This window comes from Pseudoalteromonas sp. 2CM28B (assembly GCF_023161935.1).
This window is the reverse complement of sequence record NZ_JALNTH010000007.1, coordinates 173015-230685: the sequence shown is the minus strand read 5'-3', so window position 1 is coordinate 230685 and position 57671 is coordinate 173015. Positions and strand designations below refer to the sequence as shown.

General features: G+C 40.5%; 53 protein-coding genes, 2 tRNA genes and 1 pseudogene (2 of these 56 running past the window's edge). 31 read left to right on the top strand and 25 right to left on the bottom strand.

The window, feature by feature from the left end:
• Both MTN96_RS12665 and MTN96_RS12660 read left to right on the top strand, forming a co-directional pair.
• A protein-coding gene (locus tag MTN96_RS12665; protein ID WP_248531847.1) for a cupin domain-containing protein crosses the window boundary here: on the top strand, positions 1-916 show its 3' portion. It extends 230 nt beyond the left edge of the window; only the last 916 of its 1146 coding nucleotides appear in the window; its start codon lies off the left edge, out of view; its stop codon occupies positions 914-916.
• A 9-nt stretch (positions 917-925) separates the two neighbouring features.
• Entirely contained in the window at positions 926-1384 is a 459-nt protein-coding gene (locus MTN96_RS12660; protein WP_024033514.1) for a GNAT family N-acetyltransferase, read from the top strand.
• Between the two features lie 46 nt (positions 1385-1430).
• Here the strand turns inward: MTN96_RS12660 and MTN96_RS12655 are convergent, their stop codons facing one another.
• Both MTN96_RS12655 and MTN96_RS12650 read right to left on the bottom strand, forming a co-directional pair.
• Positions 1431-1877 carry a DUF4826 family protein gene (locus MTN96_RS12655; RefSeq protein ID WP_029772653.1) on the bottom strand — a complete coding sequence of 149 codons (447 nt, stop codon included), beginning with the start codon at positions 1875-1877 and terminating at the stop codon, positions 1431-1433.
• Between the two features lie 141 nt (positions 1878-2018).
• On the bottom strand, positions 2019-3422 hold the full coding sequence (locus MTN96_RS12650) for a M28 family peptidase (RefSeq protein WP_096041633.1): 1404 nt from the start codon (positions 3420-3422) through the stop codon (positions 2019-2021).
• Between the two features lie 228 nt (positions 3423-3650).
• Between MTN96_RS12650 and MTN96_RS12645 the strand changes: the two genes are divergently transcribed.
• Complete coding sequence (locus MTN96_RS12645; RefSeq protein ID WP_096041632.1) at positions 3651-4448, top strand: hypothetical protein; 798 nt, start codon at positions 3651-3653, stop codon at positions 4446-4448.
• A gap of 1 nt (position 4449) precedes the next feature.
• Here MTN96_RS12645 and MTN96_RS12640 read toward each other — a convergent pair whose 3' ends face one another.
• On the bottom strand, positions 4450-4854 hold the full coding sequence (locus tag MTN96_RS12640; RefSeq protein WP_248531846.1) for a GFA family protein: 405 nt from the start codon (positions 4852-4854) through the stop codon (positions 4450-4452).
• 204 nt (positions 4855-5058) lie between these two features.
• Here MTN96_RS12640 and MTN96_RS12635 point away from each other — a divergent pair, with 204 nt between their 5' ends.
• From MTN96_RS12635 to MTN96_RS12615, 5 genes are all read left to right on the top strand, one after another.
• Positions 5059-5898 (top strand): hypothetical protein, encoded by an 840-nt coding sequence (locus tag MTN96_RS12635; RefSeq protein ID WP_248531845.1) that lies wholly within the window; start codon positions 5059-5061, stop codon positions 5896-5898.
• A gap of 91 nt (positions 5899-5989) precedes the next feature.
• Positions 5990-7837 (top strand): ABC transporter ATP-binding protein, encoded by a 1848-nt coding sequence (locus MTN96_RS12630; RefSeq protein ID WP_248531844.1) that lies wholly within the window; start codon positions 5990-5992, stop codon positions 7835-7837.
• 174 nt (positions 7838-8011) lie between these two features.
• Positions 8012-8524 carry an outer membrane beta-barrel protein gene (locus tag MTN96_RS12625; RefSeq protein ID WP_096041630.1) on the top strand — a complete coding sequence of 171 codons (513 nt, stop codon included), beginning with the start codon at positions 8012-8014 and terminating at the stop codon, positions 8522-8524.
• Positions 8525-8557: 33 nt separating this feature from the next.
• The gene (locus MTN96_RS12620) at positions 8558-9832 is read left to right on the top strand and encodes an Ig-like domain-containing protein (RefSeq protein ID WP_248531843.1); all 1275 of its coding nucleotides are present in this window, start codon (positions 8558-8560) and stop codon (positions 9830-9832) included.
• A 474-nt stretch (positions 9833-10306) separates the two neighbouring features.
• Positions 10307-10531: a hypothetical protein gene (locus tag MTN96_RS12615; protein WP_248531842.1), complete on the top strand. Its 225-nt coding sequence runs from the start codon at positions 10307-10309 to the stop codon at positions 10529-10531.
• A gap of 427 nt (positions 10532-10958) precedes the next feature.
• On the opposite strand, the gene MTN96_RS12610 is transcribed toward MTN96_RS12615, so the two are convergent.
• Both MTN96_RS12610 and MTN96_RS12605 read right to left on the bottom strand, forming a co-directional pair.
• Positions 10959-11378: an MAPEG family protein gene (locus MTN96_RS12610; RefSeq protein ID WP_248531841.1), complete on the bottom strand. Its 420-nt coding sequence runs from the start codon at positions 11376-11378 to the stop codon at positions 10959-10961.
• A 144-nt stretch (positions 11379-11522) separates the two neighbouring features.
• Entirely contained in the window at positions 11523-12614 is a 1092-nt protein-coding gene (locus tag MTN96_RS12605) for an endonuclease/exonuclease/phosphatase family protein (RefSeq protein WP_248531859.1), read from the bottom strand.
• Positions 12615-12853: 239 nt separating this feature from the next.
• On the opposite strand from MTN96_RS12605, the gene MTN96_RS12600 reads away from it, so the two are divergent.
• Positions 12854-14116 carry a valine--pyruvate transaminase gene (locus MTN96_RS12600; RefSeq protein WP_248531858.1) on the top strand — a complete coding sequence of 421 codons (1263 nt, stop codon included), beginning with the start codon at positions 12854-12856 and terminating at the stop codon, positions 14114-14116.
• A gap of 79 nt (positions 14117-14195) precedes the next feature.
• Here the strand turns inward: MTN96_RS12600 and MTN96_RS12595 are convergent, their stop codons facing one another.
• Positions 14196-14642 (bottom strand): hypothetical protein, encoded by a 447-nt coding sequence (locus tag MTN96_RS12595; RefSeq protein WP_248531840.1) that lies wholly within the window; start codon positions 14640-14642, stop codon positions 14196-14198.
• Here MTN96_RS12595 and MTN96_RS12590 point away from each other — a divergent pair.
• On the top strand, positions 14627-15814 hold the full coding sequence (locus MTN96_RS12590) for a PQQ-dependent sugar dehydrogenase (protein ID WP_248531839.1): 1188 nt from the start codon (positions 14627-14629) through the stop codon (positions 15812-15814). The genes MTN96_RS12595 and MTN96_RS12590 overlap by 16 nt on opposite strands.
• 457 nt (positions 15815-16271) lie before the next feature.
• Here MTN96_RS12590 and MTN96_RS12585 read toward each other — a convergent pair whose 3' ends face one another.
• Positions 16272-16634: a hypothetical protein gene (locus MTN96_RS12585; protein WP_248531837.1), complete on the bottom strand. Its 363-nt coding sequence runs from the start codon at positions 16632-16634 to the stop codon at positions 16272-16274.
• 122 nt (positions 16635-16756) lie between these two features.
• Positions 16757-17107, bottom strand: coding sequence for a hypothetical protein (locus tag MTN96_RS12580; RefSeq protein WP_165726919.1), 351 nt, complete (start codon positions 17105-17107; stop codon positions 16757-16759).
• Positions 17108-17350: 243 nt separating this feature from the next.
• Here MTN96_RS12580 and MTN96_RS12575 point away from each other — a divergent pair.
• Positions 17351-18313 (top strand): annotated as a pseudogene (locus tag MTN96_RS12575) (integron integrase).
• 212 nt (positions 18314-18525) lie between these two features.
• Here the strand turns inward: MTN96_RS12575 and serS are convergent.
• The 6 genes from serS to lrp form a co-directional block, all read right to left on the bottom strand.
• Positions 18526-19830: a serine--tRNA ligase gene (serS, locus tag MTN96_RS12570; protein WP_248531830.1), complete on the bottom strand. Its 1305-nt coding sequence runs from the start codon at positions 19828-19830 to the stop codon at positions 18526-18528.
• A gap of 9 nt (positions 19831-19839) precedes the next feature.
• Entirely contained in the window at positions 19840-20220 is a 381-nt protein-coding gene (gene crcB, locus MTN96_RS12565) for a fluoride efflux transporter CrcB (RefSeq protein WP_004586743.1), read from the bottom strand.
• A complete protein-coding gene (locus tag MTN96_RS12560; protein WP_248531828.1) occupies positions 20213-21556 on the bottom strand; it encodes a replication-associated recombination protein A in 1344 nt (447 codons plus the stop codon). The genes crcB and MTN96_RS12560 overlap by 8 nt, the downstream gene beginning before the upstream one ends.
• Positions 21549-22175 carry an outer membrane lipoprotein chaperone LolA gene (gene lolA, locus MTN96_RS12555; RefSeq protein ID WP_248531826.1) on the bottom strand — a complete coding sequence of 209 codons (627 nt, stop codon included), beginning with the start codon at positions 22173-22175 and terminating at the stop codon, positions 21549-21551. Before lolA ends, MTN96_RS12560 begins: the two co-directional genes overlap by 8 nt.
• Entirely contained in the window at positions 22175-24703 is a 2529-nt protein-coding gene (locus tag MTN96_RS12550) for a DNA translocase FtsK (protein WP_248531824.1), read from the bottom strand. The genes lolA and MTN96_RS12550 overlap by 1 nt, the downstream gene beginning before the upstream one ends.
• A gap of 154 nt (positions 24704-24857) precedes the next feature.
• Positions 24858-25337, bottom strand: a complete 480-nt coding sequence (gene lrp / locus MTN96_RS12545) for a leucine-responsive transcriptional regulator Lrp (RefSeq protein ID WP_004586747.1) — start codon at positions 25335-25337, stop codon at positions 24858-24860.
• Positions 25338-25479: 142 nt separating this feature from the next.
• Between lrp and ald the strand changes: the two genes are divergently transcribed.
• Positions 25480-26601 (top strand): alanine dehydrogenase, encoded by a 1122-nt coding sequence (ald, locus tag MTN96_RS12540; protein WP_004586748.1) that lies wholly within the window; start codon positions 25480-25482, stop codon positions 26599-26601.
• A gap of 115 nt (positions 26602-26716) precedes the next feature.
• Here ald and pssA read toward each other — a convergent pair whose 3' ends face one another.
• Positions 26717-28042, bottom strand: coding sequence for a CDP-diacylglycerol--serine O-phosphatidyltransferase (pssA, locus tag MTN96_RS12535; RefSeq protein ID WP_248450890.1), 1326 nt, complete (start codon positions 28040-28042; stop codon positions 26717-26719).
• A 287-nt stretch (positions 28043-28329) separates the two neighbouring features.
• On the opposite strand from pssA, the gene trxB reads away from it, so the two are divergent.
• From trxB to infA, 4 genes are all read left to right on the top strand, one after another.
• Entirely contained in the window at positions 28330-29280 is a 951-nt protein-coding gene (gene trxB, locus MTN96_RS12530) for a thioredoxin-disulfide reductase (RefSeq protein WP_024033489.1), read from the top strand.
• Positions 29281-29373: 93 nt separating this feature from the next.
• Positions 29374-30090, top strand: coding sequence for a leucyl/phenylalanyl-tRNA--protein transferase (aat, locus tag MTN96_RS12525; protein WP_004586751.1), 717 nt, complete (start codon positions 29374-29376; stop codon positions 30088-30090).
• Positions 30083-30787: an arginyltransferase gene (locus tag MTN96_RS12520; protein WP_248531822.1), complete on the top strand. Its 705-nt coding sequence runs from the start codon at positions 30083-30085 to the stop codon at positions 30785-30787. The genes aat and MTN96_RS12520 overlap by 8 nt, the downstream gene beginning before the upstream one ends.
• A 90-nt stretch (positions 30788-30877) precedes the next feature.
• A complete protein-coding gene (gene infA, locus MTN96_RS12515; protein WP_002962494.1) occupies positions 30878-31096 on the top strand; it encodes a translation initiation factor IF-1 in 219 nt (72 codons plus the stop codon).
• A gap of 231 nt (positions 31097-31327) precedes the next feature.
• On the opposite strand, the gene clpA is transcribed toward infA, so the two are convergent.
• Entirely contained in the window at positions 31328-33589 is a 2262-nt protein-coding gene (clpA, locus tag MTN96_RS12510; protein ID WP_004586753.1) for an ATP-dependent Clp protease ATP-binding subunit ClpA, read from the bottom strand.
• A 68-nt stretch (positions 33590-33657) separates the two neighbouring features.
• A complete protein-coding gene (gene clpS / locus MTN96_RS12505) occupies positions 33658-33966 on the bottom strand; it encodes an ATP-dependent Clp protease adapter ClpS (RefSeq protein ID WP_004586754.1) in 309 nt (102 codons plus the stop codon).
• A 209-nt stretch (positions 33967-34175) separates the two neighbouring features.
• Between clpS and cspD the strand changes: the two genes are divergently transcribed.
• Positions 34176-34394, top strand: coding sequence for a cold shock domain-containing protein CspD (gene cspD / locus MTN96_RS12500; protein ID WP_004586755.1), 219 nt, complete (start codon positions 34176-34178; stop codon positions 34392-34394).
• Positions 34395-34843: 449 nt separating this feature from the next.
• Positions 34844-37066 (top strand): NADP-dependent isocitrate dehydrogenase, encoded by a 2223-nt coding sequence (locus tag MTN96_RS12495; protein ID WP_055253781.1) that lies wholly within the window; start codon positions 34844-34846, stop codon positions 37064-37066.
• A 145-nt stretch (positions 37067-37211) separates the two neighbouring features.
• On the opposite strand, the gene MTN96_RS12490 is transcribed toward MTN96_RS12495, so the two are convergent.
• The 3 genes from MTN96_RS12490 to MTN96_RS12480 all read right to left on the bottom strand — a co-directional run bounded on the left by MTN96_RS12490 (position 37212) and on the right by MTN96_RS12480 (position 40735).
• Positions 37212-38456 carry an amidohydrolase family protein gene (locus MTN96_RS12490; RefSeq protein ID WP_024033483.1) on the bottom strand — a complete coding sequence of 415 codons (1245 nt, stop codon included), beginning with the start codon at positions 38454-38456 and terminating at the stop codon, positions 37212-37214.
• Positions 38457-38466: 10 nt separating this feature from the next.
• Positions 38467-39849 (bottom strand): amidohydrolase, encoded by a 1383-nt coding sequence (locus MTN96_RS12485; protein WP_004586758.1) that lies wholly within the window; start codon positions 39847-39849, stop codon positions 38467-38469.
• A 100-nt stretch (positions 39850-39949) separates the two neighbouring features.
• On the bottom strand, positions 39950-40735 hold the full coding sequence (locus MTN96_RS12480; protein ID WP_248531820.1) for a hypothetical protein: 786 nt from the start codon (positions 40733-40735) through the stop codon (positions 39950-39952).
• A gap of 250 nt (positions 40736-40985) precedes the next feature.
• On the opposite strand from MTN96_RS12480, the gene MTN96_RS12475 reads away from it, so the two are divergent.
• Positions 40986-41351: a DUF3718 domain-containing protein gene (locus tag MTN96_RS12475; protein WP_154945844.1), complete on the top strand. Its 366-nt coding sequence runs from the start codon at positions 40986-40988 to the stop codon at positions 41349-41351.
• Positions 41352-41400: 49 nt separating this feature from the next.
• On the opposite strand, the gene MTN96_RS12470 is transcribed toward MTN96_RS12475, so the two are convergent.
• Entirely contained in the window at positions 41401-42093 is a 693-nt protein-coding gene (locus MTN96_RS12470) for a DUF445 domain-containing protein (RefSeq protein WP_154945843.1), read from the bottom strand.
• Positions 42094-42202: 109 nt separating this feature from the next.
• Here MTN96_RS12470 and MTN96_RS12465 point away from each other — a divergent pair, with 109 nt between their 5' ends.
• Entirely contained in the window at positions 42203-43066 is an 864-nt protein-coding gene (locus MTN96_RS12465; protein WP_004586762.1) for a fructosamine kinase family protein, read from the top strand.
• 197 nt (positions 43067-43263) lie between these two features.
• The gene (locus tag MTN96_RS12460; protein ID WP_004586763.1) at positions 43264-43467 is read left to right on the top strand and encodes a CPXCG motif-containing cysteine-rich protein; all 204 of its coding nucleotides are present in this window, start codon (positions 43264-43266) and stop codon (positions 43465-43467) included.
• On the opposite strand, the gene MTN96_RS12455 is transcribed toward MTN96_RS12460, so the two are convergent.
• On the bottom strand, positions 43464-44090 hold the full coding sequence (locus MTN96_RS12455) for a riboflavin synthase subunit alpha (RefSeq protein WP_248531818.1): 627 nt from the start codon (positions 44088-44090) through the stop codon (positions 43464-43466). The genes MTN96_RS12460 and MTN96_RS12455 overlap by 4 nt on opposite strands.
• A gap of 128 nt (positions 44091-44218) precedes the next feature.
• Here MTN96_RS12455 and MTN96_RS12450 point away from each other — a divergent pair, with 128 nt between their 5' ends.
• The 10 genes from MTN96_RS12450 (at position 44219) to MTN96_RS12405 (ending at position 55624) form a co-directional block, all read left to right on the top strand.
• A complete protein-coding gene (locus MTN96_RS12450; RefSeq protein ID WP_024033477.1) occupies positions 44219-45568 on the top strand; it encodes an MATE family efflux transporter in 1350 nt (449 codons plus the stop codon).
• Positions 45561-46607 (top strand): DUF3080 family protein, encoded by a 1047-nt coding sequence (locus tag MTN96_RS12445; protein ID WP_248531816.1) that lies wholly within the window; start codon positions 45561-45563, stop codon positions 46605-46607. The genes MTN96_RS12450 and MTN96_RS12445 overlap by 8 nt, the downstream gene beginning before the upstream one ends.
• Before the next feature lie 113 nt (positions 46608-46720).
• Positions 46721-46797: transfer RNA gene (locus MTN96_RS12440), tRNA-Val, on the top strand.
• A gap of 45 nt (positions 46798-46842) precedes the next feature.
• A tRNA-Val gene (locus MTN96_RS12435) sits at positions 46843-46919 on the top strand.
• A 413-nt stretch (positions 46920-47332) separates the two neighbouring features.
• Entirely contained in the window at positions 47333-48979 is a 1647-nt protein-coding gene (locus tag MTN96_RS12430; RefSeq protein ID WP_248531814.1) for a diguanylate cyclase, read from the top strand.
• A gap of 248 nt (positions 48980-49227) precedes the next feature.
• Positions 49228-49884 carry a carbonic anhydrase gene (locus MTN96_RS12425; protein WP_055255729.1) on the top strand — a complete coding sequence of 219 codons (657 nt, stop codon included), beginning with the start codon at positions 49228-49230 and terminating at the stop codon, positions 49882-49884.
• 421 nt (positions 49885-50305) lie between these two features.
• Positions 50306-52882, top strand: coding sequence for a nitrite reductase large subunit NirB (gene nirB / locus MTN96_RS12420; RefSeq protein ID WP_248531812.1), 2577 nt, complete (start codon positions 50306-50308; stop codon positions 52880-52882).
• Complete coding sequence (nirD, locus tag MTN96_RS12415) at positions 52869-53222, top strand: nitrite reductase small subunit NirD (RefSeq protein WP_248531810.1); 354 nt, start codon at positions 52869-52871, stop codon at positions 53220-53222. Before nirB ends, nirD begins: the two co-directional genes overlap by 14 nt.
• Positions 53223-53233: 11 nt before the next feature.
• Positions 53234-54100: a uroporphyrinogen-III C-methyltransferase gene (gene cobA, locus MTN96_RS12410; RefSeq protein WP_096041573.1), complete on the top strand. Its 867-nt coding sequence runs from the start codon at positions 53234-53236 to the stop codon at positions 54098-54100.
• 270 nt (positions 54101-54370) lie between these two features.
• Positions 54371-55624, top strand: coding sequence for a nitrate regulatory protein (locus MTN96_RS12405; protein ID WP_121638210.1), 1254 nt, complete (start codon positions 54371-54373; stop codon positions 55622-55624).
• A 32-nt stretch (positions 55625-55656) separates the two neighbouring features.
• Here the strand turns inward: MTN96_RS12405 and lepB are convergent, their stop codons facing one another.
• The 3 genes from lepB to MTN96_RS12390 form a co-directional block, all read right to left on the bottom strand.
• Entirely contained in the window at positions 55657-56307 is a 651-nt protein-coding gene (gene lepB / locus MTN96_RS12400; RefSeq protein WP_248531808.1) for a signal peptidase I, read from the bottom strand.
• A 138-nt stretch (positions 56308-56445) separates the two neighbouring features.
• Positions 56446-56700, bottom strand: coding sequence for a DUF2999 family protein (locus MTN96_RS12395; protein ID WP_004586776.1), 255 nt, complete (start codon positions 56698-56700; stop codon positions 56446-56448).
• Between the two features lie 103 nt (positions 56701-56803).
• On the bottom strand, positions 56804-57671 hold the 3' portion of the coding sequence (locus MTN96_RS12390; RefSeq protein ID WP_248531806.1) for a zinc-binding dehydrogenase. It continues 95 nt past the right edge of the window; 868 of the gene's 963 nt are visible here — the last part of the coding sequence; its start codon lies beyond the right edge, outside the window; it ends in the stop codon at positions 56804-56806.

The window sequence follows — 57671 nt, the reverse complement described above, 5'->3', positions numbered from 1 at the left end:
TGAGCAACACGCTACTTTATTGGTACAAGCGGTTGATCATTGGCATAGCGATGCAGCACAACTGCTTCACCCATTTAGGTTTATACCTAACTGGCGAATAGATGATTTAATGATCAGCTACTCAACCCCTAAAGGTGGCGTTGGTCCGCACCTAGATCAGTACGATGTATTTATTATACAAGGCGAGGGTAAGCGTCATTGGCGTGTTGGTCTGCCTGATCCAACACTTAAACAATTTGCGCAAAATAAAAAACTACTGCAAGTTGAGCAATTTGAAGCCGTTATAGATTGTATTTTAGAACCCGGCGATATTTTATATATACCACCTGGGTGCCCTCACGAAGGCTATGCAATAGAAAACGCCCTTAACTACTCGGTTGGATTTAGAGCGCCTAATCAGCAAGACTTATTTTCTAGTTTTGCCGATCATGTTATTGATACCGACAGCGGCCAAAAACGCTATACCGATCATACTTTAGCCCTTAGGGACTCTAAAGGTGAGCTTTTACAGAGCGAAACCGATAAAGTTAAAACCCTTATGCAAGCGCTACTTAATAACGATGAGCTATTTAAGCATTGGCTTGGCAATACCTTAAGCCAAGCCAAGCACGAAATGGACTTAGCACCGCTTGAAGAGCCTATAACCTGCGAGCAAATGAGTGAATTAATAGCAAACAATGCAGAAGAATTTGAGCGTTTAGGCGGCGTACGTGCTATCTATCAGCAGCTAGAAGACACCCTATTATTAAGTATTAATGGCGAAAACTACCCGTTACCACTTTGCGACTTAAATGCCGTTACACTATTAACAGATCATGATTATGTTAATACCGACGATTTAAACGCAGCGCAGCCTAGCCTAGTTTTTATTCAAACCTTTACTACACTAGTTAATGAGGGGATGTGGTTTAATTAGAGGTGCGCTATGGGCTATCAAATTAATAAGGTCGAGTGGGATAGGCAAAAAGACCAGCTACAACAAATACGTGAAAAAGTATTTGTGTATGAGCTACACATACCTAAACGAATAGAATTTGATAGCCAAGACAAACTAGCACATCATGTGCTAGTTACTCACAACAGTAACGCACCCGTAGCCACAGGTAGGCTGTGTACAGATGGCTTAATAGGCCGAATAGCCGTTTTACCCGCACACCGTAATCGCCACGTTTATACTTCATTACTTACTTTTATTGTTAATCTTGCCGCTAACGATGGGCACCAAGTTATTAGTATTAATTGTATTTTAAACGAAGTTGAACGCTTTAGACGAAATGGCTTTATACAACAAGGCGGTGTTTTTATGGAAGCAGGTATACCTAGGCAGCGAATGCAATGCCAAGTGTCTGAGTTTGTCACTAAACCATTTACATTAGTACATTAAAAAAGGGCCGTTAATAGCCCTTTTTTACGTTTATACAAGCAATACCTTATTTTGGTTCATTAGCCCAAAGTTGCTCGTTTTCATGCATTTCGTATAAGCCGTGAGCACGGTTTATAAGTAAGTTAGCAAAGTCGACTTGGGTTTTATCGCGTGCGCCAACACTCATTATTTGATCTGCTTTTAACTGCCATTGTAAAGAAAAATATCGCATAGCATCGCGCGCATCTTTTGCTGCACTGACTTCTGCATGATCAGTAGGTAAGCGCCCTGTTATTACCCAGTAGCTCTTACCGTTTTGCGCTTTAAATTTCCACATAGCACACAATGGCGCTAAAAAGCGGCTATCTTTGTCTATTACTGATTTAGGCATAATGCCTTTTTCTGCTAAGTATTTTTGGGCGTTTTGAAAACACTCGCGTTGCCAAGCAACCCGTTGTTGCTCTATTTGTGCTTGCTCTTGCGCTGTTAATGGTTTTTTTTCTTCTTGCTGCATTTTATTAACCTTTACTGCTTTTTTCTACACTCTAAGTGCATAACAAATAAGGTGCAAGCATAAAACACCTGCTTTGCACCTTAAATACACCATTTGATTTGTTTTTAATCACAATTGCACTTAAGCAATAGTAAATCGCTGTTATTTTATATTGTGATCAAACGAGCCTACATCACCTGGGAACACGACTGGCGATTCAATCCCGTCTTTGCTTATCGCTGCAACACCAAAATAGTAATTATCTATAACAACGTTTTTAAGTGTAGCTTTACTTACATTGCCCACATCTTGGCTAAATTGCCATTGCGGCTCACTGGTATAGCGCCAATAAATACGATAACCGGCAATATTATCATCATCTGAACTTTGCCACGAAAGCGTAGTGTCGGCCTTAACTGCGCCTTCAATTTTTACCTGCTTAGGAGGAGCTGGCGCCCAAGCCATTGAAGCCATTGTTACTGCGTTCAGTGATGTAAGCTTTGCTGTGTAGTCAAAATCAACGCCATCTATGGTATCGCCATAAACCACACCATTTTCTGTACGTAAATCTTGATGTTGTCGGTCGTAATGCTCATTAGTTTCCATAATTCTGACTGCTGCAAAACCTGCATCGTTAAACGGTCTATGGTGCCCGCCCCGGCCAAATCTATCTAACCTGTAAACTAACATCGTATCTAAATTTGGAATATACCTATCGGCAATTGTATCTATATAGCGCGCTAAATTACGGCTCGCCGAATCGACTTCACCACCTGTAAAACGGCGCGTTCTTGCTTGTTGTTTCGTTTCTACTACACGCGTGCCTTCTGAGAAAATACGAGCCGTTGTATTGTCGGTAACGCCATTAATACCGGTAATATTGCCAATCATGTCGTTATTTAAAACGCCATGTACTTGCCAATTGTGCTCTTGTGCATACGCAGTGAGTATTTTACCGCCAAATAAACCCTGCTCTTCGCCAGACAAAGCTGCATACACTACTGAGCCATTAAATTTATGCTTGCTTAGTACACGTGCAGCTTCAATAACCCCTGCCACGCCTGAAGCGTTATCATTAGCACCCGGTGAATTACTGGTAAAGTCCATTACATCGCTCACCCGCGAATCAATATCGCCCGACATAATAACCATTCGGTTTGGCTCAGTACTACCACGCTGAATAGCCACTATATTCACTACTTCAACAGGATTAGGAATTCGTTTTTCACCTGATATAGTGTCTTTAACTTCAATAACTTCTAGGCAACCACCACATTGCGCTGATATTTTTTCAAACTCTTTTTTAATCCAACGCCGTGCAGCACCTATGCCCCGTGTATCTGACTTAGTTTCAGAAAGCGTATGGCGGGTACCAAAATCCACCAGCGTTTGTATGTCGCTCCCAATACGCTTAGCTGATACCTGCGCTGCAATATCATGTAGCTTTTGTTGTTCTTCATATTTTATGCTGGCATGAGCCTGTGCTGATAATCCTGCCGTACAAGCAAAGGCTAACGTACTCAATTTAATAAGTTTAGTTGTAATAGAAAAAGGGGTTTTGCGCATTATAAGCTCCTTATTTTTTACCTTACCATTACTCAACAACCTATTTAGTGCAACTATTTTGAGTTAAAGCTTTATACAAGTAAGCTCAACTGTAAAAATTAACCACACTTAAGTACTCCCCTCTTTTAAGCAAAAAAGCGTATTACAAACCTTGTTACATAAATACGCTGTATACATAGCGTGTTTTCGTGGCAAACTAATGGGGTGTTTTATTTGTATTTGTAACCTATGCGCCAGCTTAAAGCCGATACTGTCTCTGCCAATTTAATTGCCACTAGTAACAACCAATATGGGCCTATTTGTGTTTATCAAAATACTACCTATCGCTGGTTAACACTTGCCCAAAATGCGCAAAGCGATATCACTATTCAAGGGGTGATGAGCCTTAATAAGAATGAACAATTACTGATTGCGGTTAATCAATGTATGCTGTTATTTTTACTTAAAGCAGCTGAGCCACTACGGGTTTTAAATTTAGGTTTAGGTACTGCAGGCATTGAACGAGCCATTCATTATTTACATAAAAAAACGGCTTATATAAGTAATTTAGCTGTGTTTGACAGTGTAGAAATAAACCCCGCGATGATAAGCGTTGCTAAGCACCATTTTAACTTGCCCGCTAATCATACAGTGCACTTACAAAATGCAGAGCTGTTTGTTGCAACGTGCACGCGCACATACAATGTCATTACAATTGATATTTTTAGTGGCGATGTACATCAAGACTTTTTATCTAACAGCGTATTTTGGCAAAACATACGTCGCTGCAGCGGGCTAAATGCGCAAATTATTATAAATTTAAACCCTAAAACAGGAAAAGAGCTCCAAGCTTTACTCGTCCTGTTTAGGCAACACTTTAGCTGTATTGCCCTTATAGAGTTTAACGAATACAAAAATATTGTCGTGATGCTTTCTCAGCAAAGCTTAGTGCACATTAATAAAGAAGAAATAGCCCATTCGCCATTATTTAAAACGTGGGGACCTTCCCTTCACAACGACATAAACAGCATTTATCACATAGAGTAATTTAGCGCCCTGGTTCGTGTTTTTCATAGCACGGCAAATGGGTTTCTAATTGCTCCCAATTGGCTTTAGAGCTAACAAAATTATGCGACATTACCTGCTCAGCAATATCGTCATCTATCAACCCTAGGCGTATTCGCAAGCGAGATTTATCCTCTGCATTAGCACTGTAAATAGGTGAGCCACATGTTTTACAAAAAAAGCGCGCACGCCCAAGTTTGAAATTAAATTCAGTTAAATTATCTTCACCTTTGGTAAGTGTAAATTCGTGAGTGTTTACAAAACCATTCGTGGCAAAAGCAGTCCCGCTGTTTTTTCTGCATAGTGAGCAGTGACAATGAATAATTTGAGAAATAGCCCCTTTAATTTCAACACTTACCGCTTTACATAAGCACGTTCCAGTATACATATAATCCCTTTTATTATTTTTAATTGCGTGTTGTTAGGTATTTTACGCGTTTAAAATATAAACGTCAGTAGAATAGATAAAACACAATATTGGTTGACTAATTTACACCAAATTGGTTATATAAATTTTAAGTTTGAAAAATTAAAAGTCATATATTGGTTTACCAATTTATATACTTATACTTACATTAGTAAAAGAGGGATTGTGCGCGTTAAATACAGCTTACTGTTAGTGGCTTGCTCAGGATTATTAGCCTGTAGCCAAAACAATCAAAACGCTCCCTCTGCAAAGTGGTTATTAGTAGATAACTTTGAACAACCGCTAAAAGGTTGGACAAAGGCCGACACAGACAACCAAACTCAACCTTATGTCGCTAACCCACAAGAAACTAAAATAGAAGTTGAGGACACAGCCAAAGGGATTAACCATTTTTTAATTAAAAAGCCTGCCGAAAATGGTATTGTCGGCAACCGCAAAGCCCTCAGCTATAAAAAGCTTCCAAAAACAGTGCCCGTTGGCGAAACCTACACTTTTTTTACCCGTATTAACGTTGCCTCTTTTCCAAATAACCATGCTTTTGGATTAAGTAACTTAGAGCCAGAGCAAATAAACGTTCATGGCTACGACGCCTTTGAAGCCACTCTACGAGTAACCGATAAAACCGAATCAAACGGCTTAGTCAATACCGGGGCGCTAATGGTCAAAACTGATAAGGGCTATAGTAATATTCAAAACTATGCACAAGCGCAATCGGCTAAACCACTTGATACAAACAGTTGGTACAACATTTGGTACGTTGTTAATAATGCATCGGTAAAAATGCAAGGCCAGCAATACAATGTATATGTACAAGGCGGAGAATTTAAAAACCAAACCTTAGTGTATAAAAATGCCACCTTTAGAATGAAACGCGAGCGCCCACTTAGCTATTTTTTAGCTAACTGTAATACGGGCCCACATAAAAAGCCTTACGGAAATGGCGGTTTACGCTATGACGACATTTATATGATTAAAGGCGTAAATCTCACAAACCCTATTCGATAAAAGTAGCAGTGTAAATTAGTCGCTAAAGATCTACAGCGCGCCACTTAAATGGTATGATCATTTTCTATTATTTGTCATTTAAGTTTATAAAATGTATCGATTATTCGAAAAAATGACCAACGCATTTCCTGAGCAAAAGCCAACGCAGCCGCCCTCTACCTTATTTGCGTTTTGTCGTCATTACACTAAAGGTATGGAGCTGTCGTTAGTTTTAATGTCTGTTAGTGCAGCCCTGCTTGCCATTTTAGAAGTATCGTTATTTAGCTATATGGGCCAATTAGTAGATTGGTTGGGCACCTACACACCGCAAACCCTATTTGAAGAGCAAAAAGCCGAACTTATAAAAATGGCAGTAGTGCTTTTAGTGATATTGCCTATTGTGGTGTTTTTTCACTCGGCTATTTTACACCAAGCATTACTGGGTAATTACCCTATGTCGATTCGTTGGTCGGCGCATAGATACTTATTACGCCAAAGTGTTAGCTTTTATCAAAACGAGTTTGCAGGGCGTATTGCCACAAAAGTAATGCAAACATCACTGGCCGTACGAGAAGCCGTAATGAAACTGCTCGATGTACTAATGTATATTGTGGTTTATTTTGGCGCTATGGTGTTTTTAGTTGCAGAAGCTGATTGGCGTTTAATGCTACCGCTTTTAGTGTGGGTAATTATTTATGCCGCCATTCAAATGTACTTTGTGCCAAAACTTAAAAAAATTGCCAGCTCGCAGGCCGATGCGCGCTCTGAAATGACCGGCCGTATAGTCGATAGCTATACAAATATATCAACCATTAAGCTTTTTTCGTACACACAACGTGAAGAACAATACGCTAAACAAAGTATGGATGTATTTTTGCAGCCTGTTTATAAGCAAATGCGTTTAGTAACCAGCCTTAACTTTGCCATTAATAGCCTAAATTACTTATTAGTATTTAGTGTGGCCGCACTATCCCTTTATTTATGGTCGTTAAGTGCAATTAGCGCAGGCGCCATTGCAGTTGCGGTTAGTTTATCGCTTAGATTAAATGGAATGGCGCAGTGGATCATGTGGGAGATAAGCAGCTTGTTTGAAAACATTGGTACCGCCACCGATGGCATGAAAACCTTATCTACGCCAATTAAAGTAGATGACAAACCCGATGCAAAAACGCTTAACGTTTCTAAGGGCGATATCGCTTTTTCAAATGTTCACTTTAACTACGGCAAAGCCGCTAACGAAACCAATCGCGGCCCGGTAATGAACGGCCTAAACCTCCATATCAAACCCGGTGAAAAAATTGGCTTAGTGGGTCGCTCTGGCGCTGGTAAATCAACATTAGTTAATTTACTCCTGCGCTTTTACGATACCGATTCGGGGACGATTAAAATTGATGGCCAAAACATTACCGATGTAAGCCAAGAAAGCCTTCGCCGCTATATAGCCATGGTTACGCAAGACACTTCCCTGCTTCACCGCTCTGTAAAAGATAATATTTTATACGGCCGACCCGATGCCTCAGAAGCCGAAATGCTCAGCGCTGCCAAGCAAGCTAAAGCACTCGAGTTTATAAGCGATTTAGAAGATAGCAAAGGCAATAAAGGGTTTGATGCTCAAGTAGGCGAGCGCGGTGTAACCCTCTCCGGTGGGCAACGCCAGCGTATCGCTATAGCGCGGGTATTACTTAAAAATGCACCTATTTTAATACTCGATGAAGCCACCAGCGCGCTCGACTCAGAAGTAGAAGCCGCAATACAAGCAAGCCTAGATGATTTAATGACAGGTAAAACCGTGATTGCCATTGCCCACAGGCTATCGACCATTGCGCAAATGGACAGACTTATTGTACTTGATGCAGGACGCGTTGTAGAGCAAGGCAGCCACGAAGCGCTCATTGCGCAAAATGGTATTTATGCTGGCCTTTGGGCACATCAAACCGGTGGGTTTATTGGTGTAGATTAGCCAAGATAAGATTATAAGCCGAAAATAGCGCGATTTTTATTGCGCATTACGCTATTAAATCAGGTATTTATAATTTGTTCCTAATTTTATCCAAGCGAATCTCTTCCCTTGATTAAGTTAAGTCAATTATATACCATCCTTACTTATAATAATTTACGGATAGTTTACTTTCACATGGAAAAAACTCTTTATCTACTCCTATTCTGTGCCTCAACGCAATGTTTTGCAGACACCGCATATATTGGTGTTGACTATGTATTACCTGAAATGGCAATTAGTAACGAAGATGTTAAGCCAAAATCAACTGCACTTCGTTTAGGGGTCAGTAACAATAATATGGCTTTTGAAGCCCAATACCTAACCGCCAACGAGAAAGATAACCTTTATCGCATTGAATTCGATATAGAAAAAAGTGCCGCATTATTTTTCGTAATGCAGTCTGATGTTGTTAATGGTTTCGGTTTAGATGTTTCAGTCGGCTATGCGCAAACAGATATTACAGTTAATGGCCCTGAAGAAACTATAAATGATGAATTTCAATATAAAGGTTTTGCTTGGGGTGTGGCAATGCACCAAGATATTCCATACTTAAACAGCACCCAAGTAAGGCTTGGCTATCAATCACTTTATGACAAAGACGATATCGAGATAACAGCTATTTCTCTTGGTTTTACTTACCAATTTTAGTCATTCTCTCATTTTAAAAGGTACAATCCTAAAATGGCAATAAAACACACCTCTCACAAACTCTCTATTATTTCGATATTATTAATAGCAGTTACTGGCTGTGGCTCTGATACTGAGTCAACCGACCTAAAAAAAGCAGTAACTCTCGAAGAGCTTCGCACTGAAGGTACAATTATAGAATCCGTTACTATTATCAATAATCAAACACGCATTAGACCTGGAGAACAATTTCAGCTTAAAGCCATGGGTATAGATAGTAACGGAGAAACGAGAGATGTAACCGATGAGCTTACTTGGAGTACAAGCGACCCAGAAGTAGCCACTGTCAATAGTCGTGGCTTAGTGACAGCCATTACTAATTCTCCACTGGATAGAGGTTTGATTACGGTTACTGGCACTACAATAAATGAAATATCCGGTGAAGGACAAATGTCAATTAGTGATGAAGCCGTTTCGAACATAGAACTAAAACAAGCCTCACCAGAAATAGGTGACATTAATACGTGTATAGAAGCAAGTATTAGTGCAGATATTACTTATTCAGATGGCTATATATCTTTAAATACAATAAAAGATATTAGTTTTACTCTTGATGATGAAACAAGCGCGTTAATCGATAACAACGGTACACTATATACCTCATCAAGTGAAATTGAGAACACTTCAATTACTGCGAATATAGGTAACATATCGGATACCTTAATTGTCACAGCCAACCCAGTTAACCTAGAGAGTATTGATATTCTTTCTGATGATACATCTAAGGATATTATCAAATTAAACTTAGGTTCTCGTATAAGCGTAGCTGCGCAAGCCAATCTAATAAACAATCCTTCTCCTTTCGATATAGACAATACTATAAAGTGGTCTACGTTAGATTCATATACTGTCGGTGTTACAAAACAGGGCGAAAATAAAGGTACTTTACTCGCATTAAAACCAGGCGTTACAGAGCTTGTTGCGAGCTGTGGTGGAGTGTATAAAACAATAGCCGTGCAAGTTGAAGGCGACGCAACCCTAGAAAGTATTCAAATTAATGACGCTGAAAATCCATTAACATTGAGCCCTCTGGGTACTTTAGATTTAACATTAACCGCTAACTATAGTGATACCTCTTCTAGCTTGAATGTTTCAGAATTTGCGAATTGGAGTGTAAATGGTAGCACAATTGCAAATGCTGAATTAATTAATATTGGAACCAATCAGGCTAGATATAGATTAACGAGTAATTCAAATAGTAACGGTACAGTTATCGTTTCTGTCAATTACGATGGAATAGTAACAAGTACACAAATCAATATTGAATAAAAAATAGTTAAATACGTCAAGCAAATAGCTCAGAACGAAGGCCTTAATTTACTAGGCCTTCACTTTACCCTTTCTACTCTCTTCCTCTTTACAGGTTTGTCCGCTTGGTCTACTAGCAACCAAAAAAGCAAGAACGAACAAAATACTCTCAGGTATTATTTCTTCTAAAGCAACCTTTACTTACCCCCTATACCTAGAGGCGATGGTAAAACCAACAAACAACACTATGGCAAATGCTGTAAGGATGCTTAGTACTGATTCTACCCAGGAATTGATGCTATGGAGTCATATGGTAGCGACCTAATTGGCCAAGAGTGGTTTGACCAGCGTATGCATGTGAGTCATCACGAATTTATTTGAGACCCATTTCAAGACTATCAGCCTAAGGACGCTGGCTCTTGGGTTTACAACAACGGAGAAACATACCGCAATAAATTTCGTAGATATGGAGTACATTGGAAGGATGAGTGGAATTTGGATTACTATATAGATGGTGTTTTGGTCCGAAGTGCCCCTGGCCCTAATATTATTGTTCCTGAAGACTATACTAACGGAACAGGCTTAAACAAGCCTATACACATAATACTGGATATGGAACATCAGCCATGGCGAGAGGTTAAGCCTAATGCATCTGAACTTGCAGAACCCAAAAAAAGTATATTTTGGGTAGATTGGATACGAGGTTATAAAGCCCAGTAATATATTAAAAACTTAACTTATTAATTGCGGAACTTGTGTTTACAAACCCTCTAATGTTTGCGGTATACTCACCGCATTTAATAAGTTTTAAAACACATTCGTTGAGACTTAAAGGAAAGTACTTATAAGCTGATGCACTCACTAAGCTTTAAATTCCCTCACCTAACAACTAATCATTATAGTTATTTTCTAAATGGGTTATTTCACTTTCAGTTAAAACTAAACTTCTATACAGAAAATTGTAATCAATTTCATCTTGTTGCTTTACAAATGAAAATGCCGCTTCAATCAAAAGCATTCGCTCTTTTGAACTATACATACTATACGCAATCTCTATGTTAAATGATAAGCTACTGACTAACATACCCTCGCCAGCCAAAAGCCTAAAATAATAGTGGTTGTTAACTTTATTTTCCGTTTAACTTGATTAAGCCAATAATCTTAAGCCAATTAAAATTAGCATAACAATATTGGCTATAAAACTGATTAAAAAGAAGTACGTGCGTGGACTTGGGTTTTTCTCTGTGGCTATAACGTAATACAGCGCCATATGAATTAATCGCGCTATTACATACACCCAAACACACATGGCAAATATAGGGCTTTGGTAATTTATAACAAATGCAAATAGCACAGTACCAACAAACAGCGCGCTGTTTTCTAGTGTGTTATGAAAAGTACGATGGGCTCTAAATATAAAACTGTCGTGCGATAAATCATCGCTAATTTTACCTGGTACAGCATTAGGCTGTTTAGCTTTGCTAAAGGTAGCTACCGACCACTGTACCACTAACATTATTAAGTAAAGGTAAAACGCCATATAGGCAGAAAGCGCAACTTCAGTCATTTTTATGTCCTTAAAATTGTTTTAACTCAGTAGTTACAGCAAGTTTTAAGCCTAAAATAAGTTCATTATAATTAATAACTTGTAATTTATAGGTTCAATAATAATGTAAAAACTGCAAAGCTATTTATAAATGTTACCCACGAATTAACTCCTTAACGTTAGCGTAATTGATACCACTGCGTGATCGGTTGTTAAATCGTCTCGTTCGTATTCTGGGTTTATTAAATGCCTGTCGTATGTATGATAATCACTCACTTCATAAAAGCTATCATCGTAACTTGGGTCAAATTCACACGAGAGTAAAATATAATCAAGTACCGTACTACTTGTTCCATAGTAATGGGTAGGGCTGCGATTTAATAACGGCGCAGCGGGGGCATTACTTTGTTGAACATCTGCATTGCCAGCGTTTTGCTGTGTATTGTGCGCCGTAAATTGGCTCATTTTTAGTGTTTTAAATAACTGCCACGCGTCATTTAAACAATATTTTGCAAGGTATGTTTTAACATCAAACGCTGGGGCAAATCTCAATGTATTCGTTAGTAAATGGCTCAACACACCATCGGCTAAGTCGTTATTAAAATCGCCCATTAACACCATAGGCTGCTGTGTAGCTTCGCGTCGGGCAATCATTTCTATCATTAGTAAAGTGGCTTCACTGCCGCACTGAATGGTTGAGCCCCACGAGCCGGCCACATTTGCTTTGAGAGTGTCTATTATGTTTTTTTCGCTTGAGGATGGTTCGGTTTTGGCTGAACTAGTAGTACTTTCATCACTCTCAATCATGGCTCGTTTTGACTTAAAATGAACCACATAACAGTCGGTATTACCTACATGGGGTAATCTAATGGTGGCTCTTAACATCTTACGGCTAAACGTAAAATTACTATTAAGGCCAAGCATTTCAACAAGCTCGGTATTGTGCTTAACCGCAGCAACATCAACAATCTCAAATTTAGACGCTATTGCCACGACCGGGCGCTTAAAAATAAAATCATCAATCACCTCTGGCGTATCAACCACAGCAAAATATGTATAGCCTTGCTGCGCCATTAACACCTTTAGCGATTCAATACTAAACACTTCTTGAAAACCTACTACATCAGGCGTGTACTCATTTAAATAATCCACAATCCAACGCTGTTTGCGTGCCCATTGCTCTGCGGTATAAATTTTTTCAAAATCGTAATACGCATTAGGCGGCTCAAGGTAGTTAAATAAATTAAACGTGGCTATTTTAAATTGCGTGTTTTTGACTACAGGCTCGTTTAAATCAGCGGCAGGTTCAGCCTCAAGCGTAGTGTGATGTAAAGTCGATTCAAAATTACTGATAACAATAGCCTAGCGAATAAAAGTGCGTTAATTATACCCTAAAGGGTTTAAAGTTCTAAACCGTGAATTATTCTCAACATGCAAATAAAGCCCTTTATTTAGGCTATACTGCCCTCCTCGTTATTAGCGCACACAAAGGTATTATGAACTACTCAAATTTTGGTACTAAATTTACACAACCCAACGGAATAACGCAGCTTATGGAAGATTTAGGCAGCGCTAACGCAAGCAATAATCCAAATATTGTTATGCTAGGTGGCGGTAACCCCGCACACGTACCACAGGTTAATGCTGTATTTTTAGATGAATTACAAAAGCTAGTAGCCAGTAATAAAGTATCGCAAGTATTTGGTTTGTACGACGGGCCAACTGGCAATGACGAATTTAGAGCGGCTCTTGCTAAACAGCTCAATAGCGAGTTTGACTGGGGCTTAACACCACAAAACATAGCACTGGGTAACGGCAGCCAAGCTAACTTTTTTGTATTGTTTAATATGCTTGCGGGCAAAATGAGCGATGGCACTAATAAGCGTATATTGTTCCCGCTTGCGCCTGAATACGTAGGTTACGCCGACCAAGGTTTATCTGATGATATGTTTGTGGCAATAAAACCCGACATCGAAATTTTAAATACCTTCAATGGCTCTAAGCAGTTTAAATATGTCATTGATTTTGACGCGGTAGAAAACGTATTAGCCAACGATACCAGTATTAGTGCACTGTGCGTATCGCGCCCTACCAACCCAACTGGTAATGTCATTACCGATGATGAAGTACGCCATCTAGACGCCCTTGCACACAAGTACAATATTCCCCTCATTATTGATAACGCCTACGGCGACCCCTTCCCGGGCTGTATTTACACCGATGCAAACCTTACGTGGAACTCAAACATTATATTGTGTATGTCGCTTTCAAAACTGGGCTTGCCAGGCCTGCGCACTGGTATTGTGGTTGCTAATAACGAAATAATCAAAGCTATTGGCCGTGTTAACGGCTCTATGGTGTTATCGCCTAACGCTATTGGGCCAAGCTTAGTAACCCGCTTAATTAACGAAGGCGAATTACTGCCTTTGTGTAAAAATACGGTATTGCCTTTTTATAAAAATAAAGCAGAGATAGCCATAAACCTGTTTGATGAAATTTTTGCCGACTTGCCTGTTTATTTACATAAACTCGAAGGCGCGTTTTTTATGTGGCTATGGTTTAAAGACTCAAAAATAACCAGCGAAATGCTTTATCAAAAACTCAAAGAGCAAGATGTATATATAATTCCTGGGCATAACTTTTTTATTGGCATTGAAGATAGCTGGGAGCACAAACACCAGTGCGTACGCATTAACTACGCCAACGATGAAGCCACTCTCAGAAAAGGCCTAGAGGCAATTAAAGCGCTTATTATGTAGCGCTTTAATTAACCGTTTTACATCGTATTTTAACGAGGAGGTTAACGCTTAGCGTTAGCCACTGAGTTTTTTATTTAACCTACTGTTTAGGGGCTAACGCCTTGGTTAACAGGGCAAACAGCAAGCCACCTAAAGCACCTGCTAGTAACTGCAAATAAAATCCCCATCCACGTGCGCCCGCTATAATATGAATATTCATAATCGACTCAATGGCCACTAGCACCACGGCAAAAGCAGTGATACCCGATACCACAAATAACACCATGCTGTATTTTTCAAACTTTTTAATAAGTAACACAACAGCAAAAAAAGCGATAGCTAAAGCAATGGCAATAATAGCGCCATAGGTAGGTAATAGCCCTAACCAATCATCTAGCGTTAAATTAATACGGTTGCTTAAGCTGACCACAACGCCCACATCAACTAATTGATTGACAACGTATTGGCTATGAAACAAGCTAGCAAGCGTAAAGGTAAATAACCAAGAAACTAAAAATATAGGGAGTAAACGTGTTAAAAATGGCATGGTTATCTCAACTTAAAATAAAGCTTTTTTCTTACAGTAGCAAAGGCTTGCAATGTAAACAACGACTCTCTCAATTAGCGCTATGGCTGTTTGTAGGGCTTTTTGCATCTACCGCCAGTGCTGCCGAATTACCTAAAGAGCAATACAGCACTCACACACTCGCAGCACAATTAAATTCGCCGTGGAGCATGGTTAAGCTACCAAACGGGTCATGGCTAATTACAGAGCGCGACGGCCACGTTGTTATTGTAAAAAACAATCAGCAAACTAGAGTAAATTTAAACCTTGAAGGTTTATACGTTGCAGGCCAAGGCGGCTTACTCGATATAGTGCTCTCGCCTAATTTTAACACCAGCAAAGAAGTTATATTTACCTACGCACAAGGCACAGCTGAGGCTAATCGCCTAGTAATTGCAAAAGCTACGTTTAATGGTACCGGCTTTTCAACGCCTGTTATTATTTACACAGTAGCGACTGATAAAAATACCCCACAACACTACGCTGGCCGCGCCCTCTTTTTACCCGACAACACTCTACTGTTTTCAACTGGTGATGGCTTTGATTTTAGAGAGCAAGCACAAGTTGTAACCAGCCAACTTGGCAAACTATTACGCATAAACCTAGATGGCACTATTCCAAAAGATAACCCATTTATTAATCACAAAAACCCCAATGCACACGCTGTTTACTCGCTCGGTCACCGAAACCCACAGGGCTTAGTGTATGATTACGATACCGAGCAAATTATTAGCCACGAGCACGGCCCCGCAGGTGGCGACGAGCTAAATTACTTAACGCCAGCTACCAACTACGGCTGGCCGGTGATCACCTACGGTGACGATTATTCACAAGCACGTATTTCTCCTTTTAGAGACTACCCCGGTATGCAAAAGCCAAGCGTAGATTGGACGCCATCAATTGCCCCGTCAGGCATGGCGTATTACGGCACTAAACACGCCGCATTCCCTTCACTTCAAAAACATGTGCTCATTACCACGCTTGTAGATAAAAAGCTCTACAGCGTTAATCTGGCTAATGGCGAATTCACCCAGTCACACATATTTCCAGAAGCAACAGGAAGATTAAGAGATGTGTATGTGACCACTGAGGGTAATGTAGCAGTATTAATGGATGGGAAAGATGCTGAGCTGATGTTGGTAAAGCCAAAGTAGTTCACAAAGAGGATTAGAGGCGCTTTGCTTTTAGAGAAATATAATGGGTTATATTATGACGCTTTAGCTATTTGCAATTTAATGTCTGAAGTCAAGATTTGACCCCTTAATCCAGACTCAATTTAATGTCTGAAGTCAAGATTTGACCCCTTAATCCAGACTGAAGACAGGTGCCACGACGAAATAAGTAAGGTCTGCTCTGTTACTAGAAATAGTAATAACCAACGAATATCAGCAAGATAACCGACGACATTACTTGCTTCATCCTATGTATTAACTCGCTCTAATTCGAGCTGAAGTAATTATGGCTTAAAAAGTTAAGCAAGGATCAGTGTGTTTAACTTGGCGGTGGGAGTCATACCAACGCCCCATTCAGGGGCTAATAATAGCTTGCTAAAATTGTGAAGCGAAGCGGAACCGAGCAAGCTGTTAGCAGTCCCGTTACTGTAATGGCTTGTTATGTTTTACATTCTATTATTTCTTTTGCATCGGCAATTTCATGTAATGTTTGCTTAAAGAACTCAAGAGATGGTTTAAGCAATTCACAATGTTCTAAGTTAGCGTAATCTAACGGGTAATCTTGATTTTCAACTAAACTCCCACACTCAAAGGCATCTGCTCCCTGACCATCAGCCACACAACTTGCAACGGCTTTCCAATGCGTTGCGCGATTGGTTGTGCTTTTGCACTCTTTGTAAGGTTTATTTACTAATTTGAATATTTCATCACGTAGTTCGACATATTCTTTAGTTCGCTCACAAGAGTCATTGGCAAAAGCAGAAAAGGATAAACTTACTAAAATGAATACTCGAATTATCACCAAAACCTCCGTAAAACATAACGCCCGCCTAACACGCAATGTGTTGGCATGGCTTTTTGCGTTGTTTGCCAAAAACATGACAACGTAACATTGTCGGAGTTTAGGCGCTTGTTAAGTTGCATTTACACACCGTAAGCTAACATAGTGGCCATTACGAGAGGCATTAAAAGTAAAACAACAAATATTACAACCTCGAGCCACTCTTTAGCCAAAGTTATAAAATACCAAAACGGATTTAGTGAGGTACTTGAGTCGAGCTTTCCGAAGTATTGTAGAAAGCCAGCGATAAAGAATGTCTCTGCACCCAATATTGCAGTGCACATAGCTACAAAAGATAGATATGGATTTTGGCGACTCATATTGCTAAATATAAAGAAGAGAACGATAAATAAAACAGTTGAGATAATAAATGATTTTTTCAGGTGAGCATATTTCACTGCGACCTTATTAAATCCTTTTGGGGAAAATATCACCCGAACTCCTTTTGCAATTTAACAATTTTGTCTACGACATTTGTCGTTTTATAAACCGACAAATGTCCATATATTACAATGCATTTATCTTAACCATCAAATAAACACCTGTAAACAATTAGTTAACTGAAAATTATTTTTATTCAGTGCGGAAATACACCGAAATGGTGGAGATCAGTAATATTGGACAAAACAATATACACTGTCTATATATACAGTTAAATTTTACTAGAGATTCATATCATGAAATCACCTTTTTTAACTATGATAGCCGAACAAATGTATCTAAAGCGTTATGCTAAAAGTACCATTAAAGCGTATTTATACTGGATAGCTTCGTTTATTCGTTTTAATTCTATGAGGCACCCAACAACGATGGGAGATAATGAGGTCGAACTTTTTTTAAATCATTTAGTCAACCAACAAAATGTTGCTCCTAATACTCAAACACAAGCCTTAAATGCGTTGAGCTTTTTATTTAAAGAAGTGATTAAAAAGCCACTCTCATTATCATTAGGTTTTATTAAGAGCAAACGAGCAAGTAAACTACCGGTAGTTTTAACGCAGCAGGAAATAAATAATTTTTTTAAAGTGTGCTCTGCGAAGCATTATTTACCCTGTGGACTACTTTATGGCAGTGGTATGCGATTAATGGAGGTACTGCGTTTACGAGTACACGATATTGACTTTGACTATAACTGCATTCGAATTTGGGATGGCAAAGGAGGTAAAAATCGTGTTGTAACGCTTGCAGTAGAGCTCATGCCGCAATTAAGTTCTCAAATACAATTAGTTGATAGTTACCTGCAATTAGATCTGAAAAACCCTTATATAGCGGCGCTTACATGCCGCATTTGTTACGTAAAAAATATCCAAACCATAACAAACAATTAGGGTGGCAATATTTATTTTCATCACATAAATTAAGCATTGATCCTGAGAGTAAGCAGCTGAGGCGTCATCATATTGATGAAAAGCAATTACAACGCGCTGTTAAACAGGCTGCTGACGATGCAAAAATTAGGAAACACGTTACACCACATACCTTACGCCATTCATTTGCAACGCACCTATTGCAAAAGTGGCGCTGATATTCGCACGGTTCAGGCACAATTAGGTCATAGTGATGTACGTACAACACAAATATATACTCATGTTTTACAACAAGAAGCCAATGGTGTTGTAAGCCAATTTTCGAGATTATAAAACCAGCAAAAGTTTTTAATTGTGTGTCACGCGTTAAAGTACGCCTTATACAAAAATAGCGCCGATATGTATGAAGCCGATTCTTACACAATGAATTTCACTGCGAATTAATATCTCAGCTTTTACCTTTAACCTCGAACTTTTTCCTTAAACAAAAAAGCCGCTGTTCATTAAAACAGAGGCTTTCTTTATTAAAGCTTACAGCTAGTACTTTAAGCTTTCCCAATCACTTCAAGTCCACCCATGTACGGGCGTAATACTTCTGGTACTACTACTGAGCCATCGGCTTGTTGGTAGTTTTCTAGTATGGCTACGAGTGTACGGCCAACCGCTAAACCTGAGCCATTTAGTGTATGTAATAACTCTGGCTTTTTAGCACCTTCACGGCGAAAACGTGCTTGCATACGGCGCGCTTGGAAGTCGACCATATTTGAACAAGACGAAATTTCGCGGTAGGTATCTTGGGCCGGTAACCATACTTCTAAGTCGTATGTTTTAGCTGCGCCAAAGCCCATATCGCCCATACATAAAATTACTTTACGGTATGGTAGTTCTAGCGCTTGTAAAATTTGCTCTGCGTGGCCTGTTAGCTCTTCAAGCGCTTGCATTGAATCTTCTGGTTTTACTAGTTGTACTAGTTCAACTTTATCAAACTGATGCTGGCGAATTAAACCGCGTGTATCACGACCGTAGCTGCCCGCTTCACTTCTAAAACACGGCGTGTGCGCAGTTAAGCGAATCGGTAAATCGCTTTCTTCGTAAATTTCGTCGCGTGCGCTATTAGTCAGCGGTACTTCTGCTGTTGGGATTAAGCTAAAGCCAGCTTGTTGTTCACCGTCGTCGTTTACTAGGCCTAATGTATGGAATAAATCGCCTGCAAACTTAGGTAATTGGCTTGTGCCGTAGAGGCTTGCGCTATTTACTAAGTACGGTACATACATTTCTGTATAGCCGTTTTTATCTGTGTGGGTATCTAGCATGTATTGCGTAAGTGCACGGTGCATACGCGCTACTTGGCCGCGCATTACTGTAAAACGTGCGCCACTAATTTTAACGCCCATTTCAAAGTCTAGGCCGTTTAGGTCTTGGCCTACGTCTACGTGATCTTTTACTTCAAAGTCGTACTTTTTAGGCGTGCCCCAGGTAAGTATTTCAACGTTGTCGTCTTCATCAGCGCCTTCTGGTACTGATTCGTCTGGCAAGTTTGGAATTGCTAAAGCAATTTCGTTAATGGCGTTGAGTACTTCGTCTTGCGCTTTTTTAGTTGCGTCTAATTCGCTGCCTAAATTTGCCACTGCATCTAATAGTGGTTGTGCGTCTTCGCCTTTTGCTTTTGCTTGACCAATGGCTTTAGCACTGGCGTTACGTTGACTTTGAAGCTCTTGCGTTTTTACTTGTAATGTTTTGCGTTGTTCTTCAAGTTCTGTCACTTTTGCAACATCAAGCTCGTAGCCACGAGCCGCTAAGCGTGCTGCAGTTTGCTCAACGTCTTGTCGTAAATATTTAGAATCTAACATGTTAGTTTTTTAACCTTTTTGCATTACCAGCTGAAGGCCCAGCCAAGCCATAAAAATACAGATCATCACATTTAAGATGATATTGAGGGCCATTTTAATAAAGTGACCTTGTTGTAATAACAACAACGAGTCCATTGAGAATGTTGAAAAGGTGGTTAACGCACCTAAAAAGCCAATACCAATAAGGGTTTTAGCGGGGCTTGTGGCGATAATTTCTTTCTCTATCAAACCGTACAAAATGCCCATTAACAATGAACCCAGAATATTAACCGTCAACGTGCCAAAAGGGAATCCCCTACCAAGGAGTTTTAGCATGGTTTCGCTAATAAAAAATCGTAAACAGGCTCCTGAGGCGCCGCCAAGGGCGATCATCATATAAAGTTTAATCATTTTCGTATCGTTTAAGTGGGCTTTGCGCGTCGCGATCTTTTAAGTAATCAAGCTTTTGTTTTATTTTTTGCTCAAGGCCGCGATCGCTCGGTAAATAATAGTGTTTGTCTTGAATTTCTGGCGGTAAATATTTTTCACCAGCGGCAAAGGCACCCTCTTCGTTATGTGCGTAGCGATACTCGGCGCCATAGCCTAAATCTTTCATTAGGTTAGTAGGCGCATTTCGTAAATGCTCTGGCACTGGGTAGCTTGGCTCGTTTTTGGCATCAGCTTTTGCTTGGTTAAACGCCATATAAACGGCATTACTTTTAGGTGCGCTAGCTAAGTATAAAGTGGCTTGAGCAATGGCGCGTTCGCCCTCGCTTGGGCCTACACGCTGAAATATATCCCATGCGTTTAACGCCACTTCCATTGCCCGTGGGTCGGCGTTACCTATGTCTTCTGTGGCAATGGCAAGTAAACGCCTTGCTACATAAAGTGGGTCGCCGCCGCCGGCTAAAATACGGCAATACCAATACAGCGCGCCATCGGGTGAGCTGCCTCGTACTGATTTATGAAAAGCCGATATTAAATCGTAAAATTCATCGCCGCCTTTATCGTATTTAGCTAAATGGGTTGGCAGTACTTGGCTTAATACGTGCTCATCTACGTTGTATGTGCCGTTTTGCTCACTCGTTAAATCAACCGCTTGCTCAAGCAGGTTTAACACTTTACGGGCATCGCCGCCACTTGCTTGGCAAAGCGCCTGTTTGGCGTTATTAGCAATAACAATATTTTTTTGGTTTAGTTGCTCATCTTGCTTAAGTGCGCGCTCTATCACTGTGTATAGGTCGCTCTCTTGTAACGACTTTAAAACATACACGCGTGCACGCGATAAAATCGCATTATTAAGTGCAAATGAAGGGTTTTCGGTTGTCGCACCTACAAATATAAAAGTGCCGTCTTCTATGTGAGGTAAAAATGCATCTTGCTGCGATTTATTAAAACGGTGTACTTCATCCACAAACATTAAGGTGCGTTGCCCGCGGCTTTGTAGGTTATCGTGCGCTTGCGTTACGCTGTCGCGAATATCTTTTACGCCCGCGGTCACAGCCGACATTTGTATAAGTTCGGCATCGGCGTGGTTTGCAATAATTTGCGCAAGGGTGGTTTTACCTACCCCAGGCGGCCCCCACAAAATTAAGCTGTGGCAACGCCCTGCAACAATGGCTTGGTGCAAGGGTTTGTCGCTACTTAATAAATGCTGCTGACCGATGTATTCGTCAAGCGTTGTTGGGCGCATGCGCGCAGCAAGTGGGCGTACATCGGGCCCAAAATTAAAGCCTAAATTATTCACCGTTACTCTGATCGTCTATTTCTACACCCTCTGGTGGGGTAAATTCAAAGGTGCTTGTATCAAGCGCGGTATTTACTTGTGCATTGTTAAAACTAAACGATGAAAGCTGACCAGAATTATCAGTCACAACTAACTTAGCAAGGCCTTGCTCGTTACCTGCAAAGGTAATATCAAGTTGCTCTACTTGGCTCTCTACGCCTTTATTTGGCGTTACACTAAAGCCAGACTCTGTGGCTTGAACGCTGTATTTTTCCCATTGTACGGGATCTTTTGAAGTAAGCAGTACAAACGGTGTTGAATCTATAAGGCTATGGGTATCCATAATAGTTACTTGCTCAGCAAAGCTGTCGAAGTAATAGGTTTTGTCACCATTGGATACAAATAAGGTATCGTCTGGGTTTGTTTGCTGCCAGCGGATCATCATAGGTTGTTTAAGGGCAATTGTGCCCTCGCCTTGCATAACCGCTTGGCCTTGCGGATCGGTTACGTTTTGAGAAAACTGCGCTTTAAAACTTTTAAGGCTTGCGAGTTTGTCTTGCAGTGCTTGGCTGTCATCAGCAAAGCTAGGCGTGGCAATTAAACTGCCAAGCACTAATAATAAACTGTTTAATTTTTTCATTAATTTGCTCCATTAGGTACTAATACATCGCGAGCGCCGTTATGGCCTGGTGAGCTCACGATACCCGATGTTTCCATTTGTTCTACTAGTCGTGCTGCGCGGTTATAGCCAACACGTAATTTACGTTGTACTGATGATACCGATACTTTGCCGGTTTCGATTACAAACGCAACGGCTTCGTCGTATAGCGGATCTGACTCTTCATCAGCATTTTCACTGGTTTCACCTGGTAATAAAACATCTTCTGTTGCATCACCATTTAAAATTTCATCAATGTAATTAGGTTTACCGCGTGCTTTCCAATCGTTTACTACCGCATGTACTTCATGGTCGTCTACAAACGCGCCATGCACACGCTCTGGTACACTTGTACCTGGCGGTAAGTAAAGCATATCACCCATACCGAGTAAGTTTTCTGCGCCTTGTTGATCCAATATGGTACGCGAGTCTATTTTGCTCGACACCTGAAACGCCATACGCGTAGGTATATTGGCTTTAATTAAGCCGGTAATTACATCTACCGATGGGCGCTGTGTTGCAAGCACTAAATGTATACCTGCGGCACGCGCTTTTTGCGCAATACGGGCAATAAGTTCTTCAACTTTTTTACCTACAATCATCATCATGTCGGCAAATTCGTCTATTACTACCACTATGCTCGGTAATTTATCTAACTCGTCTGGGCCTTCTTTCATGCCGTCGGTGTCTTTAAATAATGGGTCAAGAATTGGGTAGCCCGCTTCTTTGGCCTCAAGTACTTTTTGGTTGTAACCTTTTAAGTTACGTACACCCAACGCCGACATTAATTTATAACGGCGTTCCATTTCGCCTACACACCAACGTAGTGCGTTAGCGGCTTCTTTCATGTCGGTAACTACTTCACACAATAGGTGCGGAATACCTTCGTAAACCGAAAGCTCAAGCATTTTCGGGTCAATCATGATCATACGAACATCATCAGGGCCCGATTTGTACAGTAAGCTTAATATCATTACATTAACGCCCACTGACTTACCCGAACCCGTGGTACCCGCTACCAGTAAATGGGGCATTTTACCTAAATCGGCGCACACAGGTTGCCCTGCAATATCTTTACCTAACACCATGGTTAGTGGCGATGGATTTTGCTCAAATTTAGGGGCGTTGATTACCTCAGATAAACGTACAATTTCACGGTACTTATTAGGCAGCTCTATCCCTATGTAAGTTTTACCTGGGATCACCTCAACCACACGTACACTAATTGCCGATAACGAACGGGCTAAATCTTTTGATAAACCAGTAATTTTAGACACTTTTATACCCGGTGCTAAATCAAGCTCAAAACGTGTTACAACTGGGCCTGGGTATACGCCAACCACTTTTGCTTGTACGTTAAAGTCGAGTAATTTTGTTTCAACAAGACGCGACACGCTTTCAAGCTCTTCTTCCGATATCGGGTTTTTTGCTTTATCCGGTCTGTCGAGTAAATCAAGCGACGGTAATGGCCCTGGCGGTGGCTCTTTATCAAGTAACTCTTCAAACTTTTCTTTTGCTGTTGGCGGTGGCTGATATGCAGGTTTTGGCTTAGGCATAGGCCTTGCTGGCGATACCACCGTGGTAACCGGTTTTTCAGGCTCAACAACTTGGCTTTGATCAAGCGCATTAAGTGCAGCCGCTGTATCCATAGGCTCATCATCTATGGCGCTAAAGCCAATTTCTTGGTCGAGTATATCGTCTAGCTCATCAAATGGGCTGTAGTCATCACTAATTTGCGGCTCGCTAAAGGTAGGCTGCTCTTTAGTAATGGCTTTTTGTTTAGCTGGTTTTTTACTTTTTGCAGGTTCTTGTTCAAATTCTGGTGGTTGCTCGAATCTGGTATCGCTTTGCTCATAATCGTCAACGTCATCATTAAATTGGGCATCGGCTTGCACCGGATTTGCCGCAATACGCTCTCGTTGCATCCAACCTTGGGCGTAATTAGCAATGTAACGGTAGCCTCTAACCACTAAATCGCCGAGGTAGTCTACAAATTCAACCCACGACACACCGGTTAATAAAGTAAGCCCAGCAAAAAAGAAGCACAATAATAGTATAGAGGTACCGGTAAAGTTAAATGCTGGCATCATGGCCGATGCAATCACATCGCCCACTACCCCACCGGATGAAAAGTTATAAATATCATCAAAGTTAATGCTGCTGATTGCCGTTGCTGATGTAATAAATAAAGCAAAGCCAATAACACGCAAGGCAAGTGTGGTGTAATCGAGCTGTAAAATACGATGAGGTTGTTTAAATAATAAATAGCCAAACAGCTGAATAGCGGCTGGCACTAAATAAGCAAGCCAACCAAATGACAGTAATAATATATCGGCCACCCAAGCACCGGCAGTGCCTGTAATATTTTTTACGTTTCTAAATTCACCCGTTTGCGACCACGCAGGGTCAGCGGGATCAAAGCTGATTAAAGCACATAAAATGAATATTGCCGCAAAGGTACTGATGATCAGCCCTGTTTCTAATAGTCTTTGCACACCGTTTAGGCGCATAACTTCCTATCCCTCTTTATTGTTCTATTGGCACTTGCTTGCAATCAAATACCTTAGCAGGAAATGCAATTTGATGCACTTTATCTTAATGTGTATGGCCTGATTATGAACAAGTTTTTATAAATTAGAGTGTGTTTATCTTTTGCGGTTAAATTTACGCAATGTAAGGGCGAATTATTACGCCGTCTTCACCTTTTACTTCTTCCATTACTACATAGGTGCGGCTTTCACTCACGTTTGGCAGCTTTAAAAGAATGTCGCCTAGTACACCGCGGTATTCTGACATATCGTTTACGCGTGTTTTTAATAAAAAATCAAAATTACCCGATACCAAGTGACACTCTATTATCTCTTCGTGCTGTTTAACCGCCGCACTAAACTCATCAAATACGTCGGGCGATGTTTTGGTAATGGTTACCTCAACATACACAGATAAGCCTTGGCCAAGCTTTGCTGGATCAACCACCGCTTTGTAGCCAAGTATATAACCTTCACGTTCTAACTTTTTTACGCGTTCCAGACAGGGCGTGGCGCTCAGGCCAACTCGTCGGGCCAGTTCTACATTAGAAAGGCGTCCATCGTGCTGTAATTCCATTAAAATTTTACGGTCAATTCTATCTAATAACTGATGCATACACCCAACTAGTTTAATATTCTGTTTATTTTTATTATTTAGATAATAACACTGGTTAACCTTTTAAAAAAGGTGAGACACACTACCTTATGATGAATATAATAGTGAAAAATGTTAATCCGTTCTTAATAAGGCAAATTTTATGATTATTGGTGTACCTAAAGAAATTAAAAACCATGAATACCGTGTAGGTATGGTTCCTGCGAGTGTTCGTGAATTAGTAAATCACGGCCACCAAGTGATTGTTGAAACAGATGCAGGTATGGGCATTGGTTTTACTAACGAAGATTACACACAAGCTGGCGCTGAAATTTTAGCAACTGCAGCTGATGTTTTTGCAAAAGCAGACATGATCGTAAAAGTAAAAGAGCCACAAGCTGTTGAGCGTGCAATGCTACGCGAAGATCAAATTTTATTTACTTACCTTCACCTTGCACCTGATCTTCCACAAACTGAAGACCTTGTTAAAAGCAAAGCGATTTGTATTGCTTACGAAACAGTTACCGATGCACGTGGCGGCTTACCGCTTCTTGCACCAATGAGTGAAGTAGCAGGTCGTATGTCTATTCAGGCCGGTGCACAAGCGCTTGAAAAATCTAACCACGGCCGTGGCATGTTACTAGGTGGCGTACCAGGCGTTGAAGCAGCTAAAGTAGTTGTTATTGGCGGCGGCATGGTGGGTCGTAGCGCAGCGCAAATGGCTGTTGGCATGGGCGCAGACGTTGTAGTACTTGACCGCAACATCGATGTACTTCGTGCACTAGACGCGCAATTTGGTAACAAAGTTAAAGCGATTTACTCAACGGCTGACGCACTTGAAAAACACGTACTAGAAGCTGACTTAGTAATTGGTGGCGTACTAATTCCAGGTGCTGCAGCACCTAAACTAGTAACAGCCGATCACATTAAAGCAATGAAGCCAGGCTCTGCAATTGTTGATGTTGCTATTGACCAAGGTGGTTGTATTGCAACTTCTAAAGCAACAACACACGCTGATCCTACATACATTGTTGATGAAGTTGTTCACTACTGTGTTGCTAACATGCCAGGTGCAGTACCGCGTACTTCTACCTTTGCACTTAACAATGCAACATTGCCGTTTATTATTAACCTTGCAAACAAAGGTTACAAAAAGGCACTACTAGATGACGCGCACTTCTTAAAAGGCTTAAACGTAATTAAAGGCCAAGTAACTTACAAAGAAGTAGCTGAAGCGTTCAACATGGAATATGTTGACCCTCGTACTGCAGTAGAAAACGCGTAATTTTGCGTTTAGTCGTTAGGTGTTATTAAACAAAATAGTTACCTAACTACAAGCAATAAAAAAGCAGCTAATTAGCTGCTTTTTTTGTATCTAAATTTCGACTATATAAATTAATTTATATAAAACGCTTAATTATAAAATCAACTTTTACGCGTTTAGCCTGACCAAGTAGCTTTTTAACCGGTTGCGGGTAATTTTCTACTGTTTCTAAATCATTTGGCCCAGTTAAACGGCGGCAGTGTTTTAAAATTTCCTGCTTTTCGTTATCTATGGCTTGCATAATACTTTGCTGTGGGTCTTCAATTAAAATACCGTTTTCGATATCAAGGCCCCATGCTCGCGGATTAAGGTTATGACCGCTTAATAAGTGGCGTTGTCGGTCGGCGCAAATACCTTTTAAGTGAAACGAGTTACTCTCGTGCTTCCATAAATACACGTTTAAATTGCCGTTATCTATATGGCGCTTTTGCGATTTTACAAATTTATGCAAAATAGTTTCGTATAAATACGGGAGTGCACCAATTTTACTAAACGGCTCACTTGGCGGCAGATAAAAATCGTTTGCAGTTTTATCACCTACTACAATGGTTACTTGCTTACCTTGTTTTAATAATCGACGTAATGAGCGCATAAGCGGCGCCGGAAAATTAAAATACGGTGTGTAAAGTACAAGCTCTTGCTCTGTGGTATCAAACAAGTTTTTAATTAATCGGTTAAGGCTATTATTACGACGCCCTAAACCTAAAAACAAACGCACACCGAGTGGGTCGGTATTGGGCGTAGTTGGGTTTGCATAACTGGCCGACTTTAGCTCGCGCATTAATTGCTTTTGTTCAAACTTAAAGTCTATTAGGCGCCTAAGCGGTCGTGTATCAATACGTGGCACGGCTTGCGAGCCTATTAGCTTAGACTCAATAAAATCAACCACAGAGTCGCACAGTGCTGCTTGGTCAACTAAAAAGTAACGGTCGAGCCTGTAGCGTTCGTTGTATTGTAAGTACACGTTATTTAAGCTGGCGCCGCTGTATAATAAAGTATCATCTACAACAAAACCTTTAAGGTGTAACACACCAAACAACTCTTTGGCTTTAACTGGCACACCGTAAACTTGTACGTTTGATTTAAATTTTTCTAAATAGTCACAATATAAACTTGCGTTACCGTCTGATTTTTTTGCACCAATAAGACCACGTTGAGCACGATGAAAATCAACCAACACTTTTATTTCAAGGTTGGGGTTTGCCAACGACACACGATGCAGCGCTTCCAGTATTTCGCGCCCAGCTTCGTCATCTTGTAAATAAAGTGCCGTAATGTAGATTCTTTTTTTTGCATTGCTAATTAAACGTAGCAATTGCGTACGGTACTCTTGTGCGTTGGTTAAGACGTTAACGTCTTTTGAAGTCAACCCAAATGCGGGTTTTTCCTGCCAAAATAACATAGTTGCCTATTCACTAAGGTCACATAATCTATCAGTGACAAATAAAATTAGGTAAAACATATCAAAAAAATACTAACGGGTCATGAATTAACGAAGCTTTGTTGCTCATCTGTTTGTTTTTTAGCCTTTACGCGTGCTTTTTTATCGTTCAAGGCAAAGTCAGTACATAATATTGCACAGCTTTTAATTTTGTCAGAAAAAAATATTCACATAATTTGTTTACTTGTGCCTTGTTTTTCTTAGAATCGAAGCCATTAAGTTCAGTATTAAACGTTTAGGAAAAGATCATGACTGAAGCAAAACACTCTAAGTTACTAATTTTAGGCTCTGGCCCTGCGGGTTACACTGCCGCAGTATACGCCGCACGCGCAAATTTAAACCCCGTTTTAATTACCGGCATTCAACAAGGTGGCCAATTAACGACCACAACTGAAGTTGAAAACTGGCCAGGCGATGCGCACGGTTTAACAGGCCCTGCATTAATGGACCGTATGAAAGAGCACGCTGAGCGCTTTGAAACGGAAATTGTGTTTGACCACATTAATAAAGTAGATGTGTCTAAGCGCCCTTTCACGCTAACTGGCGACCAAGGTACTTACACATGTGATGCATTAATAATTGCCACTGGTGCATCGGCTAAATACTTAGGCTTAGAGTCTGAAACTAATTTTCAAGGTCGTGGTGTATCTGCATGTGCTACATGTGATGGTTTTTTCTATAAAGGGCGTAAAGTTGCTGTTGTAGGTGGTGGTAACACTGCTGTAGAAGAAGCACTTTACTTATCTAACATTGCGGATGAAGTACACGTTATTCACCGTCGTGATAGCTTCCGCAGTGAAAAAATTCTTGCTGATCGTCTTAACGAAAAAGCGCAAAATGGTAACGTAGTAATGCACTACAATCGTACGCTAGACGAAGTACTTGGCGATGACATGGGCGTAACTGGCGTACGCATTAAAGATACGCAATCTGATGCTACCGAAGAGCTTGACTTAGCGGGTGTGTTTATTGCTATAGGCCATAAGCCAAACACCGACATGTTTGAAGGCCAACTAGAAATGAAAGACGGCTATTTAGTGGTTGAGTCTGGTCTTAACGGTAACGCTACACAAACAAGCGTACCTGGCGTATTTGCCGCAGGTGATGTGTCTGATCATATTTACCGTCAAGCAATTACGTCTGCAGGTACAGGCTGTATGGCGGCCCTAGATGCAGAGCGTTTCTTAGATAACCTATAAACGCTACAAAATTAATAAAGGCTGTTAGTTCAGCCTTTTTTTATGCCTAAAATATAGTTACACTTTTATGATAATTAATAAGTTAAGCCCTCTATGAGAAACCAGCTATACCAACTAAGTGAAACCGATATAGCATTTCCAAATCCCGAATATGCACTTACCTCCCCCGATGGACTGCTTGCCATAGGCGGCGATTTATCTGTAAAGCGCTTAAGTAATGCCTATAAAATGGGTATTTTCCCGTGGTTTAGCGAAGGTGAGCCCATTATGTGGTGGTCGCCAAGTGAACGCGGCATTGTAGAGCTAAATGACTTTCATATAAGTAAAAGCTTGCGTAAACATTTAAAAAAGCACCCTGTTAAAGTAACTGTTAACAATGCTTTTGCTGAGGTGATAGAAGCGTGCTGTGAGCAACGTATAGACACCGAAGGCACATGGATAACAAACGATATGTTAAGCGCTTATATTGCTGCACATGACGCTAATATTGCGCATAGTGTTGAAGTATGGCAAGACGGCGAACTTGCCGGTGGGCTGTATGGCATTATGCAAAATGGCGTTTTTTGTGGCGAGTCGATGTTTCATCATCAAACTAATTGCTCAAAACTGGCCATGTGGGCGTTAGTTAATTGGTTAAAACGCCATAACGCACATTTTATTGACTGCCAACTAGAAAACCCATATTTAACCTCTTTAGGCGCAAAAGTGATCCCTCGCTCAGAATTTTTGACTAAACTTAAACGAGCAAATGCTTACACCCTCAACTCAACCATGTGGCAACCACAGGAGTTAACAGCAATTTATGAGTGAACACATTCCTGCACGCGTTGGCCTTAGCCAAGAGTTTGCTTGTAGCTATTTACCTGACAGGCAAGAGCAATTATTGGTAATACTTGACCCGACCTGTTACAGCACGCATAAATTTGAGATGCTTTTATCGCTCGGTTTTAGGCGCAGTGGTAACCAAATTTATCGACCGCACTGCCCCTCGTGTAGCGCCTGTAACTCGGTGCGCGTGTTAGCCCAAGAGTTTACCCCTTCAAAGTCACAAAAAAGAAAAATAAATAAAGTAAAAGCAAACTTTGAAGTTAAATACACACACGCTAAGCGCGAAGAATATTACCCACTTTATAGTAAATACATTTCAATGCGCCACAGCGATGGCACTATGTTTCCGCCTAACTTAGAACAGTTTCAAAGCTTTTTATTTTGTAGCTGGTTAGAAATAACGTTTATTGAGCTTTGGCACCAAGACACTTTAGTTGCAGTGGCCGTAACAGATTGCATGGATAACGCTGTTTCGGCTATTTATACGTTTTTCGATCCCGACTTTGAGCACTACAGTTTAGGGACTGTGATGATTTTACAGCAGCTCGAATTTGCCAAACAGCAAAATAAAGAATTTGTGTATTTGGGCTACCAAATCGATGAATGCACCAAAATGAAATACAAAACTCAGTTTTTACCCGCGCAAAAACACGTTAATGACCAGTGGTTGGCTATTTAATTTGCAAAAATGCCCGCTGCGCCTTTACTTATTGGCGTATTTTGGGCAAAATCTGCAGCGTTTAACTATTAAAGAGGTGTTACGCTAAACATGGCGAAAGAAGACGTAATCGAAATGCAAGGGACAGTCCTTGATACTTTACCAAATACAATGTTCCGAGTTGAGCTAGAAAATGGTCACGTAGTTGTGGCTCATATTTCAGGTAAAATGCGCAAAAACTATATCCGTATTTTAACCGGCGATAAAGTAACGGTAGAAATGACTCCTTACGATTTATCGAAAGGACGTATCGTATTCCGTGCTCGCTAAGTGCGTAAACGAGATTTAGTTTTTGGCTAGTGAATAACTAGCTTAAAGCGTTTATTAAATGTAATTGATGGTACTGACTAGCAATTACATTTAATAAACAAAAAACCCAGCTTTTGCTGGGTTTTTTGTTGCCTATAAAAAAGCACAAAAAAGCCCACGCGTATCGCGCAGGCTAGTTTTTATACCCATTCGCTTAATTTGCGCATTGGTATGATAAGTGAATGCACTTATTTAAGCGGGTGTTAAATTACTTTCATAGTCAAAGTTAATTTTCTTATCTTTAACTGATACTTTAACTGTACCGCCATCAACCAGTTCACCAAAGAGTATTTCGTTAGCCAATGGCTTTTTAAGCTCATCTTGAATAACACGTGCCATTGGACGTGCACCCATTGCTTTATCGTAGCCTTTATCTGCTAACCACTCTCGGGCCTTAGAGGTCAGCTCAAGGTTAACTGACTTCTTATCTAATTGTGCTTGCAGCTCAACTACAAATTTATCGACCACTTGCAAGATAACGTCTTTTTCAAGGTGGTTAAACCAAATAATATTATCTAAGCGGTTTCTAAATTCAGGTGAAAATACCTTGTTTATTTCACTCATTGCATCGTGCGTATGATCTTGCTCGGTAAAGCCAATCGATTTACGTGTGGTTTCTTGCACGCCGGCATTGGTTGTCATAACCACCACTACGTTTCTAAAGTCAGCTTTACGACCATTGTTATCGGTTAACGTACCGTGATCCATTACTTGCAGTAGTATGTTGTAAATATCTGGATGGGCTTTTTCAATTTCATCCAATAATACAACAGCATGCGGGTTTTTAATAACGGCTTCGGTAAGTAAACCACCTTGTTCAAAACCAACATACCCCGGAGGCGCACCAATTAAACGGCTTACTGCATGGCGCTCAACATACTCTGACATATCAAAGCGGATAAACTCAACGCCCATACATTTAGCAAGCTGTTTAGTAACCTCGGTTTTACCTACACCCGTTGGCCCCGCAAATAAGAACGAGCCCACTGGCTTATCTTCGTTTGCAAGCCCCGAGCGAGATAAACGAATCGCAGATGTTAGCGCGTCGATAGACTGATCTTGCCCAAACACTAACATTTTAAGATTACGATCAAGATTTTTAAGCGTTTCTTTATCGGTCGATGACACGCTTTGAGCTGGAATACGTGCCATTTTAGCAATAATCGATTCAATATCTGATACACCAATGGTTTTTTTGCGTTTAGAGCTTGGCTGTAAACGTTGGTTGGCACCGGCTTCATCTATTACATCAATGGCTTTATCAGGTAAATGACGCTCATTAATGTATTTAGCACTTAGTTCAGCAGCTGCTTTTAATGCTTTTTGCGTGTAACGAATACCATGGTGTTCTTCGTAACGCTCTTTTAAACCATTTAAAATTTTAGTGGTATCGGCCACACTTGGTTCAAGTACATCAATTTTTTGGAAACGACGCACTAACGCACGGTCTTTTTCAAAAATATTTTTATACTCATTGTAAGTGGTTGAGCCCATACAACGTAACTGCCCGCTTGAAAGCAGCGGTTTAAGTAAGTTAGAGGCATCCATAACACCACCCGATGCAGCACCTGCGCCAATAATAGTGTGTATTTCATCAATAAATAAAATTGAGTTAGGTTTTGCTTGTAACTCTTTTAATAAGCTCTTAAAGCGTTTTTCAAAGTCGCCGCGGTACTTAGTACCGGCAAGCAATGCACCCATATCAAGCGAATAAACAACAGCATCGGCAATCACTTCAGGCACTTGTTCATTAACAATACGGTACGCAAGGCCTTCTGCAATGGCTGTTTTACCTACCCCTGCTTCACCAACAAGCAGTGGGTTATTCTTTTTACGGCGACATAAAACCTGCACGGTGCGCTCTACTTCGCTGTCGCGCCCTACTAATGGGTCAATGTTACCGTCTTTGGCTTGGGCATTTAAATTAGTGGTAAAGCTATCTAACTTACTTGCCTCTTCGTTTTGAACCTCTTGTACTTCTTCATGAATATCGTCAGTGTCATCTCCTAACTCATCATCCGTTTTAGAAATACCATGAGAAATAAAATTCACTATATCTAAGCGAGAAATATCGCTTTTCTTAAGTAAATAAACCGCTTGGCTTTCTTGTTCAGAAAAAATAGCAACGAGCACGTTAACGCCTGTAACTTCGTTTTTACCAGATGATTGAACATGAAAAACTGCACGTTGAAGCACGCGCTGAAAGCCCAGTGTTGGTTGGGTTTCGCGTTCTTCTTCTAAATCGGGAATAACCGGTGTGGTTTCGTCTATGAATTCTAATAGTTCGGTTTTTAAACCAGAAATATCAACACCGCAGGCGTTTAGCGCTTCGCCTGCTGAAGGGTTATCTAAAAGCGCAAGTAAAAGGTGTTCTACCGTCATAAACTCATGGCGGCGTGTACGCGCTTCACGAAACGCGGCATTTAACGTTAGTTCTAAGTCTTTGTTTAGCATTGGCAACCCCTTACTGAGATAATTATTTTATACCACAACAATGAGATGATTGATCACCTAATTGGTATTTATTCCTGCTCACAACTACAAAGCAGTGGATGCTCGTTATCCCGTGCATAACGGTTAACTTGTTCCGCTTTGGTATGGGCTACATCGGCGCTAAATACACCGCATATCCCTTTACCTTTTTCGTGAACTTGTAGCATCACATCAGTTGCTCTATCGCTATCCATATTGAAAAACGTCATTAGAACTTCTATTACAAAGTCCATTGGCGTGTAGTCGTCGTTATTTAAAACAACTTTGTATTTTCGCGGTGGCTGCAGCTTTTGCTTTTCACTATCGCGAACTGTGTCGATGACACCTGAATCTTTCATACCACTCATAATTAAATATAGTCTTGTCTTTAGAACTCAAGCAAACTTGAATAAAAAATAAATTAAATGTTAAAAAAATACCACAAAACACTTGACTGACTGGCCAAATAAACTACAGTCAGAAGTAGATTGATTAATCCTTAGTCAGTCTAGCAAATTATACGGTTTAGAATAACTAAATTAGTCAACTTATAGAAGGATGTAGAAGTATGGCTTGTGGTAAAGTCAAATGGTTCAACAACGCCAAAGGTTTTGGTTTCATCGTAGAAGACGGCTGCGAGAATGATATTTTCGCTCATTACTCAACGATTGTAATGGACGGTTATAAGACACTTAAAGCTGGTCAGGATGTAACATTCGAGCTAGAACAAGGCCCTAAGGGCTTACACGCTAAAAACATTGCGCCTAACGGCGATATTTTAGAGTGATCAAAAATTTGTTCGACTAAAGCGAGCGACCTAATTTAGATCCTCGCTTAATTCCCCACTTACCACTCAACTCTCTTCTTATTACTAAATTGCTCCTGTACACGCTAAATTCAACCCTTTTCCTTGATTTTATTTTATATACCCCAATGTTCTAACAGTTACCTGCTAATTAAGGCTGTTCAAAAGCGCAAGCGCTAGCCCTTTTTAAACAAGCTTGTTACACTCTTGTTGCTAAATTACGCGGTTACATTTTAGCTTATGCTTTTACGCGGCTAAAATACGTGTACTTTGCAACCTATAAAAATCAGTTAGTCAGGTGTGACTATTCTGCCTTTTGGCATATTAAGAGTACCGACACCTAACAAACTGCTTATTAACGCAACCGTGCGCTAATGAGTTTCTTTGCATTGTTGAATACGGCCACTGCGGCCTACTATCTAGGAATGATGATGACATCAAAAATTATCTACACTAAAACGGACGAAGCTCCGGCGCTAGCAACCTACTCGTTGCTACCAATTATCCAAGCCTATACAAATGCGGCAGGTGTTGAAGTTGAAACTCGCGATATCTCATTAGCAGGTCGTGTAATTGCAAACTTCGCTGATTACCTTACTGAAGAGCAACGCATTGGCGATGCGCTTGCAGAGCTTGGCGAACTTGCAAAAACACCAGAAGCAAACATCATCAAATTACCAAACATCAGTGCGTCTGTACCGCAATTACGCGCTGTAATTAAAGAGCTTCAAGAAAAAGGCTACGCACTACCAGAGTACCCTGCTGAGCCTAAAAATGATGAAGAAGCTAAAATTAAAGCAACTTACGACAAAATCAAAGGCAGTGCTGTAAACCCAGTATTGCGTGAAGGTAATTCAGATCGTCGTGCACCAGGTTCTGTTAAAGAATATGCACGCAATAACCCTCATTCAATGGGTGCGTGGAGCAAAGACTCACAATCATACGTTGCAAGCATGAGCGAAGGTGACTTCTTTGGTTCTGAGCAATCTGTAACTGTTGATGCAGCAACTGATGTACGTATTGAGCACGTAGCGACTAATGGCGATGTGACTGTACTTAAACAAAGCACGCCGCTAATTGCTGGCGAAGTAATTGATGCATCGCGCATTAGCGCAGCTAAACTACAAGCGTTTTTAGCAGCAGAAATTGATGCAGCTAAAGAAAAAGGCGTATTATTTTCGCTTCACATGAAAGCGACAATGATGAAAGTATCTGACCCTATTATTTTTGGTCACGCGGTAAAAGTTTTCTACAAAGACGTATTTGCTAAACACGGCGAGCTCTTTGAAGAGCTAGGTGTTGATGTAAATAACGGTTTAGGCGACGTTTATTCTAAAATTCAAACATTAGATGATGCTAAGCGCGAAGAAATTGAAGCAGACATTCAAGCGGTTTACGCTGAGCGTCCTGCTATTGCAATGGTTGATTCTGACCGTGGTATTACTAACTTACACGTTCCAAGCGATGTGATCATTGATGCGTCTATGCCTGCTGCCATTCGTTCAAGCGGTCAAATGTGGAACAACGACGGTAAACTACAAGACACTAGCTTTGTGATCCCAGATCGTAGCTACTCAAGCGTTTACCAAGCTACAATTGATTTTTGTAAAGAAAACGGCGCGTTCGATCCTACCACTATGGGTAGCGTACCAAACGTAGGCCTAATGGCTCAAAAAGCAGAAGAATACGGTTCTCACGATAAAACGTTTGAAGCAAAAGCGGATGGTTCTATTCGTGTTGTTGATGCAAATGGCACAACATTACTTGAGCACACTGTTGAGCAAGGCGATATTTGGAGAATGTGTCAGGTTAAAGATGCACCAATCCAAGATTGGGTTAAGCTTGCTGTAAACCGCGCACGTGCTACGGGCGTGCCTGCTATTTTCTGGTTAGATGAAAATCGTGCTCACGATGCAGAGCTAATTAAAAAGGTAAACAAATACTTACCAGATCACGATACTGATGGCCTAGACATTCAAATTTTAGCACCGCTTGAAGCAACTTTGTTCTCATTAGCGCGTATTAAAGAAGGTAAAGACACTATCTCTGTAACGGGTAACGTATTACGTGACTACCTAACAGATTTATTCCCTATTTTAGAGCTGGGTACCAGTGCTAAAATGCTTTCTATTGTGCCACTAATGAACGGTGGTGGCTTATTTGAAACTGGCGCAGGTGGTTCAGCACCTAAGCATGTTCAACAGTTCGAAAAAGAAAACCACTTACGTTGGGATTCGTTAGGCGAGTTTTTAGCACTAGCGGCTTCGCTTGAGCACCTAAGCGTGAATACAGGCAACAAAAAAGCACAAGTACTTGCTGACACACTAGATAAAGCAACAGGTACGTTCTTAGCTGAAAACAAGTCGCCTTCACGTAAAGTAAAAGAAATTGATAACCGTGGTTCTCACTTCTTCTTATCTTTATTCTGGGCACAAGAGCTGGCTAAGCAAGACGAAGACAGCGAGCTTAAAGCGCAATTTACACAAATTGCGAGCGATTTAGAAACGCAAAAAGAGCAAATCGTAAGCGAGCTTAACGATGCACAAGGTCCTTCAATGGATATTGGTGGTTACTTCCAACCAAATGATGATGCAGCGTTTAAAGCAATGCGCCCAAGTGCAACGTTTAACGAAATTTTATCTAAATTAGTATAATTTTAGATTAAATAAAAAAACCGCTTACGTTTAAAGTAAGCGGTTTTTTTGTGTCTTTATTTTATATAAAAAGGCCGCTACTTTAACTTTAAAGTAGCGGCCTTTAATAATTAACCTGAATTTTGGATAATTAAAGCTATATTAATTATTTTGTATATGCTCGCGGCATAGATGACTCAGTGGTATAGCGCTCACGCAGTTTATCTTGGCGCGACTGCGTAGATACTTCTTCACCGTTAATAATCATTTTACTTACATGGCTACTTAGCTCAAATGGGTCGTTACTCCATACAACCACATCGGCAGCTTTACCTACTTCAAGGCTACCTGCATTTATGCCAAATACGTCGGCTACATTGGATGTAACAGCATTAAGTGCACCTTGCTGGCTCATGCCGTACGAAACTGCATTACCGGCATCAAAACGAAGCTGGTAAATATTATGGCTGGCATCGCCGCCCACAGTTAAAATAACTTTTACCCCAGCTTTTTCAAGCGCGGCTGCGTTATCTAAACTGGCATGTAAAGAGTCAAAGCTTGAAGGTAAGCTATCCATAGCACTCATAATTACTGGTACTTGCGCTTTAGCAATCTGCTCTTTAACAACAACAGCATCTTGTGCACCATTGAGCACTAAATTAATACCAAATTGCTCTTTAACTTTAAGTAGCTCAATAATATCAGCCGCACGAGATACACCCACTACAAGTGGCATATCGCCGCTAAGTACTTTAACCATTACTTTATCTTCAGTACTTGGGGTGCTGTCGTCGTCTTTTTTAGGCTTTTTAGCTGCTTTTGTTTGGTGCTCTTCAAGCTTATTAATTAGCGTTTGCAATGTAAATGCGCGCGAGCCCTTACTGCGCTCACCTAAATAAACCACTAATGCAGCTTGTTTTTGTATGTCGCCTTGTAAATCACCGCTTAAATCAACAACACTTGCTAAGCCCGAAAAAATACTATCGCCACCATGCGGGGTAATTACATCGCGGGTTACACCGCCTTTACGTGCATACGGGATAAGGCTTGAGTGAGCGTTATAAGCAAGGCTTACATCAAAATCAATGCCTGCTTTTTCTTCGCCTGCATCGCGTGAACCTGCAACTGCACTTACTTCCACTAAGCCAAGTTGATTAATGCTAGCAATAAAACCAGGGGTTACAATTTGCCCATTTGCATCAATAACTTTATCTGCTTGTACTTGCTGTGGATTAATAGCGGTAATTTTACCGTTATCCATAACAATGCTGGCGTTTTCTAAAACACCTTGCTCGGTTGCGGTATGCAGCGTGGCATTAATAATAGCAAGCGATTGTGCATTGGCTGCACCTGAGGCTAATAGTCCGGCAGCAACCAGAGATAGCGAAAACGAACGTGATAAATTTTTCATTCTGGGCTCCTTATTGTTGGCCTAACATAAAATCACTTTGTGCTTGAAATGCGCTATCGTTTCTATCGTAAACTTTTGCGCCATCAATAAATACTTGTTCAGCTTTTGCGTAAACGCTAAATGGGTTTTGGTTCCAAATAACCACATCGCCTTGCTTACCTGCTTCAAGCGAACCAGTTTTATCTTCAATACCTAATGATTTAGCCGCGTTTGAGGTGATCCACTTAATCGCGTGCTGCTCCGAAATATCAAAGCCATTTTCGTTTGCACGGTACATTACTTTACCCGCTTCTTGGTTTAAGCGCTGAATAGTGGTGTCTGAGTCAGAATGCACAATGGCGCACGAATTTTTTACCGCATCAACAATAGCTACGTTTTCTTGAACCATGTCGTAGGCTTCCATTTTAAAGCCCCACCAATCTGGCCAAAGTGCAGCACACGAGCCATTTTCAGCTAATAAATCTGCAATTTTATAAGCTTCTACACCGTGATGGAACGTACCTGCGTGATAGCCAAATTCTTTTGAAAGGTCGATCATCATCGCCATTTCTTCAGCTTTATAACAGTGATTATGAATTAACACTTCACCTTCAATTACCGCGCGAAGAGTATCGTGCTTAATGTCGCGAACTGGTGCTTCTGGGTTTAAACCTGCTTCGTAATCGGCGTCGTACTTATCCCATGCACGTTTGTACTCTTGTGCTTCTGCCCATGCCATACGGTAACCGGCCATGTTACCCATACGGGTTGAAGGCAAAGTACCTTGGCGACCATATACGCGTTTTGGGTTTTCACCACAGGCCATTTTTAAGCCATTAGGCGCATCAGGGAATTTCATTGCTTGCATGGTATGCGCAGGAATGTTTTTAAGTGTTACGCCACGGCCACCAAATAAGTTAGCTGAGCCTGGTAAAATTTGTAGTGAAGTAATACCGCCTTCGCGCGCGCGGTTAAAGCCAGGATCTTGAGGCCATACCGAATGCTCCACCCACACCTCAGCAGTATTTGGGCTGGTCATTTCGTTTCCGTCTTGATGAGACTCAACCGATGGGCTTGGGTAAGCACCTAAGTGAGAATGTACGTCAATAATACCTGGGGTAACCCATTTGCCCTGTGCATCAATGGTTGCATCTGCATTGGCCGATAAGTCTTTACCTACTTGTTGTACTTTACCATCAACAAGTAACACATCGGCGTCATCTAAGCGCTCGCCAGTGCCAGTAAGTACTGTTGCATTGGTAATTAATGTGCTTTTACTTGCAAGCGGTGTATAGGTGCTTGGGTATGGGTTTTTATTAATGGTAATTTTTGCATCTTGTGGGCCGTTTTCTTGGCAGCCAACAAGGGCAGCAGCTAAACCAACTGCTAACAATGAGGGAGCAAATTTTTGCATGTTGTTAGGTTCTCCTGTTTTTTTGCTACTTTAGCTAAAGCGGCGTAATAAAGCTAAAAAAACAGGTAAAAAAGCGATTAAATGAGTTAAACGGCTGTAATTATTTTTTTATATAATTGTTATACAGCTTTTCAAGTGCGCCTTCGGTTGTAAGCGATGGGTCTTTGTTTATAAAGTGTTTTACTGTGCGAGTTACAAAGTCTGAGTTTTGCTTATGTTGCTTAGCAAAATCCTTAATTAATGTATTGCCATCGCTTGCTGCTGTTACTTTATCATGGCGATGACGATACTGGCTAAGTGCCCTATTAAAGTCGCCGTTATAATCCTCTACCAATATTTTATAAAAGTCACTTTTGTGAACTTTAAGTACGTTAATACAGTAATTTAACGCGTCTTTAAAGTCGGTAAAAACGCTCCCTTCTACATCAAACTCTTTGGTTTTTTCGCGTACGGTCACGCGGGCTTCTTCGGTGGCATATGTAAAGCCTGTAAACGCTAAACGCTCAGATGCCTCTTTACCTAATTTCATACCCGCTTGAATGCTGTGCGCAAATTCGTCACTCATTTCGCTTAATTCGTTTTCTTCCCACATGTTATAAACACGCAGCGCCTTAGCGTACTTATTAGAGAGCTTTTTTTTAAGTTTTGTAAAACGCTCATCTATCGTCATTAGCCTTTCATTATGCAATAAGGCATGGCACTCATAACACGCGGCAATAGAGACAAAGTCGGCCTCTTCGCCTAAATCAATAATGCTCTGTAGCATATGTAACGGCGGGCAATGATCGCGCTCTGTGGCTTCGCATCCACAATAAAAACATTGGTTAAAATGCTTGTGCTCGCAGGCATACGCTTGCTGGTAATAGCTGGCTAACGTTTTGCTCACTGGTTCTCCTAAAAATTAAGCGCGTAAATAATGGGGGCGATAATAGCAGGCTGAGAAAATATGTCAGTAGCTATAAAATAATTTTGCCTAAGTGTGTCAAAAAACACATTTATTAGGGCTTAAATTCAGTCACCTAGCTTAAGTGTGTATTTTTAAACATACCTGCTTACACCTTGTTGCGTTTGGTTAACAGCTTTTTAGTTTAAATCGCTCAATAATAAAGCTGAACCACAAACAATGAGGACTAATTATGAACACGTTAAAAGCTACTTTATGCACAACTATGGTACTAGGCGCAACTTTACTAATTGCAAAACCAGCATTAGCCACCCAATTTGTCGCGGCCGATTCATCGCCAGGTACACAGGCTTGTATGGCTGTTGCAGCTAATAAATCGTACGCAGTACGTAAAGCGTCACGCGATTTAAATATAAGCAAAGCGGTAATGAGCAAAAAGCTGCACTGTAATAACTTATCAATGGGCGACTTTGTTACTTTGTATAACCTTGATAAAAGCGCAAATTATTTAAATATTGATACCAGTACTCGCACATCAATTAAAGATTTAGCTAAATCGTACAACCCAGAAAAAGTAATCATCACAGGGCCAAAATAGTATGGCGTTAACACAAAATTAAGCCTGCTTTGTAAGCAGGCTTAGTTTATTAAATAATGGCCGCAATTAAGCCAAATAAACCGCCAAACACACCGCCCCATACTACTAGCCAACCTAAATGCTCACGTATCATAGTTTGCATAATGTCTTTAACCATTTTTGGGGTGAGTTCATTTAAACGCTCATCAACTAATTTAAGTACCGTAGCATGTAAGCTTTGTGCGCTATTCCCTTGCGATAACGTATCGCTTACTAGCGCTTTAAAATCGTCTGTTTGGCTAATTTGCGCAAGTGATAGCTGCATTTTTTCAATAAACTTTTCTCGCATTGGCTCTATAGCCGCTGTGCCACCAAACATACCTAACATACTGCCAAACTGTGATTGCTCTATTACTTGAAGTAGGTTGTCGAATGCAGGGTTTAAATCAACCTTAGTAATAATGCCCTCAAAGTCGATATTAGGTTGCGCTTTGCTAAGTAGGTTATTAATTTTTTGTTCGGAGAAAAACTCAGTCAAAATTAAATTACGAATAGCCACTTTAAAACTTTCAAATTTTAGAGCAATAACACCCGAGCCGTATAGTAAAGGTACTTTTTCAAATAACATATGAACAGCCAATAAGTTTGTGACAGCACCAGATAGCGCAAATAACCCCACCGATAACACAATAGCGTGGTTAAAAAAGTAGCCTATAACTACACACAAGACAGCAAGCAAATTGGTGATAAAACTTTTGTTCATTGTTACTCCATTAGCATTTATTATATCGTTAATTTTACAACGATTAGTTTGTTAAATTAATACTTTTTTGCCATAGTTTAAGTATCTGTTTAAAAGGCGAGCAATTGATATGTGGAAAACAGTAAACGAGCACATTAGCCAAGCCATTCATTATGACTTTAAACATACTTACAAACGTCAGCTGCAAAGTACAAATACCGATAAACTCTATCAACTCACCGATGGAAAACACAATTACCTGGTTAAAATTGCCCTTAAAAGCGAACTAGATCGTCTAGAAAGCGAAGCGATAGGACTTAAGCAGCTCACCCAAAATAGTGTTTTTATGGTGCCCGACTGCATTGTAACAGGTGCTAATATTGAATTTTCGTTTATTGTACTTGAATGGTTAGTACTTGATAAACAGCCCCACACACATTGGCACGATATGGGTAAACAACTGGCTATGCTGCACCAAAAGCACGACCAAGCAATGTTTGGCTTTGATGTAGATAATTACCTAGCCACTACCGTGCAACCAAACCAATGGCATAAAAAATGGGACTTATTTTACGCAGAAGAGCGCATAGGTTGGCAACTGCAACTATTAGCCGAAAAAGGCATTCAGCTTGTAGAGCCTGAGCTATTAATTAATTTGGTAAAAGAGCAATTGCACAGCCATATTGTGGAGCCCTCTTTAGTACATGGCGACTTTTGGCGAGGAAATATGGGCTTTATTAAAAATGTACCGACCTTATTTAATCCCGCTTGTTATTACGGAGACCGCGAGGTAGATATTGCAATGAGCGAGCTATTTGCCCCCTTACCTGATGATTTTTATAACGCCTATAACGCGCAATACCCATTAAGCGAAAACTATAAAAAGCGCAAAGCAATATACCAACTTTACCCTATTTTAAATCACGCAAATATATTTGCAGGGCACTACCTTACTCAGGCTAAGCAGCATATTGATGAGCTGCTATCGCTTTAAATAATAACGCCTCATAAGGCGTAAAATAACTGTCATAATCGTTGCTTCAGCACTATATTTAAAAAGGATGTTATTTAGGCTCAATACCTTGTTGTTTAGTTCAGTTTTGAGCCATCAAGTTGTTGCTAGTATAACTGCACAACTTAATTAACGCGTATCAACAAGTTAATTCTTACCTTGGTACTATTGGAGTGATTATGAAAGATTTTTTATCACAACGTATCACGTGCCCACACTGTGGCAACCACATACACCTAGACATTGACGCAAGTATGGGGGATCAAGACTACGTAGAAGAATGCAGTGCCTGTTGTAACCCTATTCATTTAAACATGCACATAGACCATGCTCATAAAAAATTAGAGTTACACATAGACAGCGACGATGAACAAATTTTTTAGCCTTGGTGGCGTAAGTAATTTTCTACCGTGTTAATAATGGTATAAGTTTGCTGATCAACTTCTATATTTAGTTCATCACCCACTTGAGCGTTACCTAAATTTGTAATGGCAAGCGTTTCGGGGATCAGGTGTAACCAAAACCCCTGCTCGTCAATTTCGCCCACGGTTAGGCTTGCGCCATTTATTGCTACAAAGCCTTTGTACAAAACATACTTTTGCCATTTAGTAGGTAAGCTTAACTGAATTTTACAGTTATTTTGTTGCTTAACTATTTGCCCGATTTGGGCAGTGCAGTGAATATGCCCCGACACAATATGCCCACCTAATTCAGTACCAAAGGTTACTGAGCGCTCATAATTAACTAAACTACCTAGTGCAAGCTTGCCTAAATTAGTTAGTAATAGTGTTTCATCAATTACATCAAAATGTACTTGCGCCACTACATCGTGGTTACTTAATTCAACTTTAACCACCGTTAAACAACAGCCATTAATTGCAATGCTAGCGCCTAAATCTAAATGTTTAACGTATTCATCACCTACCGATACAACCAAACGTAAAACCCCTTCGGTATGCGTGGTAGATACAACAGTACCTTGAGTTTGAACGATTCCTGTAAACATAAAATCACTTAAAATTATTACAAAGTGCTAGTTTAACGTATCAACTCGTAAAATCATTCACTACAGTGATTTTTATTTGAAACACAATCGATTACAATTGCGCCCTGTTTTATCAAATAGCTGTTTTTATGACCTTTAGTAGCTGGGAAGCCAAACGTTTAATCACCCTTGCCGTACCTGTATTTTTAGCACAAGTAACACTCGTTTTAATGTCGGTGGTCGACACCATTATGGCAGGCCAAGTAAGCCCAACAGATTTGGCTGCGCTATCGATTGCAACCGGTATATGGAACCCGTTATTACTGGCGCTGCAAGGTATTTTGCTCGCGTTAACCGGTATTATTGCCCAATTTGCGGGCGCTAACGATAAAAAAGGTATTAGCCATTATTTTCAGCAAGCTCTGTATTTAACCGCTATTTTAAGCGCAATTGGTTTTGGTATAGCCAACCTAGCCGATATAGTCATTTTAAAACTCGATACAACCCCCGCTATCGCAAGCCTTGCGTATGACTATATCCATTTTGTGAAATGGGGAGCTTTTGGCTTTTTAATTTTTACCGTTTATCGAAATATGACCGAAGGCATGGGGATGACAAAACCCGCTTTTTATATCAGCTTGTTAGGCCTTGGTGTTAATATTCCAGCTAACTATATTTTTATAAATGGTTTATTTGGCTTACCAGCCTACGGCGGTGCAGGTTGTGGTATTGCTACGGCATTGGTACTAACTGTAATGGCTGTTGCACAAGTAACGTATTGCCAGTTTAGTAAAAAAATCGATGCAAAAGCCCTGCTGGCAAATTTTGAAAAGCCCAATATTAAAACCATTGGAATTATTACTAAATTAGGTATACCCATTTCGTTGGCTACCTTTTTTGAAATTACGCTATTTGCGTGTATACCTTTATTTATTGCACACTTAGGTGCTGTTGCAGTGTCGGGCCATCAAATTGCGGGAAGCGTGACCGCGTTATTATTTATGATGCCACTGAGCTTATCTATCGCCATTAGTATTCGTATTGGTAATTTATTTGGTCAAAACCATTTAAGCCAATTAAAAACTGCTATATCAACCAGCTACATTTTAGCCATTGCTATTGCGTTATTTTTAGCTTTTATAACCTTTATTGGCCGCGATTTAATAAGCCAACTTTACACCGACAGCCCAGCTGTTATTGCGTTAGCGACCTCAATTATGATTTTGGCATGTATTTATCAAATACCTGATGCACTTCAAGTCGCTGCGAACGGCATTTTAAGAGGTTTAAAACACACGCAGCCTATATCGTATATAACGTTTATATCTTACTGGTTAATCGGTTTTGCTTTAGGCTACGTATTGGGAAGAACAGATTTAATTGTGCCCGCCATGGGGCCGCACGGTTTTTGGATAGGTATTATTTTTGGTTTAACCGTTGCTGCTGTATGGCTTATGTTCACCGTTAATAAGCGATTAAAGCAGGCGCCATTTGTATAAAAAAGCACTTACATTAATACCAAGCAAAACATGGTTAAGTTGTTTATTAGCTGTGTGTTGCGCCGTGCTTGCTGGGTGTTCAAAAGCGCCTAGCAACACTTATCAAACATACATAGCACGCTTAAGTAATACCCTTGAAACCCAAGCCCCTGGTTTAAGTAAACCTGAAGCAATTAGCCCGCTTTTACCCCCTAACACGCTTTTAAACACCACCACCATAAGCTTGATTGAACTTGCAAGCTTAAGCCATTGTAAGCTCAGCTTACTTATTAGTGAGCACAACAATCAGCTTGGTAAAACGGCCGGACATGCCGGTGTTTTAAAGTATCAAATAGAGTTTGTGCAAAATGCACAGCAGTGCTTAAGCACGCTTGAGCCTAACTCAGCAGTTTATAAAACCCTATTAAAAGCAAAAACACATAAAGAGCAAACACTAAACCACTACTTTAATTTAATGTTGTATAACGAATTTGAGCTAAAAAACACGTGGCAAGCTAGCAGCGCAGAGCTTTCTGTCTCGCCGGCAGGGTTTAGCAACACGGTAGCGGCCATGCAGCAGCTTGCACTCATAAAACAACACATACTCAATAAACACTACTTAAAAATTAACTCCGCAGACATTTTTAACGCGTTAGAGCAGCTTAATAAATACCGTTTTAACCAATTACTCATTTATTCTGCACGGCTGCAAATAGCGTTTAATAATTCAGCCACGCAATTTATTGAATCGCAATCCATTGATGAAATATGCCCAGCAGGAAAAAATAAAAAAGTAGCCAATATCGTCAGTAACGTGTTTCAAAAGTATTTCCTTAAAGGAATACAGCCTTATCAGGCTAATTTAGCAGGCTACCTTGAAACACTTTTACCTTTGTATAACCAACTGTGGTTTGACCAAGCCATAACAAATAAGCAAATAAATACTTTAATAGCGCTGGATTCACAAAACAATCTACTAAACCAGCTTAAAGGCTCAGCCAAAAAACACGTTACCTGGTGGCAAAACTTTTATAAAACGTGTGAAATCAGCCCAATATGAATAAAAAAACGGCAAATAAACGTAAAAGCAACAAACTTGCTTGATTCACCACTCACCACGCTATATATTAGCGGCCGCTGATAATTAAATTTATCGCATCTTAATTAGGTAATACGACCGTAGCTCAGTTGGTTAGAGCGCTACCTTGACATGGTAGAGGTCGGTGGTTCGAATCCACTCGGTCGTACCAAATTTATTCTTCCCTTTGAATAAATATAATTAAGATACTCTTTGTACGACTGTAGCTCAGTTGGTTAGAGCGCTACCTTGACATGGTAGAGGTCGGTGGTTCGAATCCACTCAGTCGTACCAAAACTATTCTCCCCTCTTAATAAATATAATTAACCTATTCCTATTAATCGTTAAGCCATAACTCAATTGGTTAGCGCGCTACCCACTCTCTATGCCCATGCAGAAATCGGTTGTTCGAATCCACTCTGTCGTATCAAATTTATTCATTCCACTGAATCAATTTAATTAAGCAATTAATAGTTCAATCATAGCTCAGTTGGTTAGAGCACTATCTACTTTAAATCCTAACTAATACTGCAAACACCCGCAGTGTTTATAAATTCGTTTAAACAAAAACGCCCTCGTATTACTTATTTATTAATGCAGTTTGTTATTTAAAGCCAAATTAAGCCATTACTTAAAGGCGATAATTTTGTTTGATTTATATACTATTTATTTACAATTTGATTATAATCGCTTAGTGGGTTTTTAAAGTGAGTTTAGGTATGGTGCGGGTTGGTATATTAACAGTATTCTTTTTCTGTGCTTTGTTTAGCCCGCTAACAACTGCTTATACACTTAATAACAACATTACCCTAGAGGATGATAACCTGTGGCGCCCTGTCATAGCATTCAATACGCCTCCTTCTGCACAGCAAGTAATTACATCTTATAAAAACGCTAGTGAAACGAGTAACCTGCTCGGTAAAAGTGGCGCTGTAGTAACAAAAATTGCGCTAAATAACCCCACCACTGGAGATTGGTATGTGCTGCCGCAAGCCAATTTTATCGACGTTGGTTTAGCCTATTGGCAAACCGAACAGGGGGATATAGTTAAGCTTGCTGATTTTTCGCAGTCTCACGTTAATCAACCGGCTATTTTAATGCATGGACAAGCATTTAAACTGCCCTTCTATGCGCCAAGCAGTGGCTATTTATGGATATATTTAGAAGCCAAACACTATCCAACGCCGGTTGATTTAAGTATTTTAAGCGAAGGTGCATTTTTGCATCATCAGTTTTATATAAACTCATTAAGCCTTATTGCTATTTCTATCATGCTTACTTTAGCAATGATGGCCTTTGTAATGTTTTTAAGAGTCAAGCAAAAAGTGGCCTTGTTTTGTGCTGGGTATGTCGGTTTGCACGGTCTTGGCTGGGCGTTTGCTTCGGGCGCTGTAAATACAATTTATGCCAGCCCCTCTTTTAATAAACATTACTTAGGTATTTATTTATTTTCCTTTGCTGTGAGTTGCGCAGCAGCATTTACCTACTACCTGTTTAACTTCGATAAAGAAAAAGCCAATAAGCTTGGGAGTGCTTTAAAATACTTTACCGTTAGCGCATTTGTATGCGGTATCTGCAGCCTATTTATGCCCTTTTATTTAGTGTTTTATATCGCGCACTTTTTAGCAGCTGTATGGGTTATGCTTAGCTTAACCACCGGGTTTGCCATGCTTAGCCTGAACGATTTTAGAGCCAAGTATTTTTTATTTGGAAATATGCTCTATAGCCTGTCATTAGTAGTATTCGTTGCATTTCATTTTGATTTAATAAATGCGACCTCATCAGAAATACTTGTGCTGCTAGCCTTAGCAATAGATTGTGTGTGTATTGTGCTGTCTTTGTCTGAGTGGCTAAAGTTAAAACAGCACGAATTTAGTACCTTGTTACATGAATCTCGCTTTGACCCTCTAACCCAAGTTGGCAACCGACTACTATTAAATGATGAGCTGATTAAACTTGCACACAGTGCTTACATCATTGTGTTTATAGATTGTGATGGAATAAAAAAAATAAACGATGCGCTTGGGCACGCCAAAGGTGATGCGTTTTTAATTAATGCAGCAAAATTAATGACACAGCATCTAGCGCAAGACGGCACCGTATTTAGAACCGGGGGCGATGAATTTATTTGGTTATGTAAAGTCAAAAACAAATCACACCTTCCCCAACTAAAAACCACACTTACCCAAAAGCTCACCGCATTACATCGCACTATTCAACAGCAATGGCCCCAATCAGGTATTAGTTATGGCATAGCATCTAGCGATGAGTGCCAAAGCCATACTGAGTGTTTAACCTTAGCGGATCAGCGCATGTATAACTTAAAATCAGCCCATAAACTTAAAGCAAGTTAAGCTACCAACTTCCTCAACCACCTTTTTCGCCACTTAACGCCTTTTATTTTACTCGAAGTCTCTGCTAGCTACGCTTATGTATACGCTAACCACTGCATGTACGTGTGTCGCCCTTTGATCGTGCGCATGAAATTTATTAAACAGTGTAATAGTACAAAACAAACAAGAACAAAGTTATAATGGCGCTAATTTGTCAGGCGAATAAAGCTATAAATAACACGATTAAATTACACCAATAGGAGTTGTACATGGAACATATTATTTCGGGCGTGGCTAAGTTTCAAAAAGAAGTTTACCCATCAAAAAAAGCAGCGTTTCAAAAACTAGCCAATGGTCAAAACCCAGAAGTGTTATTTATCACCTGTGCCGACTCGCGTATCGATCCTAACCTAGTGACTCAAACTGAACCCGGTGAATTATTTATTTGTCGTAACGCGGGCAATATTATCCCGCCACATAGTAATCAAACCGGCGGTATGACAGCCTCAATTGAATTTGCGGTGGCTGCACTGGGCGTATCACACATTATTATTTGTGGGCACTCGGATTGTGGCGCAATGAAAGGCGCTATAAATACTGAAGGTTTATCAAGCTTACCGCACGTTAAAGAGTGGCTTGGCCACAGCCGCGTAGCAACTGAAGTTGTAAAAGAAAAATGCGGTTGCGCAGAGCTAAACAATAACGACCACCTAGGCTTAGTAATTGAAGAAAACGTAGTACAACAATTACAGCATATAAAAACACACCCTGCTGTGGCTGCAAAAATTGCAACTGGTCAAGTTAAGCTACACGGCTGGGTATATGATATAGAATCTGCAGAAATTAAAACCTACGATGAAGCAACGGGCAGCTTTAAACCTGTTGAAGATACCGATGTAGAAACCCTAGCAAAACAAAGCAAGTAAAGCTGTTTTACAGTATTAATGCGCTTACTGTTATTTTTATCTCAAAATAACAAAGCGCATTTTTTATTTATAGCCTAAACGCTTACTCCTCCTTATTAGTTAACGGCACAAAATGCACTTTTGTTGACTAAACAGCACATTGTAGTCTCATTTTGTGCACTCCCATAGTGCTAGTACCGCACCAAAACAACTCAAATATGCGTAAGCAAAGCCATTTAAAAGCAATATAGCCATTAAAAAACAAACACTTATAAAAATGGCCATGTTTTTGCTTATATGATAACCATACCGTTCGTTATTAAAACGACACACATTTAGGTTGTTATGACCACAGGCAAAGAAGCCCGCTCGCAGTTGCATTAATTTGTAACTGTGGCGGGCTTTTTTGTTTTTAAATTAAACCGTCATTGAGGGGATACCAATGCAAACACCAACAAAAATACTCATTATTGGTAATGGGATGGTTGGGCACCATTTTGTAGAGCAAATGCGCCAAAGCGACGCTAACGCGCACATTACCGTACTGTGTGGAGAAGCAAATTTAGCTTATGACCGTGTTTACTTATCCAGCGTTTTTGATGGTAAAACAGCCGCCGATTTAGCCCTAACCACCTTTGATAATTATCAGCAGTTAAATATAAATGCGCATACTAACCAGTGGGTTAATGAAATAGATAAAAAAAACAAGGTAGTTAGCACTCAAACCGGTGATAAATTTAGTTACGATAAACTTATTTTAGCAACAGGCTCGTACCCGTTTGTGCCGCCAATTAAAGGAAATGACCAACCCCATTGCTTGGTTTACCGTACGCTAGAAGATTTAGAGCAAATAAAAGCAAGCGCTGCACAAAGTAAAAGTGGCGTAGTGATAGGTGGCGGCTTATTAGGGCTTGAAGCAGCCAATGCAATTAAGCAACTTGGGCTAGATACTCATGTAGTTGAGTTTGCCCCCCAACTTATGGCGGTACAACTTGATGAGCAAGGTGGCACGCTGTTAAAAAACAAAATTGAAAAATTGGGCGTAAGCGTGCATACCGCTAAAGCCACCAGCGAAATAGTAAAAGGTGAAACGAGCCGTTACAGACTAAATTTTTCAGATGACACGTTTTTAGAAACCGACTTAATTTTGTTCTCGGCCGGTATTCGCCCATACGATGAGCTTGGCAAAGTAGCCGAACTTGAATTAGGGCAACGTGGCGGCATTGTAATAAATAACCAATGCCAAACATCAAACCCAGATATATATGCTATTGGCGAATGTGCCTTATGGGACAAAAAGCTTTTTGGCCTAGTCGCTCCGGGTTATAACATGGCTCGCGTGGTTGCAAGCCAACTTACAGGCGGCGAACTTGAGTTTTTAGGCGCCGATATGAGCACAAAATTAAAACTACTCGGGGTAGAGGTAGGCTCAATTGGCGATGCCCACGCTAAAACCCCCGATTGCAAAGCGCTAATTTATCAAGATCCTATTCGTGATTGTTATAAAAAAATTATTTTAAATGAGGCAGGCAACAAGTTATTAGGCGCAGTGCTTGTTGGCGATACTAGCGATTACGACACACTGCTGCAGTACATGTTAAACGATATGGAATTACCCGCACACCCTGAGTGCCTTATTTTACCTGATAGCGAAGGAGCACCTGTTTTAGCGGGAAATGCCCTGCCCGATACCGCCACTATTTGTTCGTGTCACAATGTAAGCAAGGGCGACATTGTGGGTGCAATTGATGGCGGCTCATGCGATTTATCAGCAGTTAAAGCTTGTACCAAAGCCGCCAGCGGCTGTGGTGGTTGTGCCGCATTATTAAAATCGGTAGTCGACAGTGAACTTCAAAGCCGTGGGGTTGAAGTTAACAACCATGTGTGTGAACACTTTGCTTTTTCGCGCCAAGAGTTACTGCATTTAGTAAAAGTAGAAAGCATTAAAACTTTTGATGATTTGCTCGCTAAACATGGCAGCGGTCATCACGGCTGCGAAATATGCAAACCTGCCGTGGCCTCTATTTTAGCTTCAACGTGGAATGAGTTTATTTTAGAACCCGCTCATGTTGGCCTGCAAGATACCAACGACACTTACCTTGCAAATATGCAAAAAGATGGCTCTTACTCTGTCGTTCCCCGTATAGCGGGTGGCGAAATTACCCCCGACAAACTTATCGTTATTGGCCAAGTCGCCAAAGACTTTAACCTGTACTGTAAAGTAACCGGTGGGCAGCGTATCGACTTATTTGGCGCACGCCTTGAAGAGCTCCCTATTATTTGGGAAAGACTTATTGCAGCCGGTTTTGAAACCGGTCACGCTTATGGTAAATCGCTCAGAACCGTTAAATCGTGTGTTGGCAGTACGTGGTGTCGCTATGGCGTACAAGACAGTGTTGGCCACGCGATTGCGATTGAAAACCGCTACAAAGGTTTACGCGCCCCGCATAAATTTAAAATGGCCGTATCGGGTTGTACTCGCGAATGCGCTGAGGCACAAAGCAAAGATATAGGCGTAATAGCAACCGAAAATGGCTGGAACTTATACGTATGTGGAAATGGCGGTATGCGCCCGCGCCATGCTGATTTATTTGCTACCGATTTAGATACCGAAACACTCATTAAATACATTGACCGCGTGATCATGTTTTACATTAAAACCGCCGATAAACTGCAGCGCACCTCAGTGTGGATGGAAAATTTAGAGGGCGGGTTAGATTATTTAAAAAGCGTAGTAATAGACGACAGCCTAGGTATTTGCCATGAGCTTGAAACCCAAATGGCGCTTATAACTAAAACTTACGCCTGCGAATGGAAAAAAGCAGTCGAAAGTCCAGAGGCCTCAAAGCGGTTCCGCCAATTTATTAATAGCCCAGATGGCGATAGCAATATTTTATTTGTACAAGAGCGCAACCAAATTCGCCCTGCAACTGAGTCTGAAAAACGTAACCAGCAAAATTCGACAAACCGTATCCCCGTAATGGAAATTGAGCAGGAGCAAGCTGATGTATTGGCATAAAATTGGAACAATCGACGACCTAGTTGCTAATAGTGGCGTATGCGCATTAGTAAACAACCAGCAAGTGGCCATATTTTATGTTCCACAAAATAGTGAGCCTTTGTTAGCCATTAGCAACTACGACCCGATAGGCAAAGCCAATGTACTATCGCGCGGCATTATTGGCTCTATTGATGGAAAATTAGTAGTGGCCTCCCCTTTGTATAAGCAACATTTTTGTTTAAATACCGGCGAGTGCCTAGAAGCAGAGGCAATACAGCTCCCCGTATTTGAAGCCAAAATAGACAATGGCAATGTCTTTGTTAGCGCTGAGCCAAAAGCCATTACAGCGTTAGCATAAGGAGCAATAAAATGAGTGTTCTTTCGTATTTTTCGGGTATTGAAAGCCCATGGCTAAACAAGTTTATTAATAAGCTAACTCAAGATGCAAAGCACAAAGCTAAACATCAAAAAAACGGCCACGTGTATTTAATAGGGGCAGGCCCGGGCGATGCTGAGCTTATAACGGTGAAAGCGCAGCGCCTGATTGCAGCAGCCGAAGTAGTATTGTACGACAGCCTAGTTAGTGAAGCGCTTTTAAATACACTGCCTAAACATGCGCAGCGAGTGTATGTAGGTAAACGCGCAGGCAAGCACTCTATGCCACAAGCTGCCATTAGTGCCTTATTAGTAAAATACGCACAACAAGGGTTTAAAGTTGTTCGTTTAAAAGGTGGCGATCCGAGTATTTTTGCGCGCATTAATGAAGAAGCCAACGCCCTATCAGAGCACAATATTAATTTTGCTATTGTCCCAGGCGTTACCACCGCGTGTGCAGCTTCGGCTTATACCGGCATACCGCTTACTGCTCGCGATGTGGCCCGAAGTGTTACATTTTTAACGGCGCAATTTGCCGATCCTAATAAACTCCCTAATTGGCACAACTACACCTATGTACAAGGCTCTAACAACCCCACGCTAGTCGTCTATATGGGATTAGGACGTTTAAACGCATTAAGTACTGGTTTGCAATCGGTTGGCTGGCCTAAAACAACCCCTATCGCATTGATAGAAAATGCCACCACCAACCAGCAAAAAATAATAACCAGCACGCTTGAGCAAATTATTAGCGAAAGTGCGGAGCACACATTAACGGGCCCTACGCTAATTATGGTTGGCGAGGTAATAAATCATCAAATGGCTATCAGCCCAGCGTTGCTGCAATGTAGCAACGTATAAATTCCCCCTCTGGTGTTTGCTCTGTGCAGTTTACAGAGTAAACACTTTTTTTCCCCTCGTTCATGAAGGGCGCAATCGAGTGCAAAAACAACTATTTTTGCACCAAAAAGGTTTATTCCTGTAATAAGGACAGATAAGTTAAAATGGGAACAAATAACAAGTATGGCTTTAAGCGGCTGTTTTAATTTAATTTTAAATTCAATCGAAAAATTTTTAAATGATTGGAACAGTGGTTGCACTTTATATACAAAAAAGTGTGGAATAAGTCCTATGTTATCGAGCAATCCTCTCACAAAACAGTTTTTATTAGCAGCAAAATACCAAGAAATTCATGCCTTAAAGCAGCTTCAAAAAAGCTGTGCATCGCTTACTAAACTGGGCGATTTTATACATCAGTTACAAAAAGAGCGCGGCATGAGCAATATTTATTTAGCCTCTAACCGCAAACGTTTTGCCTCGCAGTTAAAACAACAAATTAGCTTAACAGAGCAAACACAAACGCAGTTTTACCACTCAATTAAAACGACCTTTATTACCGATAACGCCGACACGGGCCACACCCGTTTGTACAATTTAATTACCCATAGTTTGCAATCGTTAGAGGCGCTGCCAGAGCTGCGACAACAAATAGCAAATCAAAAAATTACCCCAGTGCATGCAACTCAATCGTATACGCAGCTTATTTCGTGTTTGCTAAATATAATTTTAGAAGCCGCCGATGGCGCCAGCGACCCGCGCGTTACACGATTGCTAGTGGCATATTTTAATTTTATGCAAGGTAAAGAATACGCCGGACAAGAACGTGCCTGTGGCGCGCAAGCGTTTGCATCAAGTAAGTTTACCATGGAGCAAAAACAACAGCTTGCTCATTTTGTTCAACAACAGCACCACAGCTTTACGTTTTTTAACGAATACGCCGACGAACACGTATTAAAATGCTATCGCTCGTTAACTGATCACCCCGTAAATAAGCAAGTGGATCAGCTACGCGGGCTTTTACAAAATTTAGATGACGAAAATGCGCAGCCGCTTTCTCAGCTTAGTGAGGTGTGGTACGAGGTAACAACAACGCGTATCGATATTATGCACAAAATTGAGCAAAACCTCAGCGACTACCTTATTGACTCTGCAGCAATGCAAATTGCTCAGGCTCAGCGCACTTTAAATTCAAATAAACAAGTTATAAGCAGCCTTGAAGAACAATACATGCCAATGACCGACGGGCAACTCGCGTTTAAACAAAATACCCCCCAAAATACCGCTGCTAATAAACTCAATAGTAATAAAAGCATGTACGACCTAATCATGGAGCAAAGCCAACATATTAAGCAAATAAATCAGGCTTTAGTTGATGCTAAACGGGTAATAACAGAACAAAAAATAATACATCAGGCAAAGTATATTTTAATAGAGCAGCTAAGCCTTAGCGAAGAGCAAGCTCATAAAAAGTTGCAAAAGCAAGCAATGGACTCGCACTGCTCGCTTTATAATATTGCGCAAAAAATTGTAGAGCTAAGCGATTAAAATCGGGCGTATGGTTAGCGCCCAAAACCGCCTTAAAGTAAGGGTTTTAAAAAGCGGTTTTTACGAGGCAAGTAATAATCGTCGTAATCAAGCGACACAATAATACGCTCTGCTTTGCCAAGTAGTTCGCTGCGGGGGATTAAACCAATAACACGCGAGTCAGCACTGTGGTCGCGGTTATCACCCATTGCTAAATAATAATCTTCAGGAATAGTTATTTTATTAAAACCCGATAGCTGCGAAGGCGTATGCGCAACACGAATCGTGTGTTTGTGGCCATTTAAATTTTCTATTTTATCTAAAGAGTCAATATTGCTTTGCAAGTTATTGTATTTAAGTTTAACGCCATTAATTTCTAGCTCGTTGTTATAAAGCGCTACCGTATCGCCTGGCACACCAATTACGCGTTTAATTAACCGGTTATCAGCAGCTTGTGAGTCAAATACAATAATATCGCCTGTTTGTGGGTCGGCTAATTTAACTAAAGGAATATGCGTAAAAGGGATGCGTATATCATAAGCCATTTTATCGGTTAATATTCTGTCGCCTTCTAAAATGGTGGGTTTCATCGAGCCTGTAGGTACTTCATACCAATCGGCAACTGCGCTTCTAAACACGCTCATCAGCGCAATAAATAAAATTAACGAACGGTTATTTTTCCAAAATTTATAAAGTGGCTTCATACCTAGTCCCTACCTATCATAAGTAATAGTATGACTAGCTTAATACCAAGCAGTTCAATGAATAATGTAACAAAAAGTGTGGTGATTTTAGGTAGAATTACCAAGGCTTATGCCTTGGTAAGGAGTAATTTGTGAAGCTTATTGCTGGTTTAGCTTGTCTTTCGCTTCTTTTACTTTTTCAAAGTCTAGGCCGAGTTCGTCGGTGGCTTCTTTAATTAAGTGCGGCTGAGTCATCACCACGGCCATTAACTGCTGTAGTTTTTCAGGCGGAATACCAAGCTCTTGTACTAATGCCATTGCCATCATTGGGTTTTGTGTAAAGGCCTCGAACAATGCTTTTACTTTTTCGTCGCTTACATTGTGCTCTTTAAGTATTGCTAGTATTGGATTCATTTTTAACCTTGTGTGTTTTGTACGTATTTTATATTTACTAAATTATATTAGCTGAGCCATGCATTAACAACGCCAACACACGCCTCAGTGTTACATCGGGTGGTTATTCTACAAGTAATACCACTTTACCGGCATTTTCATTACGCTCTAAAATAGCATGCGCTTCGTTAGCATCGCTCCACGGTAGTGTTTTATACACGTTAAAGTCGTACTTTTTAGTAGCAATATCATTGTAAAAACGCGCAACTAAGTCATCGCGTAATTGGCGTTTAAACTCAATGCTACGGTTTCTAAGTGTTGATGCATGAAACGAAATACGTTTGCGTAGTAGCGCTGCAAAATCAACCTCAGCAAAACGCCCATCTAAAAAAGCGAGCATAATAATTTGGCAATCCATGGCAGCAATAGCCGCATTTTTATTTAAATAACTGCCCGATACAGGATCTACAATTGCATTTGCTAAAAGCTCATTTGCTTGCATATATTCTACAAAATCAGTTGTTTTGTAGTTAATGGCATGATCGGCGCCAAGGGCTTTTGCATGCTTGCATTTTTCATCTGAGCCGGCAGTAATAACCACCGTTGCACCTGCACTTTTAGCCATTTGAATAGCCGCACCGCCTACACCACTTGCCCCTGCATGAATAAGCGCTGTTTGACCTTGTTGTAATTTACCAAGTTCAAAAAGCGCACCAAATGCTGTTAGGTACACTTCGCTAATAGCTGCACCTTCAACCATGGTTAAATCATCTGGCAATACCATTAATTGTTTAGCATCTATGGCAACGTATTCGCTGTAAGCCCCGCCTGCGCACAAGCTAAAAATACGTTTATTAAGCCAGCTTTTATCAACATCAAAACCAAGCTCAACCACTGTGCCTGCGCACTCTAAACCTAAAATGGGGCTATCCCCAGCTGGCGCAGGGTATTTACCTTGGCGCTGCATGCAATCAGCGCGATTTACACCTATA

Bases quoted from the DNA above. Each gene is read 5' to 3' on its own strand.
- MTN96_RS12490 (WP_024033483.1), bottom strand. From the start codon at position 38,456: ATGAAAAATTTATCACGTTCGTTTTCGCTATCTCTGGTTGCTGCCGGA.
- MTN96_RS12660 (WP_024033514.1), top strand. From the start codon at position 926: ATGGGCTATCAAATTAATAAGGTCGAGTGGGATAGGCAAAAAGACCAG.
- pssA (WP_248450890.1), bottom strand. From the start codon at position 28,042: ATGTTATTTTGGCAGGAAAAACCCGCATTTGGGTTGACTTCAAAAGAC.
- crcB (WP_004586743.1), bottom strand. From the start codon at position 20,220: ATGATTAAACTTTATATGATGATCGCCCTTGGCGGCGCCTCAGGAGCC.
- MTN96_RS12495 (WP_055253781.1), top strand. From the start codon at position 34,844: ATGACATCAAAAATTATCTACACTAAAACGGACGAAGCTCCGGCGCTA.
- serS (WP_248531830.1), bottom strand. From the start codon at position 19,830: ATGTTAGATTCTAAATATTTACGACAAGACGTTGAGCAAACTGCAGCA.
- MTN96_RS12485 (WP_004586758.1), bottom strand. From the start codon at position 39,849: ATGCAAAAATTTGCTCCCTCATTGTTAGCAGTTGGTTTAGCTGCTGCC.
- MTN96_RS12465 (WP_004586762.1), top strand. From the start codon at position 42,203: ATGTGGAAAACAGTAAACGAGCACATTAGCCAAGCCATTCATTATGAC.
- aat (WP_004586751.1), top strand. From the start codon at position 29,374: ATGAGAAACCAGCTATACCAACTAAGTGAAACCGATATAGCATTTCCA.
- MTN96_RS12655 (WP_029772653.1), bottom strand. From the start codon at position 1,877: ATGCAGCAAGAAGAAAAAAAACCATTAACAGCGCAAGAGCAAGCACAA.
- MTN96_RS12595 (WP_248531840.1), bottom strand. From the start codon at position 14,642: ATGCCATTTTTAACACGTTTACTCCCTATATTTTTAGTTTCTTGGTTA.
- trxB (WP_024033489.1), top strand. From the start codon at position 28,330: ATGACTGAAGCAAAACACTCTAAGTTACTAATTTTAGGCTCTGGCCCT.
- MTN96_RS12470 (WP_154945843.1), bottom strand. From the start codon at position 42,093: ATGAACAAAAGTTTTATCACCAATTTGCTTGCTGTCTTGTGTGTAGTT.
- MTN96_RS12395 (WP_004586776.1), bottom strand. From the start codon at position 56,700: ATGAATCCAATACTAGCAATACTTAAAGAGCACAATGTAAGCGACGAA.
- clpA (WP_004586753.1), bottom strand. From the start codon at position 33,589: ATGCTAAACAAAGACTTAGAACTAACGTTAAATGCCGCGTTTCGTGAA.
- MTN96_RS12600 (WP_248531858.1), top strand. From the start codon at position 12,854: ATGAACTACTCAAATTTTGGTACTAAATTTACACAACCCAACGGAATA.
- nirD (WP_248531810.1), top strand. From the start codon at position 52,869: ATGTATTGGCATAAAATTGGAACAATCGACGACCTAGTTGCTAATAGT.
- MTN96_RS12650 (WP_096041633.1), bottom strand. From the start codon at position 3,422: ATGCGCAAAACCCCTTTTTCTATTACAACTAAACTTATTAAATTGAGT.
- cobA (WP_096041573.1), top strand. From the start codon at position 53,234: ATGAGTGTTCTTTCGTATTTTTCGGGTATTGAAAGCCCATGGCTAAAC.
- MTN96_RS12455 (WP_248531818.1), bottom strand. From the start codon at position 44,090: ATGTTTACAGGAATCGTTCAAACTCAAGGTACTGTTGTATCTACCACG.
- ald (WP_004586748.1), top strand. From the start codon at position 25,480: ATGATTATTGGTGTACCTAAAGAAATTAAAAACCATGAATACCGTGTA.
- MTN96_RS12460 (WP_004586763.1), top strand. From the start codon at position 43,264: ATGAAAGATTTTTTATCACAACGTATCACGTGCCCACACTGTGGCAAC.
- MTN96_RS12475 (WP_154945844.1), top strand. From the start codon at position 40,986: ATGAACACGTTAAAAGCTACTTTATGCACAACTATGGTACTAGGCGCA.
- lrp (WP_004586747.1), bottom strand. From the start codon at position 25,337: ATGCATCAGTTATTAGATAGAATTGACCGTAAAATTTTAATGGAATTA.
- lolA (WP_248531826.1), bottom strand. From the start codon at position 22,175: ATGAAAAAATTAAACAGTTTATTATTAGTGCTTGGCAGTTTAATTGCC.
- MTN96_RS12405 (WP_121638210.1), top strand. From the start codon at position 54,371: ATGTTATCGAGCAATCCTCTCACAAAACAGTTTTTATTAGCAGCAAAA.
- MTN96_RS12610 (WP_248531841.1), bottom strand. From the start codon at position 11,378: ATGACTGAAGTTGCGCTTTCTGCCTATATGGCGTTTTACCTTTACTTA.
- MTN96_RS12645 (WP_096041632.1), top strand. From the start codon at position 3,651: ATGCGCCAGCTTAAAGCCGATACTGTCTCTGCCAATTTAATTGCCACT.
- MTN96_RS12425 (WP_055255729.1), top strand. From the start codon at position 49,228: ATGGAACATATTATTTCGGGCGTGGCTAAGTTTCAAAAAGAAGTTTAC.
- MTN96_RS12630 (WP_248531844.1), top strand. From the start codon at position 5,990: ATGTATCGATTATTCGAAAAAATGACCAACGCATTTCCTGAGCAAAAG.
- MTN96_RS12640 (WP_248531846.1), bottom strand. From the start codon at position 4,854: ATGTATACTGGAACGTGCTTATGTAAAGCGGTAAGTGTTGAAATTAAA.
- nirB (WP_248531812.1), top strand. From the start codon at position 50,306: ATGCAAACACCAACAAAAATACTCATTATTGGTAATGGGATGGTTGGG.
- MTN96_RS12625 (WP_096041630.1), top strand. From the start codon at position 8,012: ATGGAAAAAACTCTTTATCTACTCCTATTCTGTGCCTCAACGCAATGT.
- MTN96_RS12620 (WP_248531843.1), top strand. From the start codon at position 8,558: ATGGCAATAAAACACACCTCTCACAAACTCTCTATTATTTCGATATTA.
- cspD (WP_004586755.1), top strand. From the start codon at position 34,176: ATGGCTTGTGGTAAAGTCAAATGGTTCAACAACGCCAAAGGTTTTGGT.
- MTN96_RS12550 (WP_248531824.1), bottom strand. From the start codon at position 24,703: ATGCGCCTAAACGGTGTGCAAAGACTATTAGAAACAGGGCTGATCATC.
- MTN96_RS12520 (WP_248531822.1), top strand. From the start codon at position 30,083: ATGAGTGAACACATTCCTGCACGCGTTGGCCTTAGCCAAGAGTTTGCT.
- infA (WP_002962494.1), top strand. From the start codon at position 30,878: ATGGCGAAAGAAGACGTAATCGAAATGCAAGGGACAGTCCTTGATACT.
- MTN96_RS12450 (WP_024033477.1), top strand. From the start codon at position 44,219: ATGACCTTTAGTAGCTGGGAAGCCAAACGTTTAATCACCCTTGCCGTA.
- lepB (WP_248531808.1), bottom strand. From the start codon at position 56,307: ATGAAGCCACTTTATAAATTTTGGAAAAATAACCGTTCGTTAATTTTA.
- clpS (WP_004586754.1), bottom strand. From the start codon at position 33,966: ATGAAAGATTCAGGTGTCATCGACACAGTTCGCGATAGTGAAAAGCAA.